Origin of the sequence: Actinomadura hibisca NBRC 15177, assembly GCF_001552635.1 — a bacterium.
Classification (GTDB): domain Bacteria; phylum Actinomycetota; class Actinomycetes; order Streptosporangiales; family Streptosporangiaceae; genus Spirillospora; species Spirillospora hibisca.
On the sequence record NZ_BCRO01000066.1, the window covers coordinates 1 to 52,205 of the forward strand.

A 52,205-nucleotide genomic window follows, 5' to 3' on the forward strand; every position below is an offset into this window, starting at 1 on the left:
GCCAGGCGAGCGGCCCTGGGCCGGGGCTTCAAAACTAAGGAGCCAGCATGTCGGCGGTGAGATTGGCCTCGGTGCCGGGCACGCCCTGGTCCTGGGCGCGCTTGTCGGCCATCGCCAGCAGACGCCTTATACGGCCCGCGATCGCGTCCTTGGTCAGCGGCGGGTCGGCGAGCTGGCCCAGCTCCTCCAGCGACGCCTGCTTGTGCTCCAGCCGCAACCGCCCGGCGTTGACCAGGTGGTCGGGGGCCTCGTCGCCGAGGATCTCCAGCGCGCGCGCCACCCGGGCCCCGGCGGCGACCGCCGCGCGGGCCGAGCGGCGCAGGTTGGCGTCGTCGAAGTTGGCCAGCCGGTTGGCGGTGGCGCGCACCTCGCGGCGCATCCGCCGCTCCTCCCAGGCCAGCACGCTGTCGTGCGCGCCGAGCCGGGTCAGCAGCGCGCTGATCGCGTCGCCGTCGCGCACCACGACCCGGTCCACCCCGCGCACCTCGCGCGCCTTGGCGTGGATCTTCAGCCGGCGGGCCGCGCCGACCAGCGCCAGCGCCGCCTCCGGCCCCGGGCAGGTGACCTCCAGCGACATCGACCGGCCCGGCTCGGTGAGCGAGCCGTGCGCCAGGAACGCGCCGCGCCAGGCCGACTCGGCGTCGCAGGCCGCCCCCGCGACCACGTGCCGGGGTAGGCCCCGCACCGGCCGCCCGTTGTTGTCGATCAATCCGGTCTGCCGGGCCAGCGACTCCCCGTCGCGGAACACCCGCACCACGTAGCGGTTGCCCTTGCGCAACCCGCTGGGCGCCAGCACCACCACGTCGGAGGTGTGCCCGAACACCTCGGCGATGTCCTTGCGCAACCGCCGCGCGGCGGCCCCGGTGTCGATCTCCGCCTCGATCACGATGCGCCCGCTGACCAGGTGCAGCCCCCCGGCGAACCGCAGCAGCGTGGAGACCTCGGCCTTGCGGCAGCACGGCTTGAGCACCGTGAGCCGGCTCAGCTCGTCCTTCACCACACCGGTCATCGCCATATACGAACCCTCCCCCTATCGGACTTCCAGCAGTGTGGCCGATCCCGGCCGCGGCCGACGTCAGTCGGCGAATATCTGTACGAAGGCTTGGGCCAGCAGGGCGGGATCATGACGCGGGGAGCCGTCGGGGGCGGCGACCTCGGCCAGCACCAGCCGCCCGCCGAGCGCCTTGACGGCGCGGTCCAGCGCGGCGGGGTCGTCCACCACGCCCCGGTCGGCCAGCACCACGTCCACGCGCAGGTCGGGCGCGTGCGCCTGGAGCACCTCCAGATGGGTCTGCGGCGAGAAGTCGTCGGTCTCGCCGGGCTGCGGGACCAGGTTGAGCGCGACCACGCGGCGCGCCCGGGTCGCGGTCAGCGCGCGGGCCAGCTCGGGCACCTTCAGGTGCGGCAGCACGCTGGTGAACCAGGAGCCGGGGCCGAACACCACCCAGTCGGCGTCGTCGACGGCGGCCAGCGCCTCGGGGCAGGCCGGGGGGTCGGTGGGCACCAGCGAGACGCCCAATACGGCGCCGGGCGTGCGGGCGCACTCGACCTGGCCCTTGACCTGCACGACCGCGTCGGGGCGGGCAGGGTCGGCGCCGCGCACCTGCGCGACGATGTCCATCGGGACCGACGCCATCGGCAACACCCGGCCGTGCGCGCCCAGCAGGCGGCCGACCCAGTCGAGCCCGGCGACGGTGGATCCGGCGGCCTGCCCGGACTCGCCGCCGAGCAGCTCCCACAGCGCGACGATCAGCAGGTTGCCGACGGCGTGGTCGCGCAGGTCGCCCTGGCTGCGGAAGCGGTGCTGGACGACGTCGCGCCAGGTCTGGCCCCACTCGTCGTCGCCGCACAGCGCGGCCAGCGCCATGCGCAGGTCGCCGGGCGGCAGCACGCCGAGCTCGCGGCGCAGCCGCCCGCTGGAGCCGCCGTCGTCGGCGACGGTGACGACCGCGGTCAGGCGGTCGGTGACCCGGCGCAGCGCCGACAGGGAGGCGTACAGGCCGTGGCCCCCGCCGAGCGCGACGACCTTGGGGCCGGGGGGCTTCACCGTGCGGTCGCTTCCTTCGTCCGGGACCCGGGGCGGAAGGCCCGCCGCCGGGTCGTCATTCGCGGCCGAGGTCACGGTGGGCGACCTGGACCTCGATGCCCTCGTCCCGCAGCCGGGCGGCGATCTGCTCCGCCATGGCCACACTACGGTGTTTGCCGCCGGTACAGCCGACGGCGAGGGTCACGTAGTGCTTGCCCTCGCGCTCGTAGCCGTCGGCCAGCAGGCGCAGCACCTCGGTGTAGGCGTCCAGGAACTCCTTGGCGCCGCGCTGGCCGAGGACGTAGTCGCGCACGTCGGCGTCGCGGCCGGTCTTGGGCCGCAGCTCGGGCACCCAGTGCGGGTTGGGCAGGAAGCGGCAGTCGACCACCAGGTCGGCGTCCACCGGCAGGCCGTACTTGTAGCCGAAGGAGACCACGGTGGCGCGCAGGCTGGACTCGCCGGTGTCGGTGCCGAAGAAGCCGACGATCTTGGCTCGCAGCTCGTGCACGTTCAGCCCGCTGGTGTCGATCACGAGGTCGGCCTCGGCTCGCACCTCGCGCACCAGGTCGCGCTCGCGGGCGATGCCGTCCACCAGGCGGCCGTCGCCCTGGAGCGGGTGCGGGCGGCGCACGCTCTCGAAGCGGCGCACCAGGTCGGCGTCGCCGGCCTCCAGGAACACCACGCGCGGGTGCACCCCGCGCGCCTCCAGCTCGGCGATGGAGGTGTGCAGGTCCTCGGTGAAGGCGCGGCTGCGCACGTCCACCACGACCGCGATGCGCGGCACGGCGTCCTTCACCCGGCCGCCGAGGTCGGCCATGGTGGCCAGCAGGCCGGGCGGCAGGTTGTCCACCACGAACCAGTCCAGGTCCTCCAGCGCCTTGGCGGCGGTGCTGCGCCCGGCGCCGGACATGCCGGTGACGATCACTATGTCCGGGACGCGCGTCTCGGTGGTCATGGTCGTTCTCCCCCGTCGTCGTTGGCCGCGCCCGTGTCAGAGATCGTTTCCGGGGCCGTTCCCGTTTCCGGCGTCGTTTCCGGGGGCGCGGCCGGGACCGTGCCGCCGTGCAGGGCGGCGGCGATCTGCTCGGCGCTGCGCAGGCCCAGGCCCGGTACCTCGGCGATCTGCTCGGGCGTCGCTTCCTTCAACCGCTTGAGCGAGCCGAAATGTTTCAGCAGCGCGGCGCGGCGCGCCGGGCCGAGGCCCGGGACGCCGTCCAGCTCGCTTTCGATCATGGCCTTGGAGCGGCGCTGCCGGTGGTAGGAGATCGCGAACCGGTGCGCCTCGTCGCGGACCCGCTGGACCAGGTACATGCCCTCGCTGTTGCGCGGCAGGATCACCGGGTCGTCGTCGCCGGGCAGCCACAACTCCTCCAGCCGCTTGGCGATGCCGCAGACCGCGATGTCGTCGATGCCGAGCTCGTCCAGGGCGCGCTGGGCGGCGGCGACCTGCGGCGGGCCGCCGTCGACGATCACCAGGTTGGGCGGGTAGGCGAAGCGGCGCGGGCGGCCGGTCTCGGGGTCGATCGGCTGGTGGCCGGCCGGCTCCTCCTCGGCGTCGCCGAGCGCCAGCTCCCCCGCCTTCTCGCTCTCGGCGAGGTACCGCCGGAACCGCCGCGTGATCACCTCGTGGATGGAGCGCACGTCGTCCTGGCCCTCCACCGCCTTGATGGAGAAGCGCCGGTACTCGCTCTTGCGGACCAGGCCGTCCTCGAACACCACCATGGAGGCGACGACGTTGGTGCCCTGGAGGTTGGACACGTCGTAGCACTCGATGCGCAGCGGGGCCTCGTCCAGCTCCAGCGCCTCCTGAAGCTCGCGCAGCGCGAGGCTGCGGGTGGTGAGGTCGCTGGCGCGGCGCGTCTTGTGCTGCTTGAGGGACTCGTGGGCATTGCGGGCGACGGTCTCCAGCAGCGAGCGTTTGTCGCCGCGCTGGGGCACCCGCAGCCGCACCGGCCCGCCGCGCCGCTCGGCCAGCAGCTCGCTCATCGCCTCGGCGTCCGGCGGCAGCTCGGGCACCAGGACCTCGCGCGGCACCGCGTCGGACTCGCCGTAGATCTGGAGCAGGAAGGTCTCGACCAGGTCGGGGGTGGTGACGGCCTCGACCTTGTCGACCACCCAGCCGCGCTGGCCGCGGATGCGGCCGCCGCGCACGTAGAAGACCTGGACGGCCGCCTCCAGCTCGTCCTCGGCGAAGGCGACCACGTCGCAGTCGATGGTGTCGGAGAAGACGACCGCCTGCTTCTCCAGGGCGGCCTCAAGGGCGCGGACGTCGTCGCGCAGCCGCGCGGCCCGTTCGTACTCCTGGGAGACGGCGGCCTCGCGCATGTCGCGTTCGAGGCGCTTGATGAAGCGGCCGGTGTCGCCCGCCATGAAGGCGCAGAAGTCCTCGGCCAGCAGCCGGTGCTCGGCCGGGCTGACGTTGCCCACGCACGGCGCGGAGCACTTGTCGATGTAGCCGAGCAGGCAGGGCCGGTCGAGCTGGTGCTGGCGCTTGAAGACCCCGGCGCTGCACGTGCGGACCGGGAAGACCCGCAGGAGCTGGTCGACGGTCTCGCGGATGGCCCAGGCGTGGGAGTAGGGGCCGAAGTAGCGCACGCCCTTGCGCTTGGCGCCGCGCATGACCAGCACCCTCGGGAACTCCTCGTTCAGGGTGACGGCGAGGTAGGGATAGGACTTGTCGTCGCGGTACTTGACGTTGAAGCGCGGGTCGAACTCCTTGATCCAGGAGTATTCGAGCTGGAGCGCCTCCACCTCGGTGCCCACGACCGTCCAGTCGACGCGGGCGGCGGTGCGCACCATGGTCTGGGTGCGCGGGTGCAGCCCGGCGAAGTCGGCGAAGTAGGAGTTCAGCCGCGAGCGCAGGTTCTTGGCCTTGCCCACGTAGATGACCCGGCCGTGCTCGTCGCGGAAGCGGTACACCCCTGGCGATTCTGGGATGGACCCCGGTGCGGGTCGGTAGGTCGCCGGATCTGCCACGTCAGCAAGGGTAGTGGGCGGGACCGACAGAACGCGCGCCGCGGGTCCCCGACGTGGGGCGCGCTGCGCGGGCGGGTGGGGCCGCCGGGACGGGAGTGACGTGGATCTCGTTCCAAGCCTGCGCCAACGGAAAGGGGTGAATAGCTAGATATTCCACCAAAACACCTATCCCCTATCCGAGGAGGTCATCGCCGCGTGTCCGCGTTCTGGGCCTGGATCGTGTTCGCGATCGCCGTCGCCGCGTCCGTGATCGTTGTGGAGGCGGCCCGCCGCGTGCTGGCGGGCCGGATGTCGCGGCGCTGGCCGCCGGTCGGCGCCGCCGCCCGCGCGGTCGCCGCGCCCGCCTTCACCTTCGCCGCCGTGGTGAGCGTCAGCAGCGCCCTGCCTTACCAGTACCTGCCCGACGCGCTGGACGGCCCGGTGCACCGCGCGTTGCGGATCGCGGTGATCGGCGCGACCACGTGGCTGGTGCTGCGCATCTCCTACGCGCTGACCGACCCGGCGCTGAACCGGCTGACCCGCGTGGAGGGCGACCGCAACCGCCGGGCCCGCCGGGCGCGCACCCAGATGTTGCTGGTGCGCCGGATCACCGCCGCGGTGATCGTGATGCTGGCGGTGGGCGCGGCGCTGTTCACCTTCCCGCAGGTGCGGGCGCTGGGCGCGGGGCTGCTGGCCTCGGCGGGCGTGGCCGGCCTGGTGGTCGGCATCGCCGCCCGGCCCGCGCTGGGCAACCTGTTCGCCGGGCTGCAGCTCGCGTTCAGCGACGCGCTGCGGCTGGACGACGTGGTCGTGGTGGAGGGCCAGTGGGGCCGGGTCGAGGAGCTGACCCTGTCGTACGTGGTGGTGCACCTGTGGGACGACCGGCGCCTGATCCTGCCGGTGTCCTACTTCACCGAGCGGCCGTTCGAGAACTGGACGCGGCACACCAGCCGGGTGATCGGCGCGGTGGTGTTCCACGTGGACTGGGCGGTGCCGGTGGAGGAACTGCGCACCGAGCTGTACTCGATGCTCGGGGAGCACCCGCTGTGGGACCACCGCGACTGGGTGCTCCAGGTGACCGACGTGCTGCCCAACGGACTGGTCCAGCTGCGGGCGCTGATGAGCGCGGCGGACTCGGCGAGCGCCTGGGACCTGCGCTGCGACGTGCGCGAGCACATGGTGCGCTACCTGCGCGAGCACCATCCGGACGCGCTGCCGCGGTTCCGGGCGGAGATCCCCGAGAACGGCGGCCTGGAGAAGGCCGACGCCGACGGCGCTGTCGACGGCACCGCCGACAGCGCCGCCGACCGGGCCGGGCGGGCCCCCGGCCAGGAGCCGGTGGCCAGCGGGTCCGGCACGGTCGGGCGGGACCGGTAGCGCCGTCCGGACGGCCCGCCCCGCCGCCCGGACGGCGGGCTCCGGTCAGGCCAGCATGATCTGGTCGCCCTGGACGGTGGCGGTGCGCGGCTCCAGGGGCGTCTCGGCGGGCCCGTTCGCCACCGAACCGTCAGTGATCTTGAACTTGCTGCCGTGGCAGGGGCAGTTGATCGTGCCGCCCGACACGTCGCCGACCGGGCAGCGCCGGTGCGTGCACAGCGCCGAGAACGCCTTGAACTCGCCCTGGGCGGGCTGGGTGACCACGACCTTCTCGTCCTTGAAGACCTTGCCGCCGCCGACCGGGATGTCCCCGGTCTTGGCGATGGCCTTGCCGCCGCCCCCGCCCTGGTCGCCGCCGCCGGTGGGCGACGGGTCGCCCCCGGCGTCACCGCCGCCGTCGCCGCCGCCCGCGTCGTCGGACCCGCCGCAGGCCGCCGCCAGCCCGGCGACCCCCGCGAGCCCGGCGCCGATGAGGAGCCCGCGCCGGGTCCTGCCGTCCGGCCCCGCCGCAGGCCCCGTCAACGCTTCCTCGACCGACTCCCGCGCCATGTGATCGCCCTCCGTGTCCGTCGCGTGCGTGCCCTGTCACCGGGGAGTACGGACGGCGGCGCAGAATGGTTCAAAGTTGAATGTTCTTTTCAGACGACGACGATGCCGTCGCCCTTCACCTGCACCCGGTATTCCAGCAGGCCGCGGTTGGCCGGGGACTGCGCCACCGACCCGTCGGCGATCTTGAACTTGCTGCCGTGGCAGGGGCAGTCGATGGTGCCGTTCGCCACCCGGTTGCACAGGCAGCCGGAGTGCGTGCAGGTCGCGCTGAACGCCTTGAAGGTGCCCTGGACGGGCTGGGTGACCACCAGCTTGCTGTCGGCGTAGATCTTCCCGCCGCCGACCGGGACGTCGGCGACCTTGGCGATCTCCTTGCCGCGCAGGCTCTCGGCGGGCTGGGCCTGCCGCGCCTTGGGCCCGCACCCGGCCAGCGCGGCGGCCCCGACGGCCCCCGCCCCGCACAACACCGCGCGGCGGCCGACGCCGTCCCGCCCGGTCCCCCCGGAAGTCACATCGTCACTCATGACCACCATCATTCCGAAGGGTCCTGGCGGTCGCGCACCGCCCCTCCGGTCAGGTGCCCCTGGGTTCGGCCGCCGGGACGTCGAGCTTCACGACCTGCAACACCTGCTGATGGAGGCGGTCCATGGCAGTGTCGACGCTGCGGACGAAGCCAGTCTCCCTGCCAGGAGGGGGCCAGGGCCGTTCCAGGTCAGCCGTCGGCCCCCAGTTCGGCGCCCAGGGCGTCGAGCCAGCAGCCGGTGCCCTGCTCCCGCCAGGCCGGGTCCTCGGCGCCGTCGAGGTAGGCGGCCTGCTCGGTGAGCGTCAGGCGGGTGCCGCCGTCGTCGGCCGGGGACAGCTCCACCGTCGTCAGCGACACCGTCGCCAGGACGCCGTCCGCCGACAGGGTCGAGGTGTAGACGATGCGTTCGTCCGGGACGATGTCGCGGTACCAGGTCTCGAACGTCAGCGCCGGGCCGCCCTCCGGGCCGCCGCGGTTGACCTCCCGGCCGCCGACGCGGAAGTCCAACTCGTGGTCGCCGCCGTCGGCGAACCAGCGGGCCTTGGCCGCCGGGTCGGCCCAGGCGGCGAACACCTTCGCGACCGGGGCGGCATAGGTGCGCTCCAGGGTGAAGGTCGTGTGCTTGACGTCGTGCTCGGTCATCATCGACTCCCTTGTTCGGGACCGTGCTCCAGGTCGTCGCCAAGCCGGTCCAGGCGGTGTTCCCGGGGGGTGCGCTGCCGGACGATCCACTCCTCGGCCGCCCGCAGCGCCGCCGGCTCGATCCGGCAGGTGCGAACGCGCCCGGCCTTCTCCGACCGGACCAGCCCGCACTCCTCCAGGACGCGCAGGTGCTGCATGACCGCCGGCAGCGACATCTCCAGCGGCCCGGCCAGCTCGCTGACCGAGGCGGGCCCGCCGACCAGGCGCTCCACCATCGCGCGGCGCGTCGGGTCGGCGAGGGCCTGGAAGACCCGGTCCAGCGAACCGGCATGGTTAGGCATGTACTTGAGTATTCGCTCGACCGTCCATGATAGTCAAGTGATTACTTAACTGTTTGGACGCACCTGTTCGGTAGCGGCTGAGGGAACGCCGACGGCGTGTCCGCTCACCGTGGTGAGCGGACACGCCGTCGGGCGGGTGCGGGTCAGGTCAGCAGTTTGGCCAGGAACTGGCCGGTGTGGCTGGCCTCCACCTTGGCCACCTCCTCGGGCGTGCCGGTCGCCACCACGGTGCCGCCGCGCGAACCGCCCTCGGGGCCCATGTCGACGATCCAGTCGGCGGTCTTGATCACGTCGAGGTTGTGCTCGATGACGATCACGCTGTTGCCCTTGTCGACCAGGCCGTTCAGCACGCCGAGCAGCCGGCGGATGTCCTCGAAGTGCAGGCCGGTGGTCGGCTCGTCCAGCACGTAGATGGTGCGGCCGGTCGAGCGGCGCTGGAGTTCGGCGGCCAGCTTGACGCGCTGGGCCTCGCCGCCCGACAGGGTCGGGGCGGGCTGGCCGAGCCGCACGTAGCCGAGGCCGACGTCGTTGAGGGTGGCCAGGTGCCGGTGGATCGCCTTGATCGGCTCGAAGAAGACCGTGGCCTCCTCGATCGGCATGTCCAGCACCTCGGCGATGGTCTTGCCCTTGTAGTGGACCTCCAGGGTCTCCCGGTTGTAGCGGGCGCCGTGGCAGACCTCGCACGGGACGTAGACGTCCGGCAGGAAGTTCATCTCGATCTTGATGGTGCCGTCGCCCGCGCAGTTCTCGCAGCGGCCGCCCTTGATGTTGAAGGAGAAGCGGCCCGGCTGGTAGCCGCGCACCTTGGCCTCGGTGGTCTGCGCGAACAGCTTGCGGATGTGGTCGAACACGCCGGTGTAGGTCGCCGGGTTGGAGCGCGGGGTGCGGCCGATCGGCGACTGGTCGACGTGCACGACCTTGTCGAGCTGGTCGACGCCGTTGACGCGGCGGTGCTTGCCGGGCACGGTGCGCGCGCCGTTCAGCTGCTTGGCCAGCGAGTTGTACAGGATGTCGTTGACCAGGGTGGACTTGCCCGAGCCCGACACGCCGGTGACGGCGGTGAACACCCCGAGCGGGAAGGACACGTCCACGTTGCGCAGGTTGTTCTGCTGGGCGCCCTTGACCGTGATCTCGCGGCCCTTCTGGCGCGGGCGGCGGATCTCGGGGACCTTGATCTCGCGGCGGCCCGACAGGTAGGCGCCGGTGATCGAGCGCTCGGACTTCAGCAGCTCGTCCACGGTGCCCGACACCACGATCTCGCCGCCGTGCTCGCCGGCGCGGGGGCCGATGTCCACCACCCAGTCGGCGGCGGCGATGGTGTCCTCGTCGTGCTCGACGACGATCAGGGTGTTGCCCATGTCGCGCAGCCGCAGCAGGGTCTCCAGCAGCCGGTGGTTGTCGCGCTGGTGCAGGCCGATGGACGGCTCGTCCAGCACGTACAGCACGCCGACCAGGCCGGAGCCGATCTGGGTGGCCAGCCGGATGCGCTGCGCCTCGCCGCCGGCGAGGGTGGCCGAGGCGCGGTCCAGCGAGAGGTAGTCCAGGCCGACGTCCAGCAGGAAGCCGAGCCGGGCGTTGATCTCCTTCAGGACGCGCTCGGCGATGTGCCGGTCGCGGTCGTTCAGCTCCATCGCCAGCAGGAACTTGGCGGCCTCGCCGATCGGCATGGCCGCGACCTCGGCGATGGACCGGCCGCCCATGGTGACCGCCAGCACGTACGGCTTGAGCCGCGCGCCCTCGCAGGTGGGGCAGGGGATCTCCCGCATGTAGCCCTCGAACTTCTCCCGGGTGGAGTCGCTCTCGGACTCGGCGTGCCGCCGCTGGATGTAGGGGATCGCGCCCTCGTAGGCGGTGTAGTAGGAGCGGGTGCGGCCGTAGCGGTTCTTGTAGCGGACGTGGACCTGGGTCTCGTGCCCGTTGAGGATGGCGCGGCGCGCCTTGAGCGGCAGCTTCTCCCACGGGGTGTCGAGGTTGAAGCCCATGGCGTCGCCGAGCGCCGACAGCAGGCGCAGGAAGTAGTCGCTGACGTGGCCGTTGGACCAGGGCTGCACCGCGCCGTCGGCGAGGCTCAGCTCGGGGTCGGGGACGACCAGCTCGGGGTCCACCTCCATGCGGGTGCCGAGGCCGGTGCAGTCGGGGCAGGCGCCGTAGGGGGAGTTGAACGAGAACGAGCGCGGCTCCAGCTCGTCGAACGACAGGTCGTCGTAGGGGCAGTACAGGTGCTCGGAGTACATGCGGGTGCGGTTCTCGTCGTCCTCGGGGAGGTCGACGAAGTCGAGCACGATGGTGCCGCCGGCCAGGCCGAGCGCGGTCTCCACCGAGTCGGCGAGGCGCTGGCGGGCCGTGTCCTTGACCGAGAGGCGGTCCACGACCACCGAGATGTCGTGCTTCTCCTGCTTCTTGAGCTTGGGCGGGTCGTCCAGGCGCACCGCCTGGCCGTCCACGATGGCCCGGGAGTAGCCCTTGGACTGCAGCTCGCGGAACAGCTCCAGGTACTCGCCCTTGCGGCCGCGGATCACCGGCGCCAGCACCTGGAAGCGGGTGCCCTCGGCCAGCTCCAGCACCCGGTCGACGATCTGCTGCGGGGCCTGGCGGCTGATCGGCCGGCCGCAGATCGGGCAGTGCGGGTGCCCGATGCGGGCGTACAGCAGGCGCAGGTAGTCGTACACCTCGGTGATGGTGCCGACGGTGGAGCGCGGGTTCTTGGAGGTGGACTTCTGGTCGATCGACACCGCCGGGGACAGGCCCTCGATGAAGTCGACGTCGGGCTTGTCCATCTGCCCGAGGAACTGGCGGGCGTAGGCCGACAACGACTCCACGTAGCGGCGCTGGCCCTCGGCGAAGATCGTGTCGAACGCCAGCGACGACTTGCCGGAGCCGGAGAGCCCGGTGAACACGATCATGGAGTCCCGCGGCAGGTCGAGCGAGACGTCCTTCAGGTTGTGCTCGCGTGCTCCACGCACGATGAGTCGGTCATGCACGGCGGCTATCCGGTTCCTTTTCTGGGCGCGATGAGGGAGACGGCGGATCGGTCTCCAGGCTAGCGAGGGGGTGCGACAGAATCCCCGAGGTTCATAACAGCGGCGGGGACCGCCGCATTTCGTCGCGCGCCCCACCCGCCCCGGCGGGGGCTGTCACCCTCATCGAAACCGTACACGTGTTCGAAGATCTGCCGCCACCGGAACCGCCGGAACCCCACTAGGGTGCCCCTCATGTCACCTGCGAGCGACACCGGACCGGGCGCCGAGCCGCGGCACGACGGGTTCTACGTCCGCCCGGCGTCCGAGGACTCGACGTCGTTCCTGCGCTTCTTCCCCGAGGGCAAGGTGGTGGCCTGCACCATCGGGGACCAGCGGCCGCCCGAAGAGTACGCGCTCAACGTGGCGCGCTGGATGGTGCCCGGCAACTCCAGCCCGCAGCAGGGAAGCTACCGGCTGGAGGGCGGCGAGCTGGCGTTCTCGGCGGTCAGCGACTCGGGGACCGTGGACTACTGGGGCGTGGTCGAGGACGACCGCCTGTCGATGCTCCTGCACGTGCACAGCCTGATCAACGGGCACCGGGAACACGGGGTGTGGCGGTTCCTGCCCCTGCCCGACGATCCGCCCACGCCCGGCGGGTCATGATCCGCCCGGTCGGGCAAAACGATCCGCCGGGGCGGCCGGGCGGCTACTCGTCGTCGAGGGCGAAGCGGAGGTAGCGGTCGGCCGACCGGCGCACCGCCTCCTTGCCGTCCACGTGGACGATCTTCTTCCACCAGCCGCCGTACACCCGGTCGAACGCGTACGGTTCCAGCAGGCGCAACGCCCGCCGCACAGTGCGCGGCCGCTCCGGGATCAGATTCGGGTAGGAATACATGAAACTGACCCAGTCCCGGTCGTTCACCACCTGCACGATGTCGCCCGAGAACAGCGCTCCCCGCCCGTCCTCGGCATCCCGCCAGTGCAGCACCTGGCCGCCCGCGAAGTGCACGCCCGCGTTCACCAGCGTCAACCCCTCCGCGATCTCCAGTGTGTCGCCGCTCCAGTACCGCACCGCCTCGTCGGGCCGCGCGACCCACCGGCGGTCGGCCTCGTGGATGTACACCGGCGCGTCGAAGGCGTGCGCCCACTCGATCATCGAGCCGTAGAAGTGCGGATGGCTGATCGCGATGGCGTCCACGCCGCCCAGCTCGCGGACCTCGCGCACCATGTCGTCGTCGATGTGGCTGACCATGTCCCACAGCACGTTCCCGGTGGGCGTGCGGACCAGCAGCGCGCGCTGCCCGATCGCCGTGGGCGGCCGGGTGCCCACCCCGTACACGCCCGGCCCTTCCTCAGCGACGCGCCCCCGGTGCCCGGACTCACGCAGCTCCTCGACCGACGTCCAGCGCTGCCCGTCCCAGCCGACGTACTGGCGCTCGTCCTCGCAGATGGGGCAGTCGTCGCGCGGCTCGGCGTACTGCACTCCGCACGTCACACAGATCGGGTGCCTCATCCCTCCGACGCTATCCCGTCACTCCGGCTTCCTCCGGGCCACCTCCCGCACGCTCTGGTGCGTTCCATCGGCGGTGGGCGAGGATGGAGCCTCCTGCGAGGTGATGGAGGCTGCTGATGGGCGCGGACGAGCGGCGGCGCGTGCTGGAACAGGTCGAGGCGGGCACCGAGCGGGTCCTGGCGACGCTGGGGAAGCTGTCTGAGCAGGAGCTGCGCGGGCCGTCGGCGCTGCCCGGCTGGACGCGCGGGCACGTGGCCACCCACATCGCCCGCAACGCCGACTCCCTGTGGAACCTGCTGGAGTGGGCGCGCACCGGCGTGGAGATCCCGCAGTATCCGAGCGTCGAGGCGCGCAACGCCGATCTGGAGGCGGGCGCGGGGCGCGGCGGGTCCGAGCTGGTGGAGGACGTGCGGGCGTCGGCGGCGCGGTTCTCCGAGCAGTTCCGGGCACTGCCGCCGGAGGCCGCCGACGTCCAGGTACGGGCCATGCTGGGCTGGGAGCAACCCGCCTGGTACGTGCTCTACCGGCGCTGGCACGAGGTCGAGGTCCACCACGTGGACCTAGCGGCCGGATACGGGCCCGCCGACTGGCCCGACCCCTACGTGCGCTGGGCGCTGGGCGGCACGCTGCGCGATCTCGCCGCGCTGCCGGTCGGGTCGCGCGGCGAGCTGGACGGCCACCGGCTGGTCGCCACCGAGTCCGGCGACGAGACGCGCCTCGGCGACGGGCCGCGCATCACCGGCTCGGGGCGGGCGCTGCTGGGCTGGCTGAGCGGCCGGACCAGCGGCGCGGGGCTGGCCATGCGGCCCGACGGCGCGCTGCCCGCCCCGCCCGCGTGGCCGTTCCCGCCCAGCACGTTCTAGCGGGCTACCCCGGCGGCGGGTCGATGAGCCGCCGCAACTCCGCCTCGGACCGGACGGTGATGACGCCGCGCGCCACCGCGACGCCCCCGGCGAACCGCTCCCCGGCCAGGATCTGGGCGACCTTGCGGCGGCCCATGCCCGCCCACCGGCCCAGGTCCTGCTGGGATATCGGCACCGGGACCACGGTGCCGTCGCCGCGCACGGGCGTGCCGAAGCGGGCCGACAGGCGCAGCAGCCTGCTGGCCAGGCGCGCCACCGGGTCGTCGGGGCAGTGGCCGCTGCGCACCACGTTGGCGTCGCGCAGCCGCTCGGCCAGCACGGCGGCGACCGCCCACACCGCGCCGGGGCAGGAGTCCAGCGCCGCGCGCAGCCGCTCGGCGGGCAGCGACAGCGCCTCGACCGGCGTGATGGCCTCGACGTTGGCGGCGCGGACGCCGCCGTCGACCGCCTCGATCTCGCCTACCAGGTCGCCGGGGCCCAGCACGTCCAGGATGACGGTCTCGCCGCCGCGCTCCACCCACACCTTCACCGCGCCGCCCAGCAGCACGAACACCTGCGCGGAGCGGGTGTGCTCGCGCATCAGGAACCGGCCCTGCTGGACCATGACGGTGGCGGCGGTGTCGCGCACCGCCTTGCGGGCCCGTTCGGGCAGCACGTCCCAGAACGTGGTGATGGCCATCTCCGCCTCCTCACCCCGCCCCCGGGTACCAGTGAACGCGACCCGGCGGCGCGGGTCTGCGTCCTAGGACACATCCGAGCCGAGCCACTGGTCGATGGCGCGGATCCGCCGGTCGCAGTCGGCCGCGCCGGTCTGGTCGCCGAGGGCCGCGCAGGACACGCGCAGCCGCTCCAGGGCCTGGCGCTGGCCCCGGTGGTCGCCCATGTCGCGGCGGCTGTCGATCTCGGCGAGGAAGTGCCCGACGGCCTGCCGGTGCCGGTCCAGGCGCTGGCAGGCGCGGCCCATGGTGTGCCGGGAGTACGCCTGCTCGCGGGAGTCGCCGAGCTCGACGGCCAGGTCCAGCGCCTGGCGGCCGACCGCGAGCGCGGCCGACGGGTCGTCCAGGTCCAGGTGGATGGCGGCCAGGTGCACCAGCGCGGTGCCCTCGCCGTGCCGGTCGCCGACCTCGCCGAGCAGCCGCAGCGCCTCGCACTCCATGCCCAGCGCCTCGGCGGGGCGGCCGCTGTGCCGCAGCACCGCCGCGAAGGTGTCCATGCCGACGCCCATGCCGTACCAGTCGCCCGACTCCTGGCGCAGCCGCAGCGCCTGCCGGGCGGCGCGCTCGGCCTCCTCGTTCAGGCCGAGCCGCAGGTAGGTGCGGGCCAGGCTGCCCAGCGTGCCCGCCAGGCCGCCGCGCGCGCCGAGCCGGTGCCACAGGTCCAGCGCCTCCAGCCCCAGCACGAACGACTCCTGGTGGCGTTGCAGCCGCCGCATGACCACCGACAGGTGCTCCAGGTCGTGGGCCTCGCCGTGCTGGTCGCCGATGGCGCGGCGGATCTCCAGGGCGCGCACCAGGTGCTCGCGGGCCTCGCTGTAGCGGCCGAGCCGCGCGTGCACCACGCCGATCTGCGCCAGCGTCTCGGCCTCGCCGTGCGGGTCGCCGGTCTCGCGGTGCAGCCCCAGCGCCTGCCCGCAGTAGGTGAACGACTCGGCGAACCGGGCCGCGTCGCAGGTCAGCCGCCCCAGCGTGGTCAGCGCGCGGGCCTGGCCGCGCCGGTCGCCCAGCGCCCGGTAGGTGCGCAGCGACTGCTCGGCGTCGCGGCGGGCCAGGTCCCGCATGCCCAGCGTGGCGTGCATGCGGGCCAGCTCGGTCAGCGCCTGCGCCGCGCCGTGCCGGTCGCCCTCCTCCTGCCGGATGGCCAGCGCCTCCAGCGCGTCGTTGACGGCGTCGTGGACGGCGCCGCGCCGCCGGTGCACCTGCGCCAGGGTCAGCAGCGACTCGGCCGTGCCCGGCAGGTCGCCCGCCTCGCGGCGCAGGTCCAGGGCCTGGCGCGCGTGGCGCAGGGCGGCGGCGTAGTCGGCGAGGTTGAGGTGCGCGCGGGCCAGAGTTTCGTGGCCTTTGGCGACGCCCCCGTCGTCGCCCAGCTCGCGGTGGATCTCCAACGACCGGCGCGCGTGGTCGATGCCGGTCGGGTAGCGGCCCAGCGCCACGTGCAGGTCGGCGAGGGTGGCCAGCGTGACGGCCTCGCCGAACCGGTCGGGCGGCATCACCGAGCGGAACCCGCGCAAAGCGTCCTCGCCGTATCCGATGGCCTGCACCGACCGGCCCAGCTCGAAGTGCGCCACCGCCAGGCCGTGCAGCATCACCGCTGCGGCGGCCCAGTTCTCTTCGGTGCGGGCGGCGCGCAGCCCCGCCTGGCAGACGGTGACGGTGTCCTCGCTGTAGCGGCGGAACCCCTGGAAGTCGAACAGCGCGTCGGCCAGCTCCCAGCACGTCCGGTGCAGTCCCAGCCGCGCGGCCTGGTCCACGGCCGCCACCAGGTTACGGCGCTCGGCCTCGAACCAAGCGAGCGCGACAGCACGCGCGGCGGCGGTAACGGGACGCGCGGGCGCGCGTACAGGCGCGGCCATACCGAGGGCCGGACGGTGCCGCAGCAGCACCGCGCCCGCCCGGCGCGCCTCGGCCAGGTAACCGGCCAGCAACCGCCGCTGCGCGCCCAGCCGGTCCACGTCGGCGTCCTCGGCCAAGCCCCGGTCGCGCGCGAAGTCGCGCAACAGGTCGTGCATCCGGTAGCGGCCCGTCCCGACCTCCTGCACCAGGAACGCCTGCCGCAGCCCCTCCAGCAATTGGCGGGCCTCGGCCTCGGTGCGTCCGGTCAGCGCCGCCAACGCGACGGGCGTGAAATCAGGACCCGAGATGAGCCCTAGACGACGGAGCGCAGCGCGCTGATCAGGCCGCAACCCCCGATAGGCGACCTCGAAAGTGGGGCTGAGCGCGACATGCAGACCCGGCTGGGCAGTCTGCGCCGTCCCGCCGTAGACGGGCAGCCCGGTCCCGTAGGCGGGGACGACGGGAAACCTGCTCTCCTCCAGCTCGCGGACGGTGTCGGCGATGCTCCCGGACGGGTTCTCGGCCAGCCGCCCCGCCATGATCGCCAGCGCCAGCGGCAGGTGGCCGCACTCCTGCGCGAGGCGCTCGACGGCCCGCCGCTCCTGGCGGACGCGGGGGTCGCGCGGGCCGAGGACGGCGGCGACCAGCTCCACCGCCTCCTGCGGGGCCAGCTCGCGCAGCTCCAGGACGCGGATGTCGGCGTCCTCCAGCGGCGCGGCCATGCGCCGCTGCGTGGTGATCACGACGAGTCCGGCGTCCACGGCCGCCAGCAGCGGCCGCACCTGCTCGGGCCCCGCCGCGTTGTCCAGGATCAGCAGCAGGCGGCGGCCCGCCAGCAACGACCGGCACTGCGCGGCCAGCTCGCCCTCGGTGCGCGGGAGCTGGTCGCCGGGCACCCCGACGCCGCGCAGCACCTGCCCCATGGCCTCGGCGGGCGCGACGGGAGTGCGGTGGGAGGCGCGCAGGTCGGTGAAGACCACGCCGTCGGGGAAGCGGTCGGCGACCCGGTGCGCCCAGTGCACCGCCAGGGTCGTCTTGCCGACCCCGGCCATGCCCTGCACGATCACCCCGCGCGGCCGCTCGGTCTGCCCCAGCAGCAGGTCCAGCTTGCCGATGCTGACGTCGCGCCCGGCGAAGTGGGGCTTGTCGGCGGGCGGGCGCAACGCCTGGGGCACCACCGCCGAGCCGTCCGCGTGCCCGCCGCCATAACCTCCGGTGGGTCCGCCCGCGTGCCCGTCCAACCGGACCTGCTGGCGGACCGCCAGGCCGACGCCCGGGACACCGCTCACCGCCCCGTCACCGCCCATCGACCACTCGTCGCCCCAAGGACTGGCGGCCAGCCGCAGCGCGTCGGGGTCCAGGATCGTCAGCGGGCGCGGGCGGCCGTCCAGGATGCCGCGAGCGCGCCAGCGCCGGAACCAGCGCACCAGCGTCTCGCGCGAGATGCCCGCCCAGTTGGCCAGCTCGGCCTGGCTGAGCCGCACCGGGATCTCCACGCCGCGCGCGGTGCGCTCGCCGAACCGGTGCGCCAGCTCCAGCAGGTGGCAGGCCAGGCGCTGCTGGTGCTCGGCGGCGCGGACGGCGTGCCGCCGCCCGCCCAGCGCGTCGGCCTCGGCGATGCCCCGCATCATCGCCTCGGCGACCTGCGGGTTGGCCGCCAGCAGGCTGCCGAACTGGCGGCGGTCGATGCGCAGCGCCGCCAGGTGGTCCAGCGCCGCCACCGTGGCGCGCTGCGGGCGGCCCCACGGCGCGAGCGCGCCCAGCAGGTCGCCCGGCCCGAACAGGTCGATGATCGACTCGTCGCCCTCGCTGGAGCCCACGAACTCCTTGGCCACCGCGTTGCCCGCCGTGCGCGCCCCCGCGCGGAGCACGACGCACACGCTGGGCGCGACCACGCCCTGGTGGAACAACATCCCGCCGGGCGGCACGTCGGTGCGGCCGCCCATCGCCCACAACGCCTGCCGGTCGGCGGGGGCCAGCAGCGCCCAGAAGCTCCCGGGCCGCACGTCATGCTCGATCACCGGCGGCTCCCCATCGTGTGCACCCCTCTCCGGCCGTCCCCTGCCCCGTCCCTCCACCATCGTGCGCCGCGCGGAGCGGGCCGTCCGCCAGAAAGTGCACGGACGGAATGGGTCTGCCGACTCATCCCGCCGGGACGGCGGCGCGCGCATGATCGGGCACCCGGGCCAGCGGGCACCGGATGCGGGAGGATGGGGCCTCGGACGGCGACCGTTCGCCGCGCGAAGGAGGACGCATGAGCTACACCGGGCACGTGACGGTCGGCGGCAGGCCCGACGTCCGCGAGCTGCCGGGCCTCACCGTCACCAAGGTGGCGGTCGGGCCCTACGACAACAACGCCTACATCCTGCGCTGCGCCGCCACCGGCGACCAGCTGCTGGTGGACGCGGCCAACGAGGCGTCCCGGCTGCTGGAGCTGCTGGGCGACCGGCCGCTCAGCCGGGTCGTCACCACCCACCGCCACCAGGACCACTGGATGGCGCTCGCCGAGGTGGTGCAGGCGACCGGCGCGCCGGTCGTGGCGCACCCGCACGACGCCGAGCCGCTGCCGGTGCCGGTCGCCGAGCCGGTCGAGGACGGCGCCACCGTCCGGGTGGGCCGGGCCGAGCTGGAGGTGATCCACCTGCGCGGGCACACGCCGGGGTCGATCGCGCTGCTGTACCAGGGCGAGGGGGCCGGGGACCGGGCGCACCTGTTCACCGGCGACAGCCTGTTCCCGGGCGGGGTCGGCAACACCTGGGGCGACCGGGGGCTGTTCGAGCAGCTCATGCGGGACGTCCAGGAGCGGGTCTTCGACCGGCTGCCGGACACGACGTGGTTCTACCCGGGCCACGGCGAGGATTCCACGCTCGGCCGCGAGCGCCCGAGCATCCCCGAATGGCGCAAGCGCGGCTGGTAGCGACCGCGGGGCTTGTCGCGGGTTTTCCCGTTTCGGGCCTTCATGAGGCCCGCCCCACCGTCGGCGGCGCGGCGGCGGGGTCGGGCGGCGGTTTTTTGGGGGCTGGTTCGGGGGTTCGGATCAGGGATCGGGAACGGGGATCGGGGTCAGGGCACGGGCGCGGGACGCGCCCGCGCCGCTAGGGGTTGAAGATGCTCACCCCGCCCGGCCCCACCAGGAGGCCGACCACGATGAGGACGATGCCCCAGAGCAGGTCGCGGCGCGCCACGATGACGTAGATGCCCGCGATGACCAGTACTACTGCGATGAGCCACAAGATGGTTGCCATGTCGCGGTTGGTCCCCCCAGAGCAGGCAGACAAACAACTCGGGTACGGATGAGTAGGACACGATGCGGTCACGAATCCAGGTCAACGGCCGTGCGGCGACGGTAGATGATCTCCTGCAACCGGCGGTCCTGAACTACGGACATTTCACCGCAATGCAGACCAGGGGCGGCCGGGTGCGCGGTCTCGGCCTCCACCTGCGGCGGCTGGACGAGGGCACCCGCGAGCTGTTCGGCACCGGGCTGGACGGCGACCGGGTCCGCGACTGCGTCCGGCGGGCGGCCGGCGACCGGGACGCGTCCGTCCGGGTGATCGTGCAGTGGCCGGAAGGGGCCACCGAGCCGACGGTCCTGGTCGTGGTGCGGCCGCCCGTCACCCTGTCGCCCGCGCCGCAGCGGCTGCGCTCGGTCGGGTACCTGCGGCCGGTCCCGCACGTCAAGCACCTGGGCGGGTTCGGGCAGCTCTACCACCGGCGGCGGGTCGCGCGCGAGGGCTACGACGAGGCGCTGCTGACCGGCCCGGACGGCGTGGTCGCCGAGGGCGCGATCACCAACATCGGCTTCCTGGACGGCGACCAGATCGTCTGGCCGGACGCCCCACAGCTCGCCGGGGTCACCCTCCAGTTGCTCCAGGAGCGACTGCCGTGGCGGCGCGAGGTGGTGCGGCTCGCGGACGCGCCCTCGTTCGACGGCGCGTTCGTCGCCAACTCGCAGGGCGTCGCGCCGGTCGCGGAGATCGACGGCGCGGCCCTGCCGGTCCCGGCCGCGCGGCTGGCGGAGATCGCCGCCGCCTACGAGGCGGTGCCCTGGGACGCGGTCTGACCTGGGTCCGGCCCGGCGTCTGACCTGCGACCCGGCCTGGGAACGGCCGCCGCCCGGTGTTCGTTGTGCTCACCACCGACGACATCTTCGGGGCCGATACCAGGAGAGCCGCCATCCGCGAACTCAACGAGTCCGCCACCCACAGCACCGCCCACACCGCTGCCCATACCACCGCCCACACCACCAGCTTGAACTATCCCGCTGGCGCGCTGGTGCTGCTGGCGGGCCTGCCCGGGGCCGGCAAGAGCACCCTGCTGGACCGGCTGTACGGGCTGCGCGGTGACGAGCGCGCGCCCGTCGCCGTGGGATCCGCGCTGGTCATCGACTCGCGGCAGGCCCGCAACTGGTGGGCCCGCATACTGCGCCCGGTGCCGCCGCGCGCCCGCGTACCGCTGGTGCAGCTGACGCACGTGTGGCGGATCACGCGCGCCGTGCGGCAGGGCCGCAGTGTGATAGCGCACACGCGCGGGACCTGGCCGCACATCCTGCGCGGTTTCGCCTGGCTGGCGCGGCGGCGCGGCGGCGAGGTGCACCTGATCCTCATCGACGTCGCCCCCCGCACGGCGCGGGCCGGGCAGTACGCGCGCGGGCGCGTCGTGACGACGGCCACGATGGCGCGGCACATCCGGCTGTGGCGGCCGCTGCTGGAGCAGGCGAAGCGGACCGGCGCGGTGCCACCGGCCGACGGCGTCACGGTGCTGGACCGCGCCGCCGCCGACCGGCTGAAGGTCATCCGCTTCGGCCCTCCGGTCCCGCCCGCCCCGGACGGGCCGCCCGTCAGCGCAGCTCGCTGAACCAGGCCGCGACCCGGGCGGTGCCCGACAAGTTCGAGCCGAGGTGCAGCGACTCGCCGTAGGTCTTGCCGCCCACGTCGATGACCTCGGGGTGCGCGCCGCGTGCGCGCAGCCGGGCCGCGAGGTGGTCGGTGTTGGCGGTGGTCGCCTGCTCGTCGCCTGCCGCCTTGTAGAGGCGGACGGGCATGCGCGGCGTCCAGTCCATGGTGGCCGACGCGTCCTCGCGCAGCGCTTGGGCGAACGTGCCGGTCGGGTGGCGCAGCAGCGCCTTGCCACGCGGCGTCAGCAGCCGCTTGATGGTGCCCGGCAGGCCCTTCAGCATCACGTCGCCGGGCGTGGTGCCGTCGAAGTACTTCTCGACGCGGCTCGCGTAGGGCTTGCGGAACAGCTCGTCCGGCGTCTCGTACAGCCCGTGGATGCGGTCCCACGAGGTGAACAGGTAGGACGTGTAGGCCACGCTCATCTTGGGGTGCAGCTCACCGCGCACCATCGCGGGCAGTTGCGCGCCGGGGAAGTCGTAACCGCCGCTGATCGGGGCGACGGCCCGCGCGCGGAACCATGGGTCGGCGCCCTCCTGGAGGGCCCGCGCCAGGCCGAGGGCGGGCGACGCGCCCTGGGAGAACCCGGTGATCAGCACGTCCCGCTCCAGTTCGCGCCCGACGCTCGGGACGAAGTTGCGCGCGGCGCGCAGCATGTCGAGCGCGGCGGTGGTCTCCGACGGCACGTTCTTCCACGGGTGCACGCCGGGCCCCTTGCCGAGCCCGAGGTAGTCGGGCGCGACGGCCGCGAACCCGGCGCCGCCGTAGGTGACGGCCGCGCCGGGCCCCCACACGTCGTCGGCGGTGGAGGGGGCCTGCTCCTTCACGCTCATGGTGCCGTGGGTGTAGGAGACGGTCCGCAGGCGGCGCTCGCCGTTGCGCGGCAGCACCAGCAGGCCGCTGGCGGTGGTGGGGCGGTCGCGGACGTCCACGGTCCGGTAGATCAGGCGGTAGGTGTCCACGCCGTACCGGACCGCCGCCGGGTCGAAGGTCTCCGACGCCAGCCATTCGCGGGCCTCGTCGGCGGTGAAGGTGCGCAGGTGGTCGAAGTCCACGACCTCGCCGCGCTTGTCGTGGGCGGAGGCGTGGACGGGCGTGTGGGCGGCGGCATTGGTGAGGGCGTGGGCGGCGGTGGCGGTGGACGCGGCGGGGGTGGCGGCGTGGGCGGGGACGCTCACGGTGCCGAGCGCGGTGACGGCGGCCACGGCCAGGCCCGTCACGGCGATCCGGCGGGAAACGCGGGTACTGCTGGGGTTCATGGCGGAAAGCTCCCTGAGGCAACTCTGACTCGATGGCCCCAGCGTGCCGAGCGGCCCGCCGGACCGGCATCGCGCCCGATGGTGATCTGCCGCCTCACCCCCGGGAGGGGCACCGGCTGCCCGTCAGGTAGCGGGCCTCAGCGGCCGGTGGCCCCGGCGGGGGCCTCCTCGACCAGGACGTCGTGCTCGGCGAGCGCGCCGCCGCAACCGTCGCAGACCAGGCGCGGCCCGAACGGGCGGCCGCACGCGCGGTGCACCGACTCCAGCGCGGGCCCGTCGGGGGCGCGGAACCACCGCTGCCCCCAGTCGATCGCGGTCATCACGACGGGGAAGAACGCGCGGCCCTTGGCGGTGAGCCGGTAGGAGGTCCAGTCGGCGCGGTCGGCGCTGGGCTCGCCCGCCAGCACGCCCAGGCCGGTGAAGGTGCGCAGCCGGTCGGAGACCATCGCCGGGGGCGCGCCCATCATCTGCCGGAACTCGCCGAACCGGTGCGCCCCGAGGAACGCCGCGCCCAGCATCATCACCGACCAGCGGTTGCCGATCAGCGCCATCGTCTCGGGGAACAGGCCCGCCCCGGCCCCGGCCCCGGCGGCGGCCCCCGAACGTCGGCGGGTGGCGGCGGCCGGGACCGACCGCCCGCCGCCCCCGCTCGGGCCGAGGCGGCTGGCCACGTCGCGCGGCTCGACCGTCTCGCCGCACGCCGCGCACGCCATCCGCGGCTGCATGTGACGGCCGCAGACGGCGTGCCGCATCCACGGCAACGACGCGTCGCGCCCCTCGACCCAGCGGTGCTCCCAGGCCCAGATCGCCACCAGCACCGGCCAGAACTCCCGGCCCCTGCGGGTGAGGCGGTACTCGTACCGCAGGGGCCGCCGCTGGTAGGCGGTGCGCTCCAGCAGGCCCTGCGCGGTCAGCAGCGCCAGCCGGGCCGCCAGGACCGAGTCGGAGATGGGCAGGCGCTCGCGCCAGTCGGCGTAGCGGCGCACGCCCTGGTGGGCGTAGCGCAGGATGAGCAGCGTCCACTCGTCGCCCATCAGGCCCAGGGTGACGCCGATGGCGTTCTCGCCGCCCTCGGGCAGCGGGGTCGGCGTCGCCTCGTCCAAGCGGTCTCCCCTTCTAGAGCCCCACCGCCTCGGCGGCGGCGTCGGTCTCGCGCCAGCGCGGCAGCGCCGAGCCGGGCGCCCAGGCGGAGTGGGTCCCGCTGGAGATCCGTTCGGGGAGCCGCAGGCGGGCCACCGGGCCGTCGGTGAGCCGCGCCGCGTCGAACACCAGGCACTCGGAGGTGTCGGTGTTCATGTCGGTGGTCAGTGTAATGAGGTAGCCGTCGTCCTCGGCGGCGCCGCCCACGCGTGGCGCCATGGCGGTCTCGCTGCCGTAGACGCCCTCGGGCAGCGCGTACCGCTCCTGGTGGCCGGTCGCGGTGTCGTGCTTGACGATGCCGTCGAACAGGAACCAGCCCGGCTTCTGCGTGGCGGCGTAGGTGTAGCGGTAGGGGCGGCCGCCGTGCGCGGGGTTGATCATCCCGAACTCGGTGTAGCGCTCGCTCAGCCGCTCCTCCTTCACCTGGCCGGTGGCGAGGTTCAGCCGCCAGCGGTGCAGGTGGGTCTGCATCCGCTCCAGCGCCAGGAAGCGGAACATGCGCTGGTAGACGCCCTCGCCCTTGGGGTCGGGCGGTTCGGGGCAACCCTGGAAGAAGCCGTCGATGACGATCTCGTCGCCGTCCTCGTAGGCGTTGGCGAAGTGCAGCACGTAGGTCGGGTCGGCCTCGAACCAGCGGATCTGGGAAGCGTCGCCGCGCCTCGGCATGACGCCGAAGCGGCTCGGCAGCTCGGGGTGGAAGCGCGAGGCGTACTTGCCCTGGGCGAGCAGGTCCGGCTCCCAGAACAGGGGGAAGTCGTTGAAGATGGCGTAGTTCTCGGTGAAGGCCATGTCGTGCGGCAGGCGCGCGCCCGGCAGCGGGACGTCGGTGAAGTGCGCCAGCCGGTCCTGGCCGTCCACCACGCCGTAGCGCAGGTAGGGGGCCTCGGTGGAGTAGCTGAAGAACAGCAGCTCGCCGGTGTGGTCGTCGGTCTTGGTGTGCGCCGACACGCCCCAGTCGGACGGGAAGCCGCCGCCCCAGGCCGCCTTGCCGACGGTGTCGAGCGTCAGGGGGTCGAGCTTGTAGAGGTCGCCGCACTGCCAGAAGCTGGACAGGGCGTGGCCGTTGTGGACGACGATGTCGGTGCTGGAGGCGTCCTTCATGCGCGTGCGCGCGCCCCAGCCGCCGGGGCGCTTGGACAGCGCGGGACGGTCGGCGATCCCGGCCCACAACGACTCCCCCGCCTCCTGCTCGGCGAGGAAGCCGTCGGTGCGGACGAACCGGTTGCGGTAGAACGCCCTGCCGTCGCGGAACCCGACGACGTGGACCATGCCGTCGCCGTCGAAGGGGTGGTAGAGGCGGATGGCGGGGTGCACCGGGTTCTCGGTGTTGCGCAGGTAGACGCCGTCGAGGTCGGCGGGGACCTCGCCCTCGATCACCGTGAGGTCGTCGGCGCGCCACTCGGTGGTCTGCGGCCGCCAGGGGCCGGTGCGGTAGGGGTGGTCGTCGTCCTCGGGGAGGGTGGCCAGGGCCCGCCCCACGATCTCAACGTCCATCGGTGCCCTCCTCGACGACCAGGCTGACGGTGGTGGTCGTGCTGCCGCCGATGTTGAGCGTGCCGATCCGGCGGGCGCCCTCGATCTGGTAGTCCCCGGCGGTGCCGGTGACCTGGCGGCTCGCGTCCAGGAGCATCCGGACGCCGGTCGCGCCGACCGGGTGGCCGCCGCCGATGAGGCCGCCGCTGGCGTTGACGGGGACGCGGCCGCCGATCTCCAGCTCGCCGTTCTCGACGGCCTTCCAGCCCTCGCCGGGGCCGGTGATGCCGAAGTGGTCGATCGCCATGTACTCCGACATCGAGAAGCAGTCGTGGGTCTCGATGCCGTCCAGGTCGTCCACGCCGCCGATCCCGGCGCGGCCGAACGCGTCCAGCACGGCCTGCCTGACGTGCGGCAGCACGTAGGCGTCGTCGGCGCTGCGCTCGAACTTCTGCCGCAGCGGCAGGCCGACGGTGCGGTGGCCCCAGCCGGAGACGCGGGCTAGCTTGCGGCCCCGCGCGGCCTCGGGGTGGTCGGCCAGCCAGCGGCTCGTGACCAGGACGACGCCCGCGCCGCCGTCGGTCATCTGGCTGCAGTCCTGGCGGCGCACGCGGCCCTCCACCAGGGGGTTGGCCTCGTCGTCGGCGGTGAAGGCGGCGTCGGGGAACGTCCAGCCGCGCGTCTGGGCGTTGGGGTTGGCGCGGGCGTTGCGGATGTTCAGCTCGGCGATGGCGTGCAGGTGATCGTCGTTGAGGCCGTAGCGGCGGTCGTACTCGTCGGCCAGTTCGCTGAACATGTGGGGCCACATGAAGGTGGCGTCCTGTCCCTCGTGGCCCGTCCAGGCCGCCGCGCCGAGGTGGCGCGCGGCCTCGTCGCCGGGCACGGTCTTCTCCAGCTCCACGCCGAGCACCAGCGCGCAGTCGTAGCGTCCCGCCTCCAGCTCGGCCATGGCCGCCAGCACCGCGACGCCGCCGGACGCGCAGGCGGCCTCGTGGCGGGCGGCGGGCACGCCCCACAGGCCCGGCTCGACGGTGGCGGGCATCCCGCCGAGCTGGCCCTGGCCGGTGAACAGCTGCCCGAAGGCGTTGCCGAGGTGGATCACCTCGACGTCGGCCGGGGCGATCCCGGCGGCGGCGAGCGTGCCGTCCACGACCTCGCGGGTGAGGTCGGCGAACTCCAGCCCGGCCCGCGCCCAGTTGCGGGCGAAGTCGGTCTGGTGACCGCCCAGCACCCAGATGTCGGTCCGTCCCATCGACGCCTCCCGTGGTGTGTCCTGTCATGCGATACTACAACTAACAGAGTTACTAGCCGAGAGGGCGGCCCCGATGACTTCCGACGCCTACGTCCTGGACTACGTGCGCACCCCGCGCGGCAAGGGCTCGCGGCGCGGCGCGCTGCACGGCACGGGCCCGGTGGAGCTGGTCGTCGCCCTCCAGCGCGCCCTCGCCGCGCGCACCGGCCTGGACCCGGCCGCCGTCGAGGACGTGGTGATCGGCACCGCCTCCCAGGTCGGCGAGCAGGGCGCGAACCTCGCCCGCACCGCCACGCTGCTGGCGGGCTGGGGCGACGCCGTGCCCGGCGCGACCCTCAACCGGTTCTGCGCCTCGGGCGTGGACGCGGTCGCGCAGACCGCCGCCCGGATCAGGGCGGGTGACCTGGGGCTGGCGGTGGCGGGCGGGGTGGAGAGCACCTCCCGGGTGCCGATGTTCAGCGACGGCGGCCCGCTGTTCTGCGACCCGGAGGTGATCCGGCGGATCGGCTCGGTGCACATGGGCGTCGCGGCCGACCTGAACGCGACCCTGGAGGGCTGGACGCGCGACCGGCTCGACGCGTACGGCGTGGAGACGCAGGAGAAGGCGGCCAAGGCGTGGGCGGACGGCGCGTTCGCGCGCGGCGTCGTGCCGGTGGCCGGGCTCGACCGCGACGAGCTGGTCCGTCCCGGCACCACGCTGGAGTCGCTGGCCGCCCTGGAACCGGCGTTCGCGGGTCTGGGCGCGGACGGGCAGGACGCGATCGCCCTGGCGGCGCACCCCGAGGCGGGCGAGATCCGGCACCTGCACACGGTCGGGACATCCCCGGCGCTGGCCGACGGCGCGGCGCTGGTGCTGCTGGGCGACGCGGCGGCGGCCGAGGCGACGGGGTTGCGGCCGCGCGCCCGCGTCGTGGCGTCGGCGGCCGTGGCCACGGACCCGGTGATCATGCTGACGGCGGGGCAGGCGGCGGTCGAGAAGGTGATCGCCAAGGCGGGGTTGCGCCCGGCCGACATCGACGTGTTCGAGTTCGCCGAGGCGTTCGCGGCGTTGTGCCTGCGGCTGCGCCGCGACCTGGACGCCGGGCCCGACCGCCTCAACCCCAACGGCGGCACGATCGCCATGGGGCACGCGTTCGGCGCGACCGGGGCCGTCATGGTGGGCGGCTGCGTGGACGAGCTGGAGCGCCGCGACGGCCGTTACGGGGTGGCGGCGGTGAGCGGAGCGGCCGGGCTGGGCGTCGCGGTGCTGCTCGAACGCCTCTGACCCGGCCGTTCCCTGGGCCCTACACGCTCGCGCGCAGCTCCCGCTTGAGGATCTTGCCGACGGGGTTGCGGGGCAGCGCGTCGCGGATCTCCAGCCGCTCGGGCAGCTTGTAGGAGGCGATGTGCAGGCCGCGCAGGAACTCCACCAGCTCCTCCAGCGTCAACGTCGCCCCTTCGGCCAGGACGGCGACCGCGCAGATCCGCTCGCCGAGCACCTGGTCGGGATAGCCGACGACGGCGACCTCCGTGACCGCCGGATGCTGGGCGATCAGGCCCTCCAGCTCGGCGGCGGCGATGTTCATGCCGCCCCGGATGACCAGGTCCTTGGCCCGGTCGACGTAGCGGATGAACTGGCCCCGGTCGCCCGCGATTTCGAAGATGTCGCCGCTCTTCAGGAAGCCCCGCTCGTCGAACGGGCTGGCCAGCTCCGAACCGTTCAGGTACCCGGCGAAGATCTGCGGGCCCTTGAGGCGCAGCTCGCCGGGGCGGCCCGGCTCGGTGATGTCCTCCTCGGTGAGCAGGTCCACCACGCGCATGGTCGTCCACTCGTTGGCGCGGGCGGCCCACCGCACGCCCGGCACGCCGTAGCGCGGGAAGTAGCGGGCGCGGTCGTCGGGGTCGGGCACCTCGTAGGGGTCGGTGAGCATCCCGGCGCCCTCGTTGGAGCCGAAGAAGTTGATGACGCCGATGCCGTGCCGCTCCTGCCAGCCGCGCACCATCGCCGGGGACAGCGGGGCCGAACCCGAGCCGATCCGGGTCAACGAGGAGATGTCGACGGTCTTGAGCACGTCCTCGCGGGCCAGCAGCATGTTCAGCAGCGCGGGCGCGGCGACGGTGTAGGTGACGCGCTCGCGCTGCACCTGGCCGAGGAAGGTCGGCAGGTCGAACGGGTGGTGCTGGACGAACACGCAGCCGACCGTCAGCCACGGCAGGAAGATCCCGGCGAACCCCGCCATGTTCACCACCGGGAACGGGTTGAGCAGCACGTCGTCGCGGGTCATGCGGGGCGCGTCCCGGCACACGGCGGCGATGGCGAGCCAGTCGTTGTGGCAGCGCGGCACGCCCTTCGGGGTGCTCTCGGTGCCGGAGGTCCAGCAGATGGTGACGCAGTCGTTGGGGTCGGCGGGATGGGCGGCCGCGTAGGCGGCGACTTCCGAGACGTCGCAGGGCTCGGCGAGTTCGGCGTCGAGGGAGACCACGCCGGGCGGGAGGTCGTCGCCGTAGGCCAGGACCAGGCGCAGGTCCGGCAGGTCGAGCCCGGCGACCTCGGCCGCGATGGGACGGCCGCCGAAGTCGGCGACGGTGACGTGCGCGACGAACCCGGCCAGGCGGGCGAGCTGCGTCGTCTCGTGCTCGCGGTACTGGACCGGCAGCGGCGAGACGATCACGCCGAGCCGCCAGCACGCCAGGTAGAGGGCGACCTGCTCGACGGTGTTGGGCAGCTGCACGCCCACCACGTCGCCCTGGCCGAGGCCGTGCCGCAGCAGGACGGCGGCGAGCCGGCCGGCCTCGGCGTCCAGCTCCGCCCAGGTCAGGCGGCGCGGCGGGCGGCCGACCAGGTCGGCCTTGTTGGCCGGGTCGACGATCGCGAGCCGGTCCGGGGCCTCGCGGACACGTTCGCGGAACAGCGCGTCCAGCGTGTCGTCGCCCCACCATCCGGCGGCGGTGTATTCGGCCACCCGTGCGGGCGGGTGCAGCTTCCGTGCGCCCATCTCTTCCTCCCAGCGGGTCGTCAGGCGAGCGGCCTGACCGCTTCCAGGGTCCGTGCGCCGCCGGGGTCGCCGCCGGTGCTGGCGGCGATGACGACGATCTCGTCCACTCCGGCGGCCGCGTACTCGGCGATCCGGTCGCCGATCGCGGCGGTGTCCCCCACCAGGCCGACGGCGGCGGGCAGCTCGGGCGGCACCGCCGCCAGCAGCTCGCGCGGGTGCGGCCGGGTGCGGGCGAACTCCACGACCTCGCCGAAGCCCGCCTCGGCGAACATCTCGCCGTAGCCGGGCTGGGCCAGGTAGCCGACGACGCCCCGGCGGATCTGCTCCAGCGCCTCGGGCGTCGGGTCGGCGGCGGCGGTCGCCCACACCGCCACGCGGGGCGCGGGGCGTCCGGCGGCGGCGGCCTCGGCGCGCATCGCGGCGGTCAGCGCGGCGGCGGACGCGGGCGTGATCAGGTTGAGCACCATGCGGTCGGCGTGCCGGGCGGCGGTGCGGACGGCGGCGGGCCCGAACGCGGCGACGGTCAGCCCCGACGCGGGCGCGGGCAGCCGCAGCCGGTAGCCGCGGGTGCGGACGACCTCGCCGTCCTGGCTGACCTTCTCGCCGTCCAGGAAGGCGCGCAGCGCGGTGGCGGTCTCGCGCAGCCGGACGCCGGGACGGGAGCCGTCGCGGCCGTGCCACTCCCCCACGACGACGGGGCTGGAGCTGCCGATCGCCACGTCCACGCGGCGGCCGGTCAGCGCGGCGACCGACGCCACGCCGCGCGCGATGGACATGGGGTCGCGGACGGCGACGGCGAGGGGCCCGAGCGTCAGCGGGATGCGCTCGGTCCGCTGGGCGACGGCGGTGGCCAGGGCGAAGACGTCGTAGGTGGCCATCTCGCCGAGCCACAGTCCGCCGTAGTCCAGCCGGTCGGCGGCCGCCGCCGTGCGGAGGGCCTCCTCCGGTGGACGGTCCTGCCAGTACCCGGGCGACGCCGACAACGCGAGCACCATCCCGCCCCCTCTCCCCGGCTCGTCCGGCCAGGTCAGACCAAACTACAGTAAACGAAGTGACATCGTCAGCCCCCTGATCTCCCTTAGGGTCGGAGGGAGGCGAACGCGACGGAACGCGACGGAAAGGGCGGCGACGATGGCGCAGCAGGTACGCGGAGTGATCGCACCGGGCAGGGGGGAACCGGTCCGCATCGAGACGATCACCATCCCCGACCCGGGGCCGGGCGAGGCGGTGGTGCAGGTGCAGGCGTGCGGGGTGTGCCACACCGACCTGCACTACCGCGAGGGCGGCATCAACGACGAGTTCCCCTTCCTGCTGGGCCACGAGGCGGCCGGGATCGTGGAGAGCGTCGGCGCGGGCGTCACCGAGGTCGCGCCGGGCGACTTCGTGGTGCTGAACTGGCGGGCGGTGTGCGGGCAGTGTCGCGCCTGCCTGCGCGGACGTCCCTGGTACTGCTTCAACACCCACAACGCCACGCAGAAGATGACCCTGGCCGACGGCACCGAACTGTCGCCCGCGCTGGGCATCGGGGCGTTCGCGGACAAGACGCTGGTGGCCGCCGGGCAGTGCACCAAGGTCGATCCCGCCGCCAAGCCCGAGGTCGCGGGACTGCTGGGCTGCGGCGTGATGGCCGGGCTCGGGGCCGCCATCAACACCGGCGGCGTGGGGCGCGGTGACAGCGTGGCGGTGATCGGCTGCGGCGGCGTCGGCGCGGCGGCCGTGCTGGGCGCGCGCCTGGCCGGGGCCGCCAAGATCATCGCGATCGACCTGGACGAGCGCAAGCTGACCACCGCCACCGGGCTGGGCGCGACCCACACCGTCCACGCCAAGGACACCGACGTGGTGGAAGCGGTGCGGGAGCTGACCGGCGGGTTCGGCGCGGACGTGGTGATCGACGCCGTCGGCCTCCCCGCCACCTACGAGCAGGCGTTCTACGCCCGCGACCTCGCCGGGACCGTGGTGCTGGTCGGGGTGCCCACCCCGGAGATGAAGCTGGAACTGCCGCTGCTGGACGTGTTCGGCCGGGGCGGGGCGCTGAAGTCCTCCTGGTACGGCGACTGCCTGCCCTCGCGCGACTTCCCCATGCTGATCGACCTGTACCTGCAGGGCCGCCTCGACCTGGAGGCGTTCGTCACCGAGACCATCGGCCTGGACGGCGTCGAGGCCGCCTTCGACAAGATGCACCACGGCGACGTGCTGCGCTCGGTGGTGGTGCTGTGATGGCCGCCCGCGTCGAGCACCTGGTCACCTCCGGCACCTTCTCGCTGGACGGCGGCACCTGGGAGGTGGACAACAACGTGTGGATCGTCGGCGACGACGCCGAGTGCCTGGTGATCGACGCCGCGCACGACGCCGACGCCATCGCCGCCGCCGTGGGCGACCGGCGGCTGGTGGCGATCGTGTCCACGCACGGGCACGACGACCACGTCGACGCCGCGCCCGCCCTGTCCGCCCGGACCGGCGCGCCCGTCCTGCTGCACCCCGACGACCTGATGCTCTGGAAGCAGAAGCACCCCGACATCGAGCCGACCGCCGAACTGGCCGACGGCCAGACCCTCTCGGTCGCGGGCGTGGACCTGACGGTGCTGCACACCCCCGGCCACTCCCCCGGCGCGGTGTGCCTGCACGCCCCGGCGCTGGGCACGGTGTTCTCCGGCGACACGCTCTTCCAGGGCGGTCCGGGGGCCACCGGCCGGTCGTTCTCGGACTTCCCGACCATCATCGAGTCGATCCGCGAGCGGCTGCTCACCCTGCCGCCCGACACCGTCGTGCGGACCGGGCACGGCGACAGCACGACGATCGGCGACGAGGCCCCGCACCTCGACGAGTGGATCGCACGCGGCCACTGACCGGCCCGGGAACGAGGCGGCGGCCCCTTTCTCCTGGGGCCGCCGCCCGTTCTGTATCTCCCTGGGGCCAGACGAACCTGTCCTGCCGGATATGACCCGATGGGGCTATCACCGCCGGAAGACGAGACGCCGGGCGGTGGTGCGGCATAGTGTCCCCTTGATCCGAATCCGGGGCCACGGGGGTCCGGCGATCTGGGAGGTGGGATGCGGCCCAAGGGACCGCAAGCCGCAGTCGTGACGGCCTGCCTGGCGCTCGCCGGGTGCGGCACCGCCTCCGGCGCCTCCACCGGGGCGGGGGCGCTGAACGTGCCGCCGCCGAGGGCCACCGCACCGGCGTCGGCCCCCGCGAGCGTCCCGCCCTCCGTCTTCCCGACCACCTCGCCGGGGGCGGCGGTCGCCGAGCGGGACGACCGGCCGTTGAAGCCGCTCGGCAAGCCCCGCTCCTGGCGGATCACCACCTACTACACCGCCGTCCAGTCGTTCCACGGCGGCAAGCCGACGCCGGTGCGGGGCTGCCCCAAGCTGCACTGCTCATGGGGGAAGACGCCGCTCGGCTCCTACCCGGCCGACTTCCTGAAGATCATCAAGATCGAGGGCAGCGGCCGTATCACGGCGGGTCCGCACCAGGGCCGGTATCTGAACTGGTCGCACAGCGTCGGCTGGTGGCTGGACACCACGACCCGCGACTCGGGCGCGCGGCCGCTGCGCGCGTGGGGGTCGGCGGCGGCCGACAAGGACGTGCTGGCGCGCGGGCAGCGCTTCACCGTCACCGACTGCGGCCGGACGCCCAACGGCAAGGCGATCCCCGCCAGGGTGTGCGACGCCTTCCGCAAGGCCGACTGGACGGTGACCGACGTGTTCCGTCCCGGATACGGCGGCGAGCACCACGCCGACGTCTACATCGGCGAGGAGACGGGCCCGGGGTTCGCCAAGTCGCCGTTCTACACCACGCTGCGCGGAGCGACGCTGGGCGCGCCCTGACCACTCCCCGGCCTGCAACGGGACGCGGGCGGCGCGACACTCGGCGCGTCCCGGCCGCTCCTGACCCACCGCTCCTGGCCTACAGTTCGACGGCCGGTTGCGGCACGCGGTCGACGACGCGGCGGGGCGAGGCCAGGCGGGTCGCCTTCGTGCGTCCGCGCAGCGTGACCTCCTCGCCCAGCGACCAGCGGGCGCCTTCCTCCGCGCCGGCGGCCTCCACCACCGTGCCCGAGGCCAGCACCAGGTCCGGGGTGGTCTTGGCCAGGTCGGTGAGGCGGGCGGCCTCGTTCACCGGGTCGCCGATCACGGTGTACTCGAACCGCTCCTCGGCGCCGATGTGCCCGGCGACGGCCTCGCCCGCCGACACGCCCACCGCCGCGCGCAGCCCCGGCACCTCGGTGCGCAGCCGCTCGGCCAGCTCGCGGGAGGCGGCCAGGGCGCGGGCCGCCGCGCCCTCCAGCGCCAGCGGCGCCCCGAAGATCGCCAGGGCGGCGTCGCCCTCGAACTTGTTGATCCAGCCGCCGTGCCGGCCGATCACCTCGACCACCACCGCGAAGAAGGCGTTGAGCAGCGTGACGACCTCGGTGGGCGGCCGGTCGGCGGCCAGCCGGGTGGAGCCGATGATGTCCACGAAGATCACCGCGACCTCGCGCTGCTCGCCGCCCAGGTCCACGCCGTGCTCCAGCGCGACCCGGGCGACGTCCGTGCCGACCTGGCGGCCGAACAGGTCCTGGAGGCGGGCGTGCTCGCGCAGCCCGGCGGCCATGTGGTTGAACCCGGCCTGGAGCAGCCCGACCTCGCTGGCGTCGTAGACCGGGACCTGCACCTCCAGGTCGCCGTGCTCCACCCGGGCGAGGCCGAGCCGCACCGACTCCACCGGGTCGGCGATGGCGCGGGCCGCGCCGTAGGTGACGCCGAAGCCGACGACCAGCGCGGTGCCGCCGAGCGCCAGCACCGCCAGCGCGAACTGCGACAGGTCGACCTCGGCGATGAGGAACGAGCCGACCGCCAGCACCATCAGGCCCAGGATCGGCACCGCCGTGCCCAGCGCCCAGGCCAGCACCGAGCGGGCGACCACGCCCGGCAGCCCGGTGCGCTGCGGCACGCCCGACGCCAGCGCCGTGGTGACCGCGCGGCGCAACATGCGCTCGGTGAGCAGGTAGACGATGGTGCAGGTGGTGAGGCCGCCCAGCAGGCTGGTCAGGCCCAGCTTGACCGCCAGCAGCGCGGAGAACGGCAGGTTGATCACGACCCAGCCGACCGTGCCGATGCCCCACAGCGTGAGGTGCACCGCCATCAGCCGCACCGGCCCGTACAGCAGCAGCGCGCGCTCACGGCGGTCGGGCTCGGCGTGCCGGTCCACCAGGCGGCGCACCCGGCGGAAGAAACGTTCGCCGAGCACCAGGCCGACCGGCACCGCCGCGACCACGTACGCCGCGAAGATCCAGAGATTGAGCTCGGTCAGCCAGCCGGGGGTCGCGCCGCCGGGGTTGGGGACGACCAGGGTGAACAGCAGCACCACCAGCGCGCCGCCCAGGTTGGCCAGGCCGGTCGCGACGGTGACCAGCACGCGGGCGCGGCGGGCGATGCGGGCGCGGGAGTCTTCGGGCGAGCCGTCGAGCAGCCGCCACAGGAAGCCGAACGGGGTGCGCGGCGGCCGGGCGACCCGGCCGGCCCCGGGCGCCGGAACCGGCAGGGGAACCGGCGCCGCCTCCTCGATCTCCATGAGGCTGGAGACTAGCCGGTAACCTCCACTGTTCCGTACATCACACCTGTAACGGGAGGAACGTCACTCCCACCGCTCAGGTCCGCAGCGGCTCCAGCAGCCGGTGCGGGTCGCGCAGGGACCGTCAGGCCAGTTCTTCGATGAAGGCGGCGAGTTGGGTCAGGTTGCGGCATTCGTGCATCGGCACGATCTCGCCGTAGCGGGAGGCGGCCGAGTCGCCGGTGTCCCACTGGGCGCGGGGTTCGGGGTTCAGCCAGTAGGCGTGGCGGGAGCGGTCGGCGAGGCGGCGCAGGACCGGCAGCGACAGCTCGCCGTAGTTGGAGCGGGCGTCGCCCAGGACCAGCAGCGCCGTCCGGGAGGTGACCGCGTCGGCGTAGCGGTCCTCGAAGACCTTGATGGCGTGGCCGTAGTTGCTGCGGCCGGTGATCCACACCAGGTCGGCCTCGGCCGCCATCCGGGTCATCGCGTCGGCCACGTCCACGCCCGGCGCGAAGTACTTGGTGATCTCGTCGGTGGCGTCGATGAACGCGAAGGCCCGCACCTTGCTGAACTGCTCGCGCAGCGCGAACGTCAGCAGCAGCGTGAAGTGCGCGAACGCCGACACCGAGTCGCTGGCGTCGCACAGGATGACCAGCTCGGGGCGGTGCGGGCGGCGCGGCCGGTGCCGGGTGGTCAGCGGCACTCCCCCGCTGGCCAGCGACGCGCGCACGGTGCGGCGGAAGTCCAGGCGGCCCCGGTCCCCGGCGCGCTGCTTCCGCACCAGCCGCGCGGCCAGCCGCCGCGCCAGCGGGTACACCTCGCGGCGCAGCGCCGCCAGCTCGGCGCGTCCGGCGCGGTTGAAGTCCAGCTTCTCCAGCGGCGGCCGCACCGACAGGCGCGCGGTGCGCTCGACGCCGGTGTCCTCGGCGATGCGGCGGCGCACCTCGGCGGCCACCAGGTCCTGGAAGCGGGCGATGCGGTCGGTGAAGGAGCGGCGCGCCACCCGCTCGGCCATGCCGCCGCGCTCCTGGCCGTTCAGCACGGCGTTGAGCAGGCCCGCCATCAGCGTCTCGGGCGACAGCGCGCGCAGCACCCCGGAGGAGAACCACGACTCCTGGCCCGGCGTCTGCCCGTACTCGGCGACGGCGTTGCGGGCGAACTGCCGCAACCCCGCGTCGTCGCCGCGCAGCAGCAGGTCGGCCAGCTCGCGGCGGCGCTCCTGCACCAGCGGGTCCAGCGGCGGCGGGACGGGCCGTCCCTCGCCGTCCAGGGTGCGGGCGGGCCGGCCGGCGGCGGTGTGCGCGGCGCCGTCGCCGAGCGCCGCGGGGAACCACAGGTCGAACAACATGTCGAACTGCGGCCGGTGCGCGGGCCGCTTGACCAGCGTGGCGGCGTAGGCCGCGCGCAGCGCCTCGCGGTCGAGCAGGTCGACCACCCGCATGGCGCGCACCGCGTCCAGGCCCTCGGCGACCGAGACCGGCAGGCCCGCCTCGCGCAGCGCGGCGACGAACGCGGTGTGCCGGTCCACCAGAGACGCCATCGTCACGCCCCGTTCCGCGTCCGCAGGTCCGTCATTCGCGGGCCGCCGTCTCTCACGGCCGCAGGCCCAGTTCCTTGGTCGCGCGCTCCTGGTCGGACACGTGCTTGAGGACCACGCCCAGCGTGCGCGCGACGGCCGCCTCGTCCAGCTCGTCCAGGCCCAGCGCCAGCAGCGTGCGCGCCCAGTCCACGGTCTCGGCGATCGACGGCGCCTTCTTGATCTCCAGGGCGCGCAGCGTGCCGACCGTGCGCACCAGCTGCTCGGCGAGCTCGGCCTCGATGCCGGGCACCTGGGCCAGCACGATGTCGCGCTCGCGGTCGGCGGCCGGGTAGTCCAGGTGCAGGTACAGGCAGCGGCGCTTGAGCGCCTCCGACAACTCCCGCGCCGCGTTGGAGGTGATCAGCACGAACGGGCGGCGCACCGCGCCGACGGTGCCGAGCTCGGGGATGGTGACCTGGAAGTCCGACAACACCTCCAGCAGCAGTCCCTCCACCTCGACGTCGGCCTTGTCGGCCTCGTCGATCAGCAGCACGGTCGGGCCGGTGCGGCGGATCGCGGCCAGCAACGGCCGCTCCAGCAGGAACTCCTCGGCGAAGATGTCGTCGTGGGTCTCCTGCCAGGCCCGGTCCCCGCTCGCCGCCTGGATGGCGAGCAGCTGCTTCTTGTAGTTGAACTCGTACAGCGCGCGGGCCTCGTCCAGGCCCTCGTAGCACTGCAGGCGGATCAGCTCCGAGCCGGTGGCGGCCGCGACGGCCTTGGCCAGCTCGGTCTTGCCGACCCCGGCCGGGCCCTCCACCAGCAGCGGCTTGCCGAGGGCCTGCGCCAGGAAGACGGTGGTGGCGATCGCGTCGTCGGCCAGGTAGTCGACCTCGGCCAGCCGCCGGTCCACGTCGGCGGGCGAGGCGAACACGCTCGGGTCGGTCATCCCTTGGCCTTCGTGTAGGTCAGGTTGGTGCCCGCGAAGGTCAGCTTGCTCCCGCCGTCGGCGACGGTCACGCCCCAGTAGGAGGAGGTCTTCGGGTCGCCGCCCTGCCAGGAGAAGCGGAACTTGCCGTTCCCCTCGGGGATGGCCTGCCCGCTCCACAGGGTCTGCTTCTCCTTCATCCACACCCCGGTGCCGTCGTTCTTGAACTGGAAGTAGTCCTTGGCGGAGCTGACCCACTTGCCCACCAGGGGTTTCACCTGCGCCGGCTGCACCTGGGGCACCGGGGCGAGCTTGGTCGGCTTGGCCTCCGGGACCGACTCGTCCTTCTTCTTCTCACCGCCCCCGCAGGCGGTGATCAGCAGCGCGGCGGCGACGGCCGTGCAGGCGAGGGAGACGGTCGATCGGGCCCGCACGATCACGTGCACCTCCGGGAGGGGAAGAAGCGAAAGTTTACCGATCGGTACCGTATCCGGACCGGCCTCCTCCCTGCGAGGTATGGCCGGTTTCCTCCTCTGGAGGGTCGTGCCGGACGGGTGCGCCGACCTATAACCGAACCATGACCACTCCACGCCTGCCCCGCGAGGACCTGAAGGCGGCCGTGGCCGCCCGCGAGGAACTCGGGCTCGGCCCCGACTACGACGACGCCTTCCTGGAGACGGTCGTGGACCGCATCGAGGAGGCCCTCCAGGCCCGCGCCGCCGACGGCGCGCCGCGCCGGGCGAAGGCCGCCAAGCGGCTCGCCCGGCAGGACTCGGCCGACCGGAACGCGGGGCTGGCGCTGGCCATCGTGTCCCTGGTGGCGGCCATCCCGCTGAGCGCCATCGGCGTCGCGCAGGCCGACCTGCCGGGGCTGCTCATCGTGTGGGTGGGCATCGTCCTGGTGAACGTCACCTTCACGCTGCGCCCCCGGCGGGACTGAGCCGCCCCGATGCCGCCCCGATGCCGTCCCGATGCCGTCCCGGCGCCCGTGCGGACGCCGGGACGGCCCGGTGACGGCGTTACTTGCCCGGCTCGGGGTCGCGGGGCAGGCCGAGCAGCCGCTCGCCGATGATGTTCAGCTGCACCTCGGTGGTGCCGCCGTAGATCGTCATCGCGCGGCTGAACAACATGGCGCGGGCCACGATGCCGCTCTCGGCCATGGTGACCTCCGTGCTGGCCGCCGCGCCCTGCGCCGCCCAGCAGTAGTCGGCCACGTCCTGGTTGAACTGCACGCCCAGCAGCTTGCGCACCGACGCCTCGGCGCCCGGCTCGACGCCGTTGAGCTGCTTGAGGGTGGTGCGCAGGCCCAGCAGGTCGATGGACTGGCCCTGGGCGACCAGCTTGCCGACCTCGGCGGCGGCGACCGGGTCGAGCTCGCGGCCCTTGAAGAAGTCCAGCAGCTCGGGCACGCCCATGCCCATGCCGCCGCCGGTGGACAGCGACACCCGCTCGTTGGACAGGGTGTTGCGGGCGACCTGCCAGCCCTTGTCGACCTCGCCGACCACGCAGTCGTCGGGCACGAACACGCCGTCGAGGAACACCTCGTTGAAGATGGCCTCGCCGGTCAGCTCCTTGAGCGGCCGGACGTCGACGCCCTCGGCCTTCATGTCCACCAGGAAGTAGCTGATGCCGTCGTGCTTGGCGGCGTCGGGGTTGGTGCGGGCGATGCAGAAGCCCCACTGGGCGAACTGCGCCACCGAGGTCCAGATCTTCTGGCCGGTGAGCTTCCAGCCGCCCTCGACCCGCTCGGCCTTCATCGACAACGAGGCGAGGTCGGAGCCCGCGCCGGGCTCGGAGAACAGCTGGCACCACACCAGCTCGCCGCGCAGCGTGGGGCGCAGGAAGCGCTCCTTCTGCTCCTCGGTGCCGTAGCGGACCAGCGACGGCACCAGCCACGCGCCGATCACCAGGTTGGGGGCCTTGACCTTGGCGGCCCGCAGCTCCTGCTGGATGAGGATCTGCTCGATCGGCCCGGCGCCGCGTCCCCAGGGCTGGGGGAAGTGCGGCACGGTCCAGCCCTCGTCGCCCATCTTGTGGTTGCGGGCGGTCTTGTCCTCGACCGCGGCCAGCTCGGCGACCTCGGCGCGGATGCGCTCGCGCAGCGGCTGGGTGTCGTCGTCGAGCTCCAGCTCGACCTCGCGGCGGCCACCGGCCAGCGCGAGGTCGGCCACCTTGGCGGCCCAGTCCTTGGCCGGGCCGAGCAGGGCCCGCAGGGTGAGGGCGCGGCGCAGGTAGAGGTGCGCGTCGTGCTCCCAGGTGAAGCCGATGCCGCCGAGGATCTGGATGGCGTCGCGGGCGGTCTGCACCCCGGCGTCGGTGGCGATCACGGCGGAGACGGCGGCGGCGAAGCCGGCGTCCTCGGCGCCCTCGTCCAGGGCGCGGGCGGCGTCCCAGGCGGCGGCGCGGGCCTGCTCCAGCGCGATCAGCGCGCGGGCGGCCTTGTGCTTGACGCCCTGGAACTGGCCGATCGGGCGGCCGAACTGCTCGCGCACCTTCGCGTACTCGGCGGCGGTGGTGACCAGCCAGCCCGCCAGGCCCGCGGCCTCCGCGCCGAACAGCGCGGCGGCCAGGTCGCGGACGCGGCCGGTGGTGAGGCCGTCCAGCACGCGGTCGGCGGCCACGGTGACGCCGGCGGCCTCGACCTTGGCGACGCGGCGCACCCGGTCCAGGCTCTCCACCGGCGTGACGGTGAGGTCGACGGCGTCGACCGCGACCCACTCGGTGGCCCCGTCGACCTCCACCGGTAGCACCAGCACGTCGGCCAGGCTCGCGCCCAGCACCGTGTCGGCACTGCCGGTGACGGTCAGCACGTCGTTGTCGCGGGTGCCGGTCAGGCCCCCGGCCAGCGCGACCGCGCCCGTCTTCGAGCCGTCGGACAACACCGGCAGCAGCTCGGTGCGGGCCTTGGCGTTGCTGGAGGCGTTGACCACCGAGCTGGCCAGCACGGTCGGCAGGAACGGGCCGGGCGCGGCGACGCGGCCCAGCTCCTCCAGCACCACCGCGAGCTCCAGCAGGCCGTAGCCCTGCCCGCCCTGCTCCTCGTCCAGGTGCAGGCCCAGCAGGCCCTGCTCGGCCAGGGCCGACCAGAACGGGGGCCGGGCCTCGCCCTCGGCCTCCAGGGCGGCCCGGACGACCGCCGTGGTGATGTTGCGCTCGGCGAATCCGCGTACCGAATCGGCGAGTGCCTCGTGCTCCTCGGTCAACCCGATGGCCATGCGTCACCTTCTCTCAGACCGCTATTGACCCAGATTCTAGAACAGCATTCTGGTCGTGTGCGGCAGTGACCTTACTCTCACGGGCGGCGCGCATCCACCTCGCCGGGACCGTCCCGGCCGGGGCCCCGGCCGGATTCGACCGAGGCGTCCCCGGCGTCCTTTTCGGCGCCGTTCCCGGCACCCTTCTCGGTGCCCGGCACGACCGGCTCGCCCGGCTTCGGCGCCGCCTTCTTCGGCGGGACCGCCAGGCTGGCGACGGTGACGGCGACCAGGGTGCCCGCGATGACCGCCAGCGACAGCCAGATCGGGATCTCCGGGGCCCAGTGCTGGCCGTACTCGTGCAGCGCGTGGAAGATCAGCTTGAGGCCGATGAAGCCGAGGATGAACGCCAGGCCGTGGCCGAGGTAGACCAGCCGGTCGGTGAGGCCGCCCAGCAGGAAGTACAGCTGCACCAGGCCCATCAGGGCGAAGGCGTTGGCGGTGAACACCAGGTAGGGCTCGGTGGTCAGACCGAAGATCGCCGGGATGGAGTCCAGCGCGAACAGCACGTCGGTGGAGCCGATCGCGATCATCACGATGAACAGCGGCGTGACCATCCGGCGGCCGTTCTTGCGGGTGAACGCCTTGTCACCGTCGTAGTCGTCGCTGGTGGGCAGCACCCGCTTGGCCCAGCGCAGCAGGAAGTTCTCCTTGAACTCCTCGTCCTCGTCGTCGCCGCGCACCAGCCCGATGGCGGTCCAGATCAGGATCGCGCCGAAGATGAAGAACACCCAGGTGAAGGTGGAGATCGCGGCCGCGCCGACGGCGATGAACGCGCCGCGCAGGATCAGCGCGATGATGATCCCGGCCATCAGCACCTTGTGCTGGGCGTGCTTGGGCACCGCGAAGCGCGCCAGGATCACCATGAACACGAACAGGTTGTCGACGCTCAGGCTCTTCTCGGTGACGAAGCCGCCGAAGTACTGGGCGGCGTACTCGCCGCCGGAGAACAGCCAGACGCCGAGGCCGAACACCACCGCCAGCGAGATGTAGACCGCCGACCAGAAGGCGGCGCGCCGGGTGTCGAACTCCCGGGTGTCGTTGCGGTGGATGACCAGCAGGTCGATGAGAATGACGGCGAGGATCCCGACCAGCGTCAGGGCCCACACCCAAGGGGACACGTGCAACGCGACTCCTCCGGCTCGGTTGTATGCCGGAGGTCTCTCCCGCCCTGATGCGCGGGCCGACGGCCCGGGTCGGCACGGACCGACCGTATTGACGAAACCGCCGCGCGGGGATACTCCCCTCCACTGCCTACTCCAACGCGCACACCATGTGGCGCGTTCCCTACCCAGAGAAATTTTTCCCGAAGGCGCGAACCCGAACCCCGCGCCGAGCATCTAAGGCCCGACGATCACCAGCCCGCGCCCCGGCGACCGCCCGGCCGCCGCCGGCCCGGCCACTGGGCTTTCCGCGTCCCAGTGGCAGGTCCCCCGCCACCCGGATCAGCGGCCCCCGGCCGCCAGTTCCCGGTAGATCCCCGCGAGCTGGTCCACCGCGTCGGCCTCGGTCGGCAACGTCGCGGCCCGCTGGGCGGCCGCCGCGCCGAGCCGCACCGCCAGCGCCGGATCGTCCAGCACGCGGCCCACGGCCCGCTCCAGCGCCGCCGCGTCGCCCGGCGGCACCAGCAGCGCCGCCTCGCTCTCGGGGCCGTGCAGCAGCGGCCCGCCCGGCCCCTGCCGGTCGGGCCGGTCCGCGCCGACCATGACCGGCACGCCGCCGACCCGGGTGGCGACCAGCGGCCGCCCGGCGCGCAGGATCTCCTGGACGATCAGCGGCTGCCCCTCCCACACGCTGGGCACCACCGCCACGTCGGCGGCCGTCAGCAGCTCCGGGACGTCCATGCGGCGGCCCAGCAGCACCACCGGCAGCCCCTCGGCCTCGATCCGGGCGCGCAGCGCCGGCTCCAGCGGCCCGTCCCCCGCGATCGCCACCAGCGGCCGGGGGCCGCGCCGCCCCCAGCCCGCCGCCGCGTCCAGCAGCGTCGGCAGGCCCTTCTGGTCGGCCAGCCGCGCCACGGTGACGATCAGCGGCCGGTCCCCCACGCCCAGCTCGGCGCGCAGGTCGGCGCGGGCGGCCGGGCCGGGCTGCGAGCGCGGCGGGGGCGCGGGCACCAGCGCGTCGCCCACCGACCGGGCCCCCAGCTCCCGCATCCGCTCCACCAGGTCGGGCGAGACGCCCAGCACGCGGGTCGCCCCGCGCGCCACCACCCGCTCCAGCGCCCCGTACACCGCGGCGGTCCGGCCACCGGCGATCACGGCGTTGTGCAGGGTGACCACCAGCGGCACCCCGCCGCGCCCCACGTGCAGCGGGCCGGGCGCGACCCGCGCCGTGGCGGCCACGGCCAGCGCCCCGGCGCGCAGCCCGTGCGCGTGCACGACGTCGGCGCCGCGCAGCAGCCCGCGCAGCCGCGCGACGGCCTTGGCGTCGCTGACGGGGCGCGGCCGGTCGGCCAGATCCACCTCGGCGAACCGGGCCCCGGCGGCGGTGAAGCCGAACAGCTCCTCGGTCGCGGCGGGCCCGCACACCAGCACCCGCGCCCCGCGCGCCACCAGCCCGGCGGCCACCGACCGCACGTGCCGGCCCACGCCTCCGGCGCTGGTGCCCAGCACCAGCGCCACCCGCAACCCCGCCAGCTCGTCGGAGACCTTCACATCAGACATCTCGGGTGACCTTCCGGCTGAGGACGGCCCGCAGATCCCGGCCGTCGATCACGAACGCGACCAACAGGAACACCGCACCGGCCACCGCCGCAGCCAGCGCGCCGACGGCGATGTCGCGCACCTGGCCGCCGGTGCCCACCAGCGCCGCGACCGCGTACCCGGCCGCGCCGCCCGCCGCGCCGCCCGCCAAGCCCGCCAGCAGCGCGCGCGGCACCCCGCGCACGGCGGCAGCGCCCCGGGCCCGCACCAGCGTGACCAGCAGCAGCACGCCCGCGACCGTCATGCCGATCGCGTTGCCCAGGCCCAGCGCCGCCACCACCCACCGGCGGTCGGCGGCCGCCACCAGCGCCAGGTCGGCGACCATGACGACGGCCCAGCCCGCGACGACGGCCAGCGCGCCCATCTTGCCGCGCCGGGCCGCGTACAGCACCCGGCCGAGGTGCGCGACCAGTCCGTACCCCAGCAGGCCCGGCGCGAACGCCAGCACCGCGCGGGCCAGGACCTCCTGCTGGTCGGGGCGGCCGGGGTTGAACACCCCGGCGGCGGGCAGCGCCACCGCCGCCAGGGCGGCGGCCCCGGCGCACGACACCAGGATCACCGCGCGGGTGGTCTTGGCGGTGATGCGGTCGAACTCGGCGGCCTCGTCGGCGCCGGTGCGCGCCGACAACATCGGGAACGCGCTGGTGGCGATCGGCACCGCCAGGATCGCCCACGGCAGCAGGTAGATCGCCCAGGCGTACTGGTAGTTGGCGAGCGCGCCGCCGGTGCCCTCGTAGCTGAGCCGCACCACCAGCAGCGCCGAGACCTGCTGGGCGACGACGGTGGCGAGCCCCGCGATCGCCAGCCGCCGCACCCGGCGCGCCACGCCGGGCGGGAAGCGCAGCGCGGGCCGCAGCCCGAGACGCAGCCGCCACACCGCGATCCCGGCGGTGACCGCCATCGCCACGCCGCCGAGCGCGGTGCCGATCGACAACGTCAGCTCGGCGTCCAGCGGCAGGTGCGCGAGGTCGTTCTCGTAGCCGCGGCCGAGCGGCGCGTAGACGAGGTAGGCGACGATCACCACCAGGCTGGACATCAGCGGGGCCAGCGCGGGGGCGGCGAACCGGCGGTGCGACTGGAGCAGCCCGTACAACACCACCGCCAGCCCGTACATGATCATCTGGGGGGCCATCACCGCCAGCATGTCGCCGCCGACCGCCACGATGGCGTCGCGGTCGCACCCGGCGAGGTCGGGCCCGACCAGCACCTGCATGATCGGCCGCGCCAGCAGCGCCATCAGCAACGACAGCGGCACCATCAGCAGCACGATCCAGGTGACCAGCGCCGAGGCGATCTGCCGGACCTGCGCGCGGTCGCCGCGCTCGGCGGGCCCGGCCAGCACCGGCACCACCATGCTGGCCAGCGCGCCGCCCGCGACGATCTCGTAGACGATCGCGGGGATCTGGGTGGAGGTGAAGTAGGCCTGGCTCAGGCAGGAGGTGGTGACGGTCTGGGAGAAGACGTAGGTGCGGCCGAACCCCGCCAGCCGGGACAGCACGGTGATGATCCCGATGACGACGGCGGCGCCCGCGAGGCCGCCGGTGAGGCGGCGGAGCTGCGGGCTCACCGGCCCCGTCCCCCCGACGGCACCGCTGGGCCTCCGGCCCCGACCGGGGCCCCGGCTAGGGGCTCGGCCGGAAACGTGGCCGAAGGGACGGTCGAAGGGCATGGCGGGGGCACAGAGGTCATGGCTTTCCGAGCGGGGGGCGGAGCCGGGCGGGACACGCCCGGACGACGGGTCAGGGGCAGGGGGCGGCCCCACCGGCAGGACGGGGAGCAGGCCGGTGGGTGGGGCAGGGGGCGGGCCACCGGACGGCCCGGTCGGCGGGACGGGGGGCGGACCACTGGGCTGACCGCTGGACGGAGCAGAAGCCGGGTCAGGAGGCCGGGGCGGGCTCGGCGGGGGCCGGGTCCGGCGCGGCGGCGGGGGCGGCCGGGCGGCGGCCCAGCATGTCGATGCGGTGCAGCACCGGCGTCCGCGCGATCACCTTCGTGAAGCTGACGACCTCGCTGGCCGCGTTCAGGCCCGCGACCCCCGCCAGCGCCGCCAGCCGGGGGCCCCGGCCGAGCCGCGCGGCGGCCAGGCCGAGCAGCGCGCCCAGCGCGTTCGCCCCGGTGTCGCCGAGCATCGCGCGCTCGCCCAGGTCTTCCGGCAGCAGCGCGGCGGCCGCGCCCAGCGGCGCGGCGACCACCGCCGACCCCACCGGGGTCAGCGCCAGCGGCACGCCGGTGATCAGCCCGACCTTGATCGCGCGACCGGGCCGCAGGTCGAACAGGTTCATCAGGTTGGCGCTCCCGGCCACCAGCGCGCCGTTGACCAGCGTGTCGAACGCGCGGCCCGCGCGGGTGGGCGCGGGCGACCCGGCGACGGCGGCGGCCGCCAGGCCCGTCGCGCCGATGCCGAGGATCTTCACCGCGCCCGTGGTGACCTCGCCGCGCGCCAGCGCGCCCAGGTGGCCCTTGAAGCCGCGCGAGGACGCCGAGCCCGACAGGTCGTCGTAGCCGCCCAGCAGCCCCGACCCCGCGCCCGCCAGCAGTGCGGCGGCGCGGGCCCGGCCCGTCAGCCCCGGCGCGAGCAGGCCCGCCGCCGCGGCCCCGGCCGCGAACGCCGGGCCCTCCAGCAGCGTCACCGGCTCGCCGCGGTGGTTGACGCGGCCCCACACCTCGCCCCCCGGCCGTCCGGCGAGTCCGGGCGGGCGGCGGGTCAGCGCGGTGTAGGCGGTGCGGGCGGCCACGGCCCCGAGGGCGGCCCCGGCCAGCAGGCGGGCGGCAGGCTTCACTGGATCATCCGTTCTTCCCAGCGGCGGGCGCCGGCGAGGGCAGGTAGCCGCTCGCGCCCGCGCCCGTCCCGTACTGGCCGGGCTTGCCCGCCAGTTCGTTCTGCAGCGCCAGGATCGCCACGACCTGCCCGGAGGCGGTGTCCACCGCGTCGGTGGAGGAGATGTTCTTGTCGTCGTCGGAGTCGCGCAGCGCGGTGACCAGCCCGCCCTCCTGGGCGGACTCGGCCGGGCCGCCCATGACGACGCCGCGCCCGGCGGCGTCCAGCCCGGCCGCGACCGACAGCAGCGCCTTGTTGTCGACGTCGCCGCCCGGGTAGGCGTAGGGGGCCGACGGTGCGATCACGACGGCGAGTGTCGCATGCTGGCCGGGCTTCCCGCTGGTGGTCACGTAACCCGCCTCCCGGAAACCGTTGAGCACGGTGCCGCCGGCGGCGTCCTCGCGGCCCGTCCGGGCGGCGTCCCGGGTGACGATCGCGCTGGCCAGGACCGCGCCCGCCTTGGCGTAGGCGCCGGCGTCGCCGGGCAGTTCCAGGTCGGTCGGCTTCAGCTGGGCCGAGAGCTGGTTGACGGTCTCGGTCTGGTCGTCGTCCAGGAACTTCTTCTGGAGCGTGACCCGGCCGGTGACGGTCGCGCCCGCCTCCTTGGCCAGCTCGCCGACCCTCTCGATGCTGTCGTTGCTCGCGCCCGGCGTCTCCACCAGCACCACCGACTGGCCCTTGAGCCGGCCGATGACGATCTGCGGGCCGAGCACGTCGGCGAACTGCTGCTCGCCCTTGATCTGGCCTTCGAGCTGGCGCTGCTGCCGCTTGAGCTGCTCGTTGGTCTGCGCCACCGAGTTGGCCTGGCGGCGCAGGCCGTTGGTCACCGACTGCGACAGCGTCGTGGAGCCCAGGATGATGCCGAGCGCCAGCGCCAGGAAGATCGCGACGATGGAGACGAGGTGGTACCGAAAATCGATCACGTGAACAGTCCGGTCAGCCAGAAGAGGAAGGAGTGCCAGCGTTCGGCCAGCAGCGGTTCGATGACGTCGCCCGCGGGCGACATGAACACCGCGGTGGTCATCGCGATGAACGCCCCCAGCACCAGGAACAGCAGGGACCAGGAGGAGATGCGGCTGCGGTACAGGCGGCTGACGCCCTTGGCGTCGACCAGCTTGCTGCCCACGCGCAGCCGGGTGAGGAACGTGCTGGCCATGCCCGCGCGGCCCTTGTCGAGGAACTCGACCATGTTGGCGTGCGTGCCGACCGCGACGATGAGCGTGGCGCCCTTGTCGTCGGCCAGCAACATCGCGATGTCCTCGCTGGTGGCGGTGGCGGGGAAGACCACGGCCGTGCGGCCGAGCTCCTCCACCCGCGCCAGGCCCGGCGCGCGGCCGTCGCGGTAGGCGTGCACGACGATCTCGGCGCCGCTGGTGAGCGCGGCGTCCGACACCGAGTCCATGTCCCCGACGATCATGTCGGGCTTGTAGCCGGCCTCCAGCAGCGCGTCGGCGCCGCCGTCCACCCCGATCAGCACCGGCCGGTACTCGCGGATGTAGGGCCGCAGGGTCGCGATGTCCTCGCGGTAGTGGTAGCCGCGCACCACGATCAGGGCGTGCCGCCCGGCGATCTTCGTCTCGACGTCGGGGACGCCCACGCCGTCGATGAGCAGGTCGCGCTCGCGCTTGACGTACTCCATCGTGTTGGCGACGAACGCCTCCAGCTGGTGGGCGAGCCCCGCCTTGGCCTCGGTGAGGGCGGTCTGCACCGTCTCGGGCGTCTGCTCGGTGCCCTTGGCGACCACCTCCTCGCCGCGGTAGACGGTGGCGTCCTCGACGCGGACCTGGTCGCCCTCGCTCAGCTTCGCGAAGATCTCCGGGCCGACGTCGTCCACCAGCGGGATGCCCGCCTCGATGAGGATCTGCGGGCCGAGGTTGGGATAGCGGCCCGAGATGCTCGGCGCCACGTTGACCACCGCGCCGACCTCGCACGACACCAGCGCCTCGGCGCTGACGCGGTCGAGGTCGACGTGGTCGATCACCGCGACCTCGCCGGGCTGGAGCCGCTTGGTCAGGTCCTTGGTGCGGCGGTCCAGGCGGGCGACCGCGGCGACCCCGGCCCGGCCGTCCTCCCGGCCGCGGCCCAGCGCGAGCACGCGCCGCGGCAGCTTCTGCGACAGGCGCGCGCGTCGCTCGGTGGTCGGAGACGGGTCGTTCATCGCAAGACATCCTGCCAGAGCGCGGGAGGGGAGACCGGGAACGCCGAACGCCGGGGCGTGTTCGTTCGCGTACTCCCTGTCGTTTCAGGTGATCTTGACTTTGCCGGGCTCACCGCTCCTGGGCGGCCAGTTCGAGGAGTTCCTCGGCGTGGGCGCGGCCCAGCTCGGAGTCCTCCAGGCCGGCCAGCATGCGCGACAGCTCGCGGACGCGGCCCTCGCGGTCCAGGGCGGTGACGCCGCTGCGGGTGACGCTGCCGTCGCTGGACTTCTCCACCAGCAGGTGCTGGTCGGCGAACGCGGCGACCTGCGGCAGGTGGGTGACCACGATCACCTGCGCGTTGCGGGCCAGCCGCGCCAGCCGGCGGCCGATCTCGACCGCGGCCTTGCCGCCGACGCCGGCGTCCACCTCGTCGAACACGAACGTGGGGACGGGGTCGGCCCCGGCGAACACCACCTCGATGGCCAGCATCACCCGCGACAGCTCGCCGCCGGAGGCGCCCTTGTGCAGCGGCAGCGGCTGCGCGCCCGGGTGCGGGGCGAGCCGCACCTCCACCTCGTCGGCGCCGTGCGGGCCGTACTCGCCGGTCGGGGTGACGGTGACGTGCACGCGGGCGTGCGGCATCGCCAGCGCCGCCAGCTCCTTGGTGACCGCCTCGGAGAACCGCTCGGCGGCGCGGGCCCGCACCGCCGTCAGCTCGGCGGCCTCGCCGGACAGCCGCTCCGCCAGCTCGTCGTGCTCGGCGCGCAGCTCCTCGACGCGGTCGTCGTCGCCCTCCAGCTCGGTGAGCCGGGCCGCCGACGCGCGCGCCCACTCCAGCACCTCCTCCAGGGACTGGCCGTGGTGCTTGCGGGTGAGCGCGGTGACCTCGGCGCGGCGCTCCTGGACGGCCGCCAGCCGCGCCGGGTCGGCGTCCACCGACTCGGCGTAGGCGGCCAGGTCGGTGGCCACGTCCGAGACCAGGTACCCGGCCTCGGCCAGCCGGTCGGCCAGCCCCGCGAGCTCGGGGTCGTGGTCGCGGACGGCGTCCAGCGCGTTGCGGGCCTGCCCGAGCAGGCTGACGACGTTGGCGGCCTCGAACGCCGCCGCCGCGTCGCCCAGCAGCGCCTCGTGCGCGGTGTCGGCCGCGCCGCGCAGCGCGTCGGCGTGGCCGAGGCGCTCCTCCTCGGCGGCCAGCTCGACGTCCTCCCCCGGCTTGGGATCGATCTTCTCGATCTCCTCCAGGTTGAAGCGCAGCAGCTCGGCCTCCTGGCGCCGGTCGCGGGCGCGGGTGGTCAGCTCCTCCAGCAGCGCCGCGACCTGGCGGTGCCGCTGGTAGGTCTTGGTGTAGGCGCGCATCGGCTTGGTGAGCGCGCCCCCGGCGTAGCGGTCGAGCGCGCCGCGCTGCCGCCCGGCCTGCAGCAATCGCTGCTGGTCGGACTGGCCGTGCACGGCCACCAGCTCGTCGGCCAGGTTGATCAGCAGGCTGACCGGCACCGACCGGCCGCCCAGGAAGGCCCGCGACCGGCCCTCGGCCGACACCGAGCGGGTGACGATCAGCGTGTCGTCGTCCAGCTCGCCGCCGGCCTCCTCCACCCGCTCGACCACCCGGCCGCCCGGGTCGACCACCAGCCGCCCCTCCACGGTGGCGCGGCCGGCGCCCGGCCGCACCCGCTGCGGGTCGGCGCGGCCGCCGAACAACAGTCCCAGGCTGGTGACCACCATGGTCTTGCCGGCACCGGTCTCGCCGGTGACGACGTTGAAGCCCGGGGACAGATCGAGCACGGCCTCGTCGATCACACCGAGGCCCTGAATCCGTACCTCATCGACCATCGGACGCACCAGCGTCACAACCCCTCGCACAACAGATCCCGGTTCAGCGCCTGTGGAGATTATCCCCTGCCTCCGTCCGCCGGCTCCTCCGCCCGAGCCCGCGCCCGGCCGCGCCAGCCGGTGACCGGCAGCCCGAACTTGGTCACCAGCCGGTCGGTGAACGGCGTGAGGTGCAGGCGGGCGAGCCGGACCGGCGCGCTGCCGCGCCGCACCTCCACCCGCGCGCCCGGCGGCAGGTCCAGGGTGCGAGCTCCGTCACACCACAACACCGCGCGGGGGGTGCCGGGCAGGACCTCGATCGCCACCACCGAGCTCGGCGCGACCACCAGCGGCCGCGCGAACAGCGCGTGCGCGCTGATCGGCACCACCAGCATCGCCTCGACCTCGGGCCACACCACGGGCCCGCCCGCGGAGAAAGCGTAGGCGGTGGAGCCGGTGGGCGTGGCGCACACCACACCGTCGCAGCCCCAGTTGGACAGCGGGCGGCCGTCGATCTCGGCGACCAGCTCCAGCATGCGCTCGCGCTCGGCCTTCTCGACGGTGGCCTCGTTCAGCGCCCAGTTGGTGCCGATCAGCGTGCCGTTGCGGCGCACGGTCACGTCGATGGTCATGCGCTCCTCGACGTCGTAGCGGCGGCTGACCACCCGCTCGACGGTCGCGGTGAGGTCCTCGCGCTCGGCCTCGGCCAGGAACCCGACGTGGCCGAGGTTGACCCCCAGCAGCGGGGTCCCGGCGGGCCGGGCCAGGTCGGCGGCGCGCAGCAGCGTGCCGTCGCCGCCGAGCACCATCACCAGCTCGGCGTCCGCGGCGGCGGCCGCGGCGCGCGGCATCACCTTCACCCCGGCGCAGCCGATGTCCTCGGCCTCGCCCTCCAGCACGCGCACGGTGATGCCCGCCTGGGTCAGGCGCTCGATCACCAGCTGGGCGCTGCGCACGGCCTCCGACCGCCCGGTGTGCGCGACGACCAGCACCGTTCTCTGCTGCGCTGTTCCCTGTCGCATGGCCGGCTCCATCGCCTCGCCTCCGCTCGCCCCCGTGCTCACTGCGGGCCCTCCGTGATGGCCCTGGCCAGGTCGGCCTCGTCCAGGGGCGGCGCTCCGGCGCGCAGCCACAGGAAGTACTCCACGTTGCCTGACGGACCGGGCAGCGGGCTGGCGGTCACGCCGTTGACGCCGAGCCCGAGGGTCGCGGCATGGTGGGCGACGCCGCGCACCGCCTCGGCGCGCAGCTCTGGCTCGCGGACCACGCCGCCCGCGCCGACGCGGTCCTTGCCCACTTCGAACTGCGGCTTCACCATCATCGCGTAGTCAGTGTGAGGTGCGACGACGCGTTGCAGGGGCGGCAGCACCAGCTTCAGCGAGATGAACGACAGATCACCCACGACCAGGTCGGGCTGCGGATCCTCGGGCTGGCCGAGCTGCTCGGGCGTCAGGTCGCGGATGTTGACGCGTTCGAGGACGGTGACGCGCTCGTCGGTGCGCAGCGACCAGGCGATCTGGCCGTAGCCGACGTCCACCGCGTACACGCGGGCGGCCCCGGCGCGCAGCAGCACGTCGGTGAAGCCGCCGGTGGACGCGCCCGCGTCCAGCGCGACGCGGCCGCCGGGCTTGAGGTCGGCGAAGGCCGCCAGCGCGCCGGCGAGCTTGTGGCCGCCGCGCGAGACGTACTCGGGCCCGGTGTCGGCGGTGTCGACCAGGATCGCGGCGCCGGTGTCGACCTGGGTGGCGGGCTTGCCGGCGGTCTGGCCGCCGACCTTGACGCGGCCGTCGGCGATGAGCTGGGCGGCGTGCTCGCGGGAGCGGGCGAGCTTGCGGCGGACCAGCTCGGCGTCGAGACGTCGCCTGCTCATGCGCGCGGCCCCAGGGGCCCGGGGCGTGGCGGCATGCCGCCGGGGCCCGGACGTGGGCCGGGACCCGGCTGCGCGCCCGGTCGGGGCGGCAGGCCGGGACGGGGCGGGCTCATGCCGGGAGCAGGCGGGCGCGGCACGGGCGGGCCGGACGGGACGGGCTCGCCGTCGTCGGCGGCGGCCAGCAGTTCCTGGAGCCGCTGGTGGACGTCCTCGAAGACCTCCACGTGCGCGGACACCGGCGTGCCGGCCAGCTCGGCGAGCCGGGCCAGCGCGGCGTCCACGCGCGCGTCGCCGGTCGGCTCGGCCTGCGGCCCCGCGGGCGCGGCGGGCCCGCCGGGCGCGGCCT

At 74.0% G+C, this 52,205-nt stretch carries 45 protein-coding genes; 11 read left to right on the top strand and 34 right to left on the bottom strand.

The genetic code is table 11. The features are described from left to right. Positions 1 to 34: 34 nt before the first annotated feature. The 4 genes from whiA to uvrC are packed head-to-tail and all read right to left on the bottom strand — an operon-like array spanning position 35 to position 5,002. Positions 35 to 1,015, bottom strand: a complete 981-nt coding sequence (gene whiA / locus AH6_RS28165) for a DNA-binding protein WhiA (RefSeq protein ID WP_067485836.1) — start codon at positions 1,013 to 1,015, stop codon at positions 35 to 37. 60 nt (positions 1,016 to 1,075) lie between these two features. Continuing rightward, entirely contained in the window at positions 1,076 to 2,047 is a 972-nt protein-coding gene (locus AH6_RS28170; RefSeq protein WP_067485904.1) for a gluconeogenesis factor YvcK family protein, read from the bottom strand. 55 nt (positions 2,048 to 2,102) lie between these two features. After that, positions 2,103 to 2,981 carry an RNase adapter RapZ gene (gene rapZ, locus AH6_RS28175; protein WP_067485838.1) on the bottom strand — a complete coding sequence of 293 codons (879 nt, stop codon included), beginning with the start codon at positions 2,979 to 2,981 and terminating at the stop codon, positions 2,103 to 2,105. After that, positions 2,978 to 5,002 carry an excinuclease ABC subunit UvrC gene (uvrC, locus tag AH6_RS28180; RefSeq protein WP_067485840.1) on the bottom strand — a complete coding sequence of 675 codons (2,025 nt, stop codon included), beginning with the start codon at positions 5,000 to 5,002 and terminating at the stop codon, positions 2,978 to 2,980. The genes rapZ and uvrC overlap by 4 nt, the downstream gene beginning before the upstream one ends. A gap of 195 nt (positions 5,003 to 5,197) precedes the next feature. On the opposite strand from uvrC, the gene AH6_RS28185 reads away from it, so the two are divergent. After that, positions 5,198 to 6,358, top strand: coding sequence for a mechanosensitive ion channel family protein (locus AH6_RS28185; RefSeq protein ID WP_067485842.1), 1,161 nt, complete (start codon positions 5,198 to 5,200; stop codon positions 6,356 to 6,358). A 45-nt stretch (positions 6,359 to 6,403) separates the two neighbouring features. Here AH6_RS28185 and AH6_RS28190 read toward each other — a convergent pair whose 3' ends face one another. The 5 genes from AH6_RS28190 to uvrA all read right to left on the bottom strand — a co-directional run bounded on the left by AH6_RS28190 (position 6,404) and on the right by uvrA (position 11,394). Beyond that, entirely contained in the window at positions 6,404 to 6,907 is a 504-nt protein-coding gene (locus AH6_RS28190) for a Rieske (2Fe-2S) protein (protein WP_067485844.1), read from the bottom strand. An 89-nt stretch (positions 6,908 to 6,996) separates the two neighbouring features. Then, on the bottom strand, positions 6,997 to 7,431 hold the full coding sequence (locus AH6_RS28195) for a Rieske (2Fe-2S) protein (RefSeq protein WP_307190398.1): 435 nt from the start codon (positions 7,429 to 7,431) through the stop codon (positions 6,997 to 6,999). A 188-nt stretch (positions 7,432 to 7,619) separates the two neighbouring features. Continuing rightward, positions 7,620 to 8,075 carry an SRPBCC family protein gene (locus AH6_RS28200; RefSeq protein ID WP_245679505.1) on the bottom strand — a complete coding sequence of 152 codons (456 nt, stop codon included), beginning with the start codon at positions 8,073 to 8,075 and terminating at the stop codon, positions 7,620 to 7,622. Further along, complete coding sequence (locus AH6_RS28205) at positions 8,072 to 8,413, bottom strand: ArsR/SmtB family transcription factor (protein ID WP_157431778.1); 342 nt, start codon at positions 8,411 to 8,413, stop codon at positions 8,072 to 8,074. The genes AH6_RS28200 and AH6_RS28205 overlap by 4 nt, the downstream gene beginning before the upstream one ends. 143 nt (positions 8,414 to 8,556) lie before the next feature. Further along, complete coding sequence (gene uvrA, locus AH6_RS28210) at positions 8,557 to 11,394, bottom strand: excinuclease ABC subunit UvrA (RefSeq protein WP_067485848.1); 2,838 nt, start codon at positions 11,392 to 11,394, stop codon at positions 8,557 to 8,559. 231 nt (positions 11,395 to 11,625) lie between these two features. Between uvrA and AH6_RS28215 the strand changes: the two genes are divergently transcribed. Then, entirely contained in the window at positions 11,626 to 12,036 is a 411-nt protein-coding gene (locus AH6_RS28215) for a hypothetical protein (RefSeq protein ID WP_067485850.1), read from the top strand. A 43-nt stretch (positions 12,037 to 12,079) separates the two neighbouring features. On the opposite strand, the gene AH6_RS28220 is transcribed toward AH6_RS28215, so the two are convergent. After that, positions 12,080 to 12,886: an MBL fold metallo-hydrolase gene (locus tag AH6_RS28220; protein ID WP_067485852.1), complete on the bottom strand. Its 807-nt coding sequence runs from the start codon at positions 12,884 to 12,886 to the stop codon at positions 12,080 to 12,082. Positions 12,887 to 13,002: 116 nt separating this feature from the next. Between AH6_RS28220 and AH6_RS28225 the strand changes: the two genes are divergently transcribed. Next, positions 13,003 to 13,749, top strand: a complete 747-nt coding sequence (locus tag AH6_RS28225) for a maleylpyruvate isomerase family mycothiol-dependent enzyme (protein WP_067485854.1) — start codon at positions 13,003 to 13,005, stop codon at positions 13,747 to 13,749. Between the two features lie 4 nt (positions 13,750 to 13,753). On the opposite strand, the gene AH6_RS28230 is transcribed toward AH6_RS28225, so the two are convergent. Together AH6_RS28230 and AH6_RS28235 are read right to left on the bottom strand one after the other, a co-directional pair. Further along, the gene (locus tag AH6_RS28230; RefSeq protein WP_067485856.1) at positions 13,754 to 14,428 is read right to left on the bottom strand and encodes a Crp/Fnr family transcriptional regulator; all 675 of its coding nucleotides are present in this window, start codon (positions 14,426 to 14,428) and stop codon (positions 13,754 to 13,756) included. Between the two features lie 63 nt (positions 14,429 to 14,491). Beyond that, a complete protein-coding gene (locus AH6_RS28235; protein WP_067485859.1) occupies positions 14,492 to 18,319 on the bottom strand; it encodes a tetratricopeptide repeat protein in 3,828 nt (1,275 codons plus the stop codon). Between the two features lie 233 nt (positions 18,320 to 18,552). Here AH6_RS28235 and AH6_RS28240 point away from each other — a divergent pair, with 233 nt between their 5' ends. Next, positions 18,553 to 19,215, top strand: coding sequence for an MBL fold metallo-hydrolase (locus tag AH6_RS28240; RefSeq protein WP_067485861.1), 663 nt, complete (start codon positions 18,553 to 18,555; stop codon positions 19,213 to 19,215). A gap of 178 nt (positions 19,216 to 19,393) precedes the next feature. Here AH6_RS28240 and AH6_RS44810 read toward each other — a convergent pair whose 3' ends face one another. Beyond that, positions 19,394 to 19,543, bottom strand: coding sequence for a GPGG-motif small membrane protein (locus tag AH6_RS44810; RefSeq protein ID WP_169807934.1), 150 nt, complete (start codon positions 19,541 to 19,543; stop codon positions 19,394 to 19,396). A 62-nt stretch (positions 19,544 to 19,605) separates the two neighbouring features. Here AH6_RS44810 and AH6_RS28245 point away from each other — a divergent pair, with 62 nt between their 5' ends. Continuing rightward, on the top strand, positions 19,606 to 20,361 hold the full coding sequence (locus AH6_RS28245) for an aminotransferase class IV (RefSeq protein WP_067485863.1): 756 nt from the start codon (positions 19,606 to 19,608) through the stop codon (positions 20,359 to 20,361). Between the two features lie 56 nt (positions 20,362 to 20,417). Continuing rightward, complete coding sequence (locus AH6_RS28250) at positions 20,418 to 21,155, top strand: AAA family ATPase (RefSeq protein ID WP_281180290.1); 738 nt, start codon at positions 20,418 to 20,420, stop codon at positions 21,153 to 21,155. On the opposite strand, the gene AH6_RS28255 is transcribed toward AH6_RS28250, so the two are convergent. The 4 genes from AH6_RS28255 to AH6_RS28270 form a co-directional block, all read right to left on the bottom strand. Then, entirely contained in the window at positions 21,139 to 22,452 is a 1,314-nt protein-coding gene (locus AH6_RS28255) for an alpha/beta hydrolase family protein (RefSeq protein WP_067485865.1), read from the bottom strand. The two genes, AH6_RS28250 and AH6_RS28255, sit on opposite strands and share 17 nt — an antisense overlap. Before the next feature lie 137 nt (positions 22,453 to 22,589). Next, complete coding sequence (locus tag AH6_RS28260; protein ID WP_067485867.1) at positions 22,590 to 23,555, bottom strand: winged helix-turn-helix transcriptional regulator; 966 nt, start codon at positions 23,553 to 23,555, stop codon at positions 22,590 to 22,592. A gap of 13 nt (positions 23,556 to 23,568) precedes the next feature. Beyond that, positions 23,569 to 25,086, bottom strand: coding sequence for a carotenoid oxygenase family protein (locus AH6_RS28265; protein WP_067485869.1), 1,518 nt, complete (start codon positions 25,084 to 25,086; stop codon positions 23,569 to 23,571). Continuing rightward, on the bottom strand, positions 25,076 to 26,317 hold the full coding sequence (locus AH6_RS28270; RefSeq protein ID WP_067485871.1) for an acetyl-CoA acetyltransferase: 1,242 nt from the start codon (positions 26,315 to 26,317) through the stop codon (positions 25,076 to 25,078). Before AH6_RS28270 ends, AH6_RS28265 begins: the two co-directional genes overlap by 11 nt. A 73-nt stretch (positions 26,318 to 26,390) precedes the next feature. Between AH6_RS28270 and AH6_RS28275 the strand changes: the two genes are divergently transcribed. Further along, positions 26,391 to 27,581, top strand: coding sequence for an acetyl-CoA C-acyltransferase (locus AH6_RS28275; protein WP_067485873.1), 1,191 nt, complete (start codon positions 26,391 to 26,393; stop codon positions 27,579 to 27,581). A 19-nt stretch (positions 27,582 to 27,600) separates the two neighbouring features. Here the strand turns inward: AH6_RS28275 and AH6_RS28280 are convergent, their stop codons facing one another. Further along, positions 27,601 to 29,292 (bottom strand): class I adenylate-forming enzyme family protein, encoded by a 1,692-nt coding sequence (locus AH6_RS28280; protein ID WP_067485875.1) that lies wholly within the window; start codon positions 29,290 to 29,292, stop codon positions 27,601 to 27,603. 20 nt (positions 29,293 to 29,312) lie between these two features. Beyond that, complete coding sequence (locus tag AH6_RS28285; RefSeq protein ID WP_067485877.1) at positions 29,313 to 30,287, bottom strand: LLM class F420-dependent oxidoreductase; 975 nt, start codon at positions 30,285 to 30,287, stop codon at positions 29,313 to 29,315. Between the two features lie 136 nt (positions 30,288 to 30,423). Here AH6_RS28285 and AH6_RS28290 point away from each other — a divergent pair, with 136 nt between their 5' ends. From AH6_RS28290 to AH6_RS28300, 3 genes are all read left to right on the top strand, one after another. Continuing rightward, entirely contained in the window at positions 30,424 to 31,509 is a 1,086-nt protein-coding gene (locus tag AH6_RS28290; RefSeq protein ID WP_067485879.1) for an S-(hydroxymethyl)mycothiol dehydrogenase, read from the top strand. Next, complete coding sequence (locus AH6_RS28295) at positions 31,506 to 32,138, top strand: MBL fold metallo-hydrolase (RefSeq protein WP_218005952.1); 633 nt, start codon at positions 31,506 to 31,508, stop codon at positions 32,136 to 32,138. The genes AH6_RS28290 and AH6_RS28295 overlap by 4 nt, the downstream gene beginning before the upstream one ends. 204 nt (positions 32,139 to 32,342) lie before the next feature. After that, positions 32,343 to 33,119 (top strand): hypothetical protein, encoded by a 777-nt coding sequence (locus AH6_RS28300; RefSeq protein ID WP_067485883.1) that lies wholly within the window; start codon positions 32,343 to 32,345, stop codon positions 33,117 to 33,119. A 79-nt stretch (positions 33,120 to 33,198) separates the two neighbouring features. Here AH6_RS28300 and AH6_RS28305 read toward each other — a convergent pair whose 3' ends face one another. From AH6_RS28305 to AH6_RS28320, 4 genes are all read right to left on the bottom strand, one after another. Continuing rightward, a complete protein-coding gene (locus AH6_RS28305) occupies positions 33,199 to 34,845 on the bottom strand; it encodes an adenylate/guanylate cyclase domain-containing protein (protein WP_083983545.1) in 1,647 nt (548 codons plus the stop codon). 124 nt (positions 34,846 to 34,969) lie between these two features. Further along, a complete protein-coding gene (locus AH6_RS28310) occupies positions 34,970 to 36,364 on the bottom strand; it encodes a vWA domain-containing protein (RefSeq protein WP_067485885.1) in 1,395 nt (464 codons plus the stop codon). 52 nt (positions 36,365 to 36,416) lie between these two features. Next, positions 36,417 to 37,289, bottom strand: coding sequence for an AAA family ATPase (locus tag AH6_RS28315; RefSeq protein WP_067485887.1), 873 nt, complete (start codon positions 37,287 to 37,289; stop codon positions 36,417 to 36,419). Continuing rightward, complete coding sequence (locus AH6_RS28320; RefSeq protein ID WP_067485914.1) at positions 37,286 to 37,702, bottom strand: hypothetical protein; 417 nt, start codon at positions 37,700 to 37,702, stop codon at positions 37,286 to 37,288. The genes AH6_RS28315 and AH6_RS28320 overlap by 4 nt, the downstream gene beginning before the upstream one ends. 143 nt (positions 37,703 to 37,845) lie before the next feature. Between AH6_RS28320 and AH6_RS28325 the strand changes: the two genes are divergently transcribed. After that, the gene (locus AH6_RS28325) at positions 37,846 to 38,208 is read left to right on the top strand and encodes a hypothetical protein (protein ID WP_067485889.1); all 363 of its coding nucleotides are present in this window, start codon (positions 37,846 to 37,848) and stop codon (positions 38,206 to 38,208) included. A 79-nt stretch (positions 38,209 to 38,287) separates the two neighbouring features. Here AH6_RS28325 and AH6_RS28330 read toward each other — a convergent pair whose 3' ends face one another. The 11 genes from AH6_RS28330 to AH6_RS45065 form a co-directional block, all read right to left on the bottom strand. Next, positions 38,288 to 40,483, bottom strand: coding sequence for an acyl-CoA dehydrogenase family protein (locus AH6_RS28330; protein WP_067485891.1), 2,196 nt, complete (start codon positions 40,481 to 40,483; stop codon positions 38,288 to 38,290). A gap of 77 nt (positions 40,484 to 40,560) precedes the next feature. Further along, entirely contained in the window at positions 40,561 to 41,649 is a 1,089-nt protein-coding gene (locus tag AH6_RS28335) for a TerC family protein (protein ID WP_067485893.1), read from the bottom strand. Between the two features lie 318 nt (positions 41,650 to 41,967). Continuing rightward, positions 41,968 to 43,185, bottom strand: coding sequence for a glycosyltransferase family 4 protein (locus AH6_RS28340; protein ID WP_174555129.1), 1,218 nt, complete (start codon positions 43,183 to 43,185; stop codon positions 41,968 to 41,970). Next, on the bottom strand, positions 43,178 to 44,791 hold the full coding sequence (gene murJ, locus AH6_RS28345) for a murein biosynthesis integral membrane protein MurJ (protein ID WP_067485894.1): 1,614 nt from the start codon (positions 44,789 to 44,791) through the stop codon (positions 43,178 to 43,180). The genes AH6_RS28340 and murJ overlap by 8 nt, the downstream gene beginning before the upstream one ends. Before the next feature lie 310 nt (positions 44,792 to 45,101). Beyond that, complete coding sequence (locus tag AH6_RS28350) at positions 45,102 to 46,004, bottom strand: hypothetical protein (protein WP_083983547.1); 903 nt, start codon at positions 46,002 to 46,004, stop codon at positions 45,102 to 45,104. A 4-nt stretch (positions 46,005 to 46,008) separates the two neighbouring features. Continuing rightward, positions 46,009 to 46,965 (bottom strand): copper transporter, encoded by a 957-nt coding sequence (locus tag AH6_RS28355; protein WP_067485898.1) that lies wholly within the window; start codon positions 46,963 to 46,965, stop codon positions 46,009 to 46,011. Then, the gene (gene steA, locus AH6_RS28360; RefSeq protein ID WP_067485900.1) at positions 46,962 to 48,200 is read right to left on the bottom strand and encodes a putative cytokinetic ring protein SteA; all 1,239 of its coding nucleotides are present in this window, start codon (positions 48,198 to 48,200) and stop codon (positions 46,962 to 46,964) included. The genes AH6_RS28355 and steA overlap by 4 nt, the downstream gene beginning before the upstream one ends. 109 nt (positions 48,201 to 48,309) lie before the next feature. Then, entirely contained in the window at positions 48,310 to 50,010 is a 1,701-nt protein-coding gene (gene recN, locus AH6_RS28365; protein ID WP_067485918.1) for a DNA repair protein RecN, read from the bottom strand. Between the two features lie 59 nt (positions 50,011 to 50,069). Beyond that, the gene (locus tag AH6_RS28370) at positions 50,070 to 51,011 is read right to left on the bottom strand and encodes an NAD kinase (RefSeq protein ID WP_067485920.1); all 942 of its coding nucleotides are present in this window, start codon (positions 51,009 to 51,011) and stop codon (positions 50,070 to 50,072) included. 38 nt (positions 51,012 to 51,049) lie between these two features. After that, positions 51,050 to 51,859 carry a TlyA family RNA methyltransferase gene (locus AH6_RS28375; protein ID WP_067485902.1) on the bottom strand — a complete coding sequence of 270 codons (810 nt, stop codon included), beginning with the start codon at positions 51,857 to 51,859 and terminating at the stop codon, positions 51,050 to 51,052. Beyond that, a partial coding sequence (locus AH6_RS45065) for a hypothetical protein (protein WP_218005953.1) occupies positions 51,856 to 52,205 on the bottom strand: 350 nt, incomplete at its 5' end. The genes AH6_RS45065 and AH6_RS28375, both read right to left, overlap by 4 nt.

Bases quoted from the DNA above. Each gene is read 5' to 3' on its own strand.
- AH6_RS28280 (WP_067485875.1), bottom strand. From the start codon at position 29,292: ATGGGCGCACGGAAGCTGCACCCGCCCGCACGGGTGGCCGAATACACC.
- AH6_RS28275 (WP_067485873.1), top strand. From the start codon at position 26,391: ATGACTTCCGACGCCTACGTCCTGGACTACGTGCGCACCCCGCGCGGC.
- AH6_RS28330 (WP_067485891.1), bottom strand. From the start codon at position 40,483: ATGGCCATCGGGTTGACCGAGGAGCACGAGGCACTCGCCGATTCGGTA.
- AH6_RS28190 (WP_067485844.1), bottom strand. From the start codon at position 6,907: ATGGCGCGGGAGTCGGTCGAGGAAGCGTTGACGGGGCCTGCGGCGGGG.
- AH6_RS28285 (WP_067485877.1), bottom strand. From the start codon at position 30,287: ATGGTGCTCGCGTTGTCGGCGTCGCCCGGGTACTGGCAGGACCGTCCA.
- AH6_RS28310 (WP_067485885.1), bottom strand. From the start codon at position 36,364: ATGGCGTCTCTGGTGGACCGGCACACCGCGTTCGTCGCCGCGCTGCGC.
- AH6_RS28370 (WP_067485920.1), bottom strand. From the start codon at position 51,011: ATGCGACAGGGAACAGCGCAGCAGAGAACGGTGCTGGTCGTCGCGCAC.
- AH6_RS28230 (WP_067485856.1), bottom strand. From the start codon at position 14,428: ATGGCCATCACCACGTTCTGGGACGTGCTGCCCGAACGGGCCCGCAAG.
- AH6_RS28290 (WP_067485879.1), top strand. From the start codon at position 30,424: ATGGCGCAGCAGGTACGCGGAGTGATCGCACCGGGCAGGGGGGAACCG.
- AH6_RS28265 (WP_067485869.1), bottom strand. From the start codon at position 25,086: ATGGACGTTGAGATCGTGGGGCGGGCCCTGGCCACCCTCCCCGAGGAC.
- AH6_RS28300 (WP_067485883.1), top strand. From the start codon at position 32,343: ATGCGGCCCAAGGGACCGCAAGCCGCAGTCGTGACGGCCTGCCTGGCG.
- steA (WP_067485900.1), bottom strand. From the start codon at position 48,200: ATGAACGACCCGTCTCCGACCACCGAGCGACGCGCGCGCCTGTCGCAG.
- AH6_RS28245 (WP_067485863.1), top strand. From the start codon at position 19,606: ATGCGGTCACGAATCCAGGTCAACGGCCGTGCGGCGACGGTAGATGAT.
- AH6_RS28375 (WP_067485902.1), bottom strand. From the start codon at position 51,859: ATGAGCAGGCGACGTCTCGACGCCGAGCTGGTCCGCCGCAAGCTCGCC.
- AH6_RS28305 (WP_083983545.1), bottom strand. From the start codon at position 34,845: ATGGAGATCGAGGAGGCGGCGCCGGTTCCCCTGCCGGTTCCGGCGCCC.
- AH6_RS28240 (WP_067485861.1), top strand. From the start codon at position 18,553: ATGAGCTACACCGGGCACGTGACGGTCGGCGGCAGGCCCGACGTCCGC.
- whiA (WP_067485836.1), bottom strand. From the start codon at position 1,015: ATGGCGATGACCGGTGTGGTGAAGGACGAGCTGAGCCGGCTCACGGTG.
- AH6_RS28325 (WP_067485889.1), top strand. From the start codon at position 37,846: ATGACCACTCCACGCCTGCCCCGCGAGGACCTGAAGGCGGCCGTGGCC.
- AH6_RS28205 (WP_157431778.1), bottom strand. From the start codon at position 8,413: ATGCCTAACCATGCCGGTTCGCTGGACCGGGTCTTCCAGGCCCTCGCC.
- AH6_RS28225 (WP_067485854.1), top strand. From the start codon at position 13,003: ATGGGCGCGGACGAGCGGCGGCGCGTGCTGGAACAGGTCGAGGCGGGC.
- AH6_RS28200 (WP_245679505.1), bottom strand. From the start codon at position 8,075: ATGATGACCGAGCACGACGTCAAGCACACGACCTTCACCCTGGAGCGC.
- AH6_RS28220 (WP_067485852.1), bottom strand. From the start codon at position 12,886: ATGAGGCACCCGATCTGTGTGACGTGCGGAGTGCAGTACGCCGAGCCG.
- AH6_RS28340 (WP_174555129.1), bottom strand. From the start codon at position 43,185: ATGTCTGATGTGAAGGTCTCCGACGAGCTGGCGGGGTTGCGGGTGGCG.
- AH6_RS44810 (WP_169807934.1), bottom strand. From the start codon at position 19,543: ATGGCAACCATCTTGTGGCTCATCGCAGTAGTACTGGTCATCGCGGGC.
- AH6_RS28255 (WP_067485865.1), bottom strand. From the start codon at position 22,452: ATGAACCCCAGCAGTACCCGCGTTTCCCGCCGGATCGCCGTGACGGGC.
- AH6_RS28315 (WP_067485887.1), bottom strand. From the start codon at position 37,289: ATGACCGACCCGAGCGTGTTCGCCTCGCCCGCCGACGTGGACCGGCGG.
- AH6_RS28215 (WP_067485850.1), top strand. From the start codon at position 11,626: ATGTCACCTGCGAGCGACACCGGACCGGGCGCCGAGCCGCGGCACGAC.
- AH6_RS28195 (WP_307190398.1), bottom strand. From the start codon at position 7,431: ATGAGTGACGATGTGACTTCCGGGGGGACCGGGCGGGACGGCGTCGGC.
- recN (WP_067485918.1), bottom strand. From the start codon at position 50,010: ATGGTCGATGAGGTACGGATTCAGGGCCTCGGTGTGATCGACGAGGCC.
- AH6_RS28270 (WP_067485871.1), bottom strand. From the start codon at position 26,317: ATGGGACGGACCGACATCTGGGTGCTGGGCGGTCACCAGACCGACTTC.
- rapZ (WP_067485838.1), bottom strand. From the start codon at position 2,981: ATGACCACCGAGACGCGCGTCCCGGACATAGTGATCGTCACCGGCATG.